The 57,671-nt window shown below is 38.7% G+C and carries 42 protein-coding genes (2 of these 42 running past the window's edge); 35 read left to right on the top strand and 7 right to left on the bottom strand.

The window, feature by feature from the left end:
* Positions 1–122 carry the beginning of a 30S ribosomal protein S20 gene (gene rpsT / locus DK857_RS01215; RefSeq protein ID WP_109393192.1) on the bottom strand. It extends 139 nt beyond the left edge of the window, so only the first 122 of its 261 coding nucleotides appear in the window; the start codon lies at positions 120–122; the stop codon falls past the left edge of the window.
* Positions 123–552: 430 nt separating this feature from the next.
* Here rpsT and ribF point away from each other — a divergent pair, with 430 nt between their 5' ends.
* From ribF to DK857_RS01130, 16 genes are all read left to right on the top strand, one after another.
* Positions 553–1,494 carry a bifunctional riboflavin kinase/FAD synthetase gene (gene ribF / locus DK857_RS01205; RefSeq protein WP_109393193.1) on the top strand — a complete coding sequence of 314 codons (942 nt, stop codon included), beginning with the start codon at positions 553–555 and terminating at the stop codon, positions 1,492–1,494.
* 29 nt (positions 1,495–1,523) lie between these two features.
* Entirely contained in the window at positions 1,524–4,334 is a 2,811-nt protein-coding gene (gene ileS / locus DK857_RS01200) for an isoleucine--tRNA ligase (protein WP_109401338.1), read from the top strand.
* Positions 4,335–4,337: 3 nt separating this feature from the next.
* The gene (gene lspA, locus DK857_RS01195) at positions 4,338–4,853 is read left to right on the top strand and encodes a signal peptidase II (RefSeq protein ID WP_109401337.1); all 516 of its coding nucleotides are present in this window, start codon (positions 4,338–4,340) and stop codon (positions 4,851–4,853) included.
* A 69-nt stretch (positions 4,854–4,922) separates the two neighbouring features.
* Positions 4,923–5,393, top strand: a complete 471-nt coding sequence (gene fkpB, locus DK857_RS01190) for an FKBP-type peptidyl-prolyl cis-trans isomerase (RefSeq protein WP_088493753.1) — start codon at positions 4,923–4,925, stop codon at positions 5,391–5,393.
* Positions 5,374–6,327, top strand: coding sequence for a 4-hydroxy-3-methylbut-2-enyl diphosphate reductase (gene ispH / locus DK857_RS01185; protein WP_109393196.1), 954 nt, complete (start codon positions 5,374–5,376; stop codon positions 6,325–6,327). Before fkpB ends, ispH begins: the two co-directional genes overlap by 20 nt.
* Positions 6,328–6,551: 224 nt before the next feature.
* Positions 6,552–7,373 (top strand): 4-hydroxy-tetrahydrodipicolinate reductase, encoded by an 822-nt coding sequence (dapB, locus tag DK857_RS01180; RefSeq protein WP_109401336.1) that lies wholly within the window; start codon positions 6,552–6,554, stop codon positions 7,371–7,373.
* 435 nt (positions 7,374–7,808) lie between these two features.
* Positions 7,809–8,972, top strand: a complete 1,164-nt coding sequence (gene carA, locus DK857_RS01175) for a glutamine-hydrolyzing carbamoyl-phosphate synthase small subunit (protein ID WP_109401335.1) — start codon at positions 7,809–7,811, stop codon at positions 8,970–8,972.
* A 17-nt stretch (positions 8,973–8,989) separates the two neighbouring features.
* Positions 8,990–12,217 (top strand): carbamoyl-phosphate synthase large subunit, encoded by a 3,228-nt coding sequence (carB, locus tag DK857_RS01170; RefSeq protein ID WP_109401334.1) that lies wholly within the window; start codon positions 8,990–8,992, stop codon positions 12,215–12,217.
* Positions 12,218–12,721: 504 nt separating this feature from the next.
* Entirely contained in the window at positions 12,722–12,865 is a 144-nt protein-coding gene (locus DK857_RS01165; protein WP_088493748.1) for a Hok/Gef family protein, read from the top strand.
* Between the two features lie 179 nt (positions 12,866–13,044).
* Complete coding sequence (locus tag DK857_RS01160) at positions 13,045–13,938, top strand: AraC family transcriptional regulator (RefSeq protein ID WP_109393200.1); 894 nt, start codon at positions 13,045–13,047, stop codon at positions 13,936–13,938.
* Positions 13,939–14,151: 213 nt separating this feature from the next.
* Positions 14,152–15,846, top strand: a complete 1,695-nt coding sequence (locus DK857_RS01155) for an ABC transporter ATP-binding protein (RefSeq protein WP_109401333.1) — start codon at positions 14,152–14,154, stop codon at positions 15,844–15,846.
* Positions 15,836–17,476, top strand: coding sequence for an ATP-binding cassette domain-containing protein (locus tag DK857_RS01150; protein WP_157957585.1), 1,641 nt, complete (start codon positions 15,836–15,838; stop codon positions 17,474–17,476). The genes DK857_RS01155 and DK857_RS01150 overlap by 11 nt, the downstream gene beginning before the upstream one ends.
* A 132-nt stretch (positions 17,477–17,608) precedes the next feature.
* Positions 17,609–19,801 (top strand): TonB-dependent siderophore receptor, encoded by a 2,193-nt coding sequence (locus DK857_RS01145; RefSeq protein WP_109401331.1) that lies wholly within the window; start codon positions 17,609–17,611, stop codon positions 19,799–19,801.
* Positions 19,801–20,055 (top strand): hypothetical protein, encoded by a 255-nt coding sequence (locus tag DK857_RS01140; protein ID WP_109393204.1) that lies wholly within the window; start codon positions 19,801–19,803, stop codon positions 20,053–20,055. Before DK857_RS01145 ends, DK857_RS01140 begins: the two co-directional genes overlap by 1 nt.
* The gene (locus tag DK857_RS01135) at positions 20,052–21,458 is read left to right on the top strand and encodes a PepSY-associated TM helix domain-containing protein (RefSeq protein ID WP_157957584.1); all 1,407 of its coding nucleotides are present in this window, start codon (positions 20,052–20,054) and stop codon (positions 21,456–21,458) included. The genes DK857_RS01140 and DK857_RS01135 overlap by 4 nt, the downstream gene beginning before the upstream one ends.
* A gap of 12 nt (positions 21,459–21,470) precedes the next feature.
* The gene (locus DK857_RS01130) at positions 21,471–22,697 is read left to right on the top strand and encodes a RhtX/FptX family siderophore transporter (protein ID WP_109393206.1); all 1,227 of its coding nucleotides are present in this window, start codon (positions 21,471–21,473) and stop codon (positions 22,695–22,697) included.
* 70 nt (positions 22,698–22,767) lie between these two features.
* Here the strand turns inward: DK857_RS01130 and DK857_RS01125 are convergent, their stop codons facing one another.
* From DK857_RS01125 to DK857_RS01115, 3 genes are all read right to left on the bottom strand, one after another.
* Positions 22,768–29,883 (bottom strand): Ig-like domain-containing protein, encoded by a 7,116-nt coding sequence (locus tag DK857_RS01125; RefSeq protein ID WP_109401329.1) that lies wholly within the window; start codon positions 29,881–29,883, stop codon positions 22,768–22,770.
* 208 nt (positions 29,884–30,091) lie between these two features.
* The gene (gene dkgA, locus DK857_RS01120; RefSeq protein WP_109401328.1) at positions 30,092–30,922 is read right to left on the bottom strand and encodes a 2,5-didehydrogluconate reductase DkgA; all 831 of its coding nucleotides are present in this window, start codon (positions 30,920–30,922) and stop codon (positions 30,092–30,094) included.
* 27 nt (positions 30,923–30,949) lie between these two features.
* On the bottom strand, positions 30,950–32,107 hold the full coding sequence (locus DK857_RS01115) for an iron-containing alcohol dehydrogenase (protein WP_109393209.1): 1,158 nt from the start codon (positions 32,105–32,107) through the stop codon (positions 30,950–30,952).
* A 180-nt stretch (positions 32,108–32,287) separates the two neighbouring features.
* Here DK857_RS01115 and DK857_RS01110 point away from each other — a divergent pair, with 180 nt between their 5' ends.
* Positions 32,288–33,070 carry a class I SAM-dependent methyltransferase gene (locus DK857_RS01110; protein ID WP_109401327.1) on the top strand — a complete coding sequence of 261 codons (783 nt, stop codon included), beginning with the start codon at positions 32,288–32,290 and terminating at the stop codon, positions 33,068–33,070.
* Between the two features lie 168 nt (positions 33,071–33,238).
* Here DK857_RS01110 and DK857_RS01105 read toward each other — a convergent pair whose 3' ends face one another.
* Both DK857_RS01105 and metC read right to left on the bottom strand, forming a co-directional pair.
* Complete coding sequence (locus tag DK857_RS01105) at positions 33,239–33,907, bottom strand: DedA family protein (RefSeq protein WP_088493737.1); 669 nt, start codon at positions 33,905–33,907, stop codon at positions 33,239–33,241.
* A gap of 125 nt (positions 33,908–34,032) precedes the next feature.
* Entirely contained in the window at positions 34,033–35,223 is a 1,191-nt protein-coding gene (gene metC / locus DK857_RS01100; protein ID WP_109401326.1) for a cystathionine beta-lyase, read from the bottom strand.
* 330 nt (positions 35,224–35,553) lie between these two features.
* On the opposite strand from metC, the gene exbB reads away from it, so the two are divergent.
* The 14 genes from exbB to yedF all read left to right on the top strand — a co-directional run bounded on the left by exbB (position 35,554) and on the right by yedF (position 50,286).
* On the top strand, positions 35,554–36,588 hold the full coding sequence (gene exbB, locus DK857_RS01095) for a tonB-system energizer ExbB (RefSeq protein WP_109393212.1): 1,035 nt from the start codon (positions 35,554–35,556) through the stop codon (positions 36,586–36,588).
* A gap of 6 nt (positions 36,589–36,594) precedes the next feature.
* Positions 36,595–37,023, top strand: a complete 429-nt coding sequence (gene exbD, locus DK857_RS01090; RefSeq protein ID WP_075674386.1) for a TonB system transport protein ExbD — start codon at positions 36,595–36,597, stop codon at positions 37,021–37,023.
* Between the two features lie 1,931 nt (positions 37,024–38,954).
* Positions 38,955–40,079: a hydrogenase 2 small subunit gene (gene hybO / locus DK857_RS01085; protein ID WP_109393213.1), complete on the top strand. Its 1,125-nt coding sequence runs from the start codon at positions 38,955–38,957 to the stop codon at positions 40,077–40,079.
* Complete coding sequence (hybA, locus tag DK857_RS01080) at positions 40,076–41,089, top strand: hydrogenase 2 operon protein HybA (RefSeq protein ID WP_109393214.1); 1,014 nt, start codon at positions 40,076–40,078, stop codon at positions 41,087–41,089. The genes hybO and hybA overlap by 4 nt, the downstream gene beginning before the upstream one ends.
* Complete coding sequence (hybB, locus tag DK857_RS01075) at positions 41,076–42,257, top strand: Ni/Fe-hydrogenase cytochrome b subunit (RefSeq protein WP_075674247.1); 1,182 nt, start codon at positions 41,076–41,078, stop codon at positions 42,255–42,257. The genes hybA and hybB overlap by 14 nt, the downstream gene beginning before the upstream one ends.
* A complete protein-coding gene (gene hybC / locus DK857_RS01070; RefSeq protein WP_064718974.1) occupies positions 42,254–43,957 on the top strand; it encodes a hydrogenase 2 large subunit in 1,704 nt (567 codons plus the stop codon). Before hybB ends, hybC begins: the two co-directional genes overlap by 4 nt.
* Complete coding sequence (locus tag DK857_RS01065; RefSeq protein WP_109401325.1) at positions 43,957–44,445, top strand: HyaD/HybD family hydrogenase maturation endopeptidase; 489 nt, start codon at positions 43,957–43,959, stop codon at positions 44,443–44,445. The genes hybC and DK857_RS01065 overlap by 1 nt, the downstream gene beginning before the upstream one ends.
* A complete protein-coding gene (gene hybE / locus DK857_RS01060; protein ID WP_075674245.1) occupies positions 44,442–44,936 on the top strand; it encodes a hydrogenase-2 assembly chaperone in 495 nt (164 codons plus the stop codon). The genes DK857_RS01065 and hybE overlap by 4 nt, the downstream gene beginning before the upstream one ends.
* 62 nt (positions 44,937–44,998) lie before the next feature.
* Entirely contained in the window at positions 44,999–46,216 is a 1,218-nt protein-coding gene (gene hypB / locus DK857_RS01055) for a hydrogenase nickel incorporation protein HypB (RefSeq protein ID WP_109393215.1), read from the top strand.
* A complete protein-coding gene (gene hybG, locus DK857_RS01050; RefSeq protein ID WP_006535180.1) occupies positions 46,207–46,473 on the top strand; it encodes a hydrogenase maturation factor HybG in 267 nt (88 codons plus the stop codon). The genes hypB and hybG overlap by 10 nt, the downstream gene beginning before the upstream one ends.
* Entirely contained in the window at positions 46,460–47,596 is a 1,137-nt protein-coding gene (gene hypD / locus DK857_RS01045; protein WP_075674243.1) for a hydrogenase formation protein HypD, read from the top strand. Before hybG ends, hypD begins: the two co-directional genes overlap by 14 nt.
* Complete coding sequence (gene hypE / locus DK857_RS01040) at positions 47,593–48,612, top strand: hydrogenase expression/formation protein HypE (RefSeq protein ID WP_109401324.1); 1,020 nt, start codon at positions 47,593–47,595, stop codon at positions 48,610–48,612. The genes hypD and hypE overlap by 4 nt, the downstream gene beginning before the upstream one ends.
* A 208-nt stretch (positions 48,613–48,820) precedes the next feature.
* A complete protein-coding gene (gene yedE / locus DK857_RS01035; RefSeq protein ID WP_075674241.1) occupies positions 48,821–50,047 on the top strand; it encodes a selenium metabolism membrane protein YedE/FdhT in 1,227 nt (408 codons plus the stop codon).
* Positions 50,044–50,286 carry a sulfurtransferase-like selenium metabolism protein YedF gene (gene yedF, locus DK857_RS01030; protein ID WP_006535172.1) on the top strand — a complete coding sequence of 81 codons (243 nt, stop codon included), beginning with the start codon at positions 50,044–50,046 and terminating at the stop codon, positions 50,284–50,286. The genes yedE and yedF overlap by 4 nt, the downstream gene beginning before the upstream one ends.
* 67 nt (positions 50,287–50,353) lie before the next feature.
* On the opposite strand, the gene rdgC is transcribed toward yedF, so the two are convergent.
* Positions 50,354–51,262 (bottom strand): recombination-associated protein RdgC, encoded by a 909-nt coding sequence (rdgC, locus tag DK857_RS01025; protein ID WP_109393218.1) that lies wholly within the window; start codon positions 51,260–51,262, stop codon positions 50,354–50,356.
* Between the two features lie 1,326 nt (positions 51,263–52,588).
* Between rdgC and DK857_RS01020 the strand changes: the two genes are divergently transcribed.
* From DK857_RS01020 to DK857_RS01005, 4 genes are all read left to right on the top strand, one after another.
* Positions 52,589–53,788: a porin gene (locus DK857_RS01020; RefSeq protein WP_227003099.1), complete on the top strand. Its 1,200-nt coding sequence runs from the start codon at positions 52,589–52,591 to the stop codon at positions 53,786–53,788.
* Positions 53,789–53,874: 86 nt separating this feature from the next.
* On the top strand, positions 53,875–55,830 hold the full coding sequence (locus DK857_RS01015; protein ID WP_109393220.1) for a bifunctional 2',3'-cyclic-nucleotide 2'-phosphodiesterase/3'-nucleotidase: 1,956 nt from the start codon (positions 53,875–53,877) through the stop codon (positions 55,828–55,830).
* Between the two features lie 86 nt (positions 55,831–55,916).
* Positions 55,917–56,693, top strand: coding sequence for a ribonuclease T2 family protein (locus tag DK857_RS01010; protein ID WP_069368615.1), 777 nt, complete (start codon positions 55,917–55,919; stop codon positions 56,691–56,693).
* A 19-nt stretch (positions 56,694–56,712) separates the two neighbouring features.
* Positions 56,713–57,671, top strand: partial view of a bifunctional metallophosphatase/5'-nucleotidase gene (locus tag DK857_RS01005; RefSeq protein ID WP_075673988.1) — the 5' portion only. 664 nt of this gene lie beyond the right edge of the window; the window shows 959 of its 1,623 coding nt (coding positions 1–959); it begins with the start codon at positions 56,713–56,715; the stop codon falls past the right edge of the window.

The following is a 57,671-nucleotide window of genomic DNA, read 5'->3' as shown; positions in this document are numbered from 1 at the left end:
GAAGCAACTGCTGCGTATACTTTTTTGATGTAAGTACGCATCATAGAACGACGGCTTGCGTTGTGCTGACGACGCTTTTCAGACTGAACCGCACGTTTCTTAGCTGATTTGATATTAGCCAAGTTCCAACTCCCAAATATATTCTAGCGAGGACAAATACAAAGGTGAAGGAATATGCCTTTTCAACCTAAGTTTGTCAATGGATTTATACAAAATTAGCGTCGTTGTACGCGACACTTGTTTCGTTGTGATGGCGCAAGATTTTATCAGTTAAGACGGGTAGAATACAGTCTTTTGAGTGAAAAAATCATCAAAATCGTGTATATGAGTAATAAATAATAGATTCTAATAGGATCTATGCTGGATTTTATGCAGTTTTATAACCAAGAAGTGAGTGATAGTCCATTTTTGTTTGATGTGAGCAATCAAATTTAAGAATAACAGTGAATCGACTTGTCGAGATATTACTCATCAATAAACATTGATATATTGGGTTACTCTCAAGCCTTTGACAAGGTATAATCCAATAATTTCCACGGTATTGAGCCAGTTATGGAGCTAATTCGCGGTATACAAAATATTAGAGCGCTACACCACGGTTGCGTTCTGACAATTGGGAATTTTGATGGTGTCCATAGAGGCCATCAGGCATTATTGAAACATTTGAAGCAAGAAGCGTCACAGCGAGGATTACCTACTGTTGTGATGACATTTGAGCCTCAACCACTTGAGTTCTTTTTACCAGAAAAGGCACCAGCACGTCTGACTCGCTTACGAGACAAGATAAAGTATTTGGCTGAATGTGGTATTGATTACCTTTTGTGTGTCAAGTTTGATAAACAATTTGCAGCGCAAACCCCAGAAGAGTTTGTTTCATCACTATTGGTGAATAAATTAGGGGTGAAGTTTCTTGCTATTGGCGATGATTTTCGCTTTGGCAAAAACCGTGAAGGTGATTTTCACTTTTTACAACAAGCCGGTGCAAGATATGGATTTGAAGTCGCTAATACCGAAAGTTATTGCGATAAAGGATTGCGTATCAGTAGCACTGCGGTACGAGAAGCGTTACTCAATGATGATTTAGTCCTTGCTGAATCACTACTGGGACATCCTTACAGTGTTTGTGGGCGTGTTGTTCATGGTAATGAATTAGGTAGAACTATTGGTTTTCCGACAGCCAATATTCCTATGAAACGCTTAGTTGCACCCGTTAAAGGCGTTTATGCCGTTGATGTCTATTTATCAGATAATCAATCACCTTTACCTGGTGTGGCAAATATCGGAAGTCGTCCTACTGTACAAGGGAAGGGCGTACAATTAGAAGTTCATTTAATCGACGTTAATATGGATTTATATGGACGTCGTATTGATGTTGTGTTACGAAAGAAATTACGTAATGAACAGCGATTTGCATCATTGGATGCATTAAAGCAGCAAATCGCAGATGATGTGGCTACTGCTAGGGATTTTTTATCGCAGCGGTCGGAGTCATAAACTAGCGGAAAATTGGAACTGAGAATCGAATGAGTGACTATAAAAATACCCTGAACTTACCAGAAACAGGGTTCCCTATGCGCGGGGATTTAGCAAAGCGCGAGCCAGAGATGTTATCACGTTGGTACAAAGAAGGTTTGTATCAAGCAATTCGTCAGGCTAAAAGTGGTAAAAAAACGTTTATTTTGCACGATGGCCCTCCATACGCCAACGGCAATATTCATATTGGTCACTCAGTAAACAAAATTCTCAAAGATATTATTATTAAATCCAAAGGGCTGTCAGGCTTTGATTCTCCGTACATTCCAGGATGGGATTGTCACGGATTACCTATCGAACTAAAAGTTGAACAAATCGTAGGTAAACCTGGAGAGAAAATATCGGCAGCGCAATTCCGCGAGGAATGTCGTAAATACGCTTACGAGCAAATCGAAGCACAGAAAAAAGATTTTATTCGTTTAGGGGTTCTAGGAGATTGGGAAAAACCTTATCTTACAATGGACTATAAAACTGAAGCGAATACTATCCGTGCATTAGCGCGTATTATCGCAAATGGCCACTTGTTAAAAGGGGCTAAACCTGTTCACTGGTGTACAGCGTGTGGCTCATCATTGGCAGAAGCTGAAGTCGAATATTACGACAAAACTTCACCTTCCATTGATGTGCGTTTCACTGCCGTTGATCCAAGTGCAGTTGCCGCAAAATTCCATGCAACAACGGATAAACCAATTTCTTTGGTTATCTGGACAACAACGCCTTGGACATTACCCGCTAACCGCGCTATCGCATTAAATGCAGAATTTAATTATGCCTTAGTCTCTTTTAACGATGAATGCGTGATTTTAGCCGCTGATCTTGTTGAAGGCGTAATGAAGCGTATTGGTGTAACGAGCTGGACTGTTTTAGGTGAATGTAAAGGTGTTGATTTAGAGCTACTGCGCTTTAATCATCCATTTATGGGCTTTGATGTACCTGCAATTTTAGGTGATCACGTTACGTTAGAAGCGGGTACAGGTGCTGTTCATACTGCACCAGGTCACGGTCCTGATGACTTTGTTATTGGTCAAAAATACGGCTTAGAAGTTGCAAACCCTGTTGGACCAAATGGTTGCTACTTAGCAGGTACTTATCCAACATTAGATGGCGTTTTTGTTTTTAAAGCGAATGATATCATTGTTGAACTACTAAAAGAGAAAGGCGCTCTGTTACATCATGAAGCCTTACAACATAGCTATCCTTGTTGTTGGAGACATAAAACACCAGTTATTTTCCGTGCCACACCACAATGGTTTATTGGCATGGATAAAAACGGTTTACGTCAACAATCATTAAAAGAGATCAAAGGTGTTAAATGGATCCCTGATTGGGGCCAAGCACGTATTGAATCAATGGTTGAAAACCGCCCTGACTGGTGTATTTCTCGTCAACGTACTTGGGGTACGCCAATGTCTCTGTTTGTTCATAAAGAGACTCAAGAGCCGCATCCTCGTACTTTAGAGTTGATGGAAGAAGTTGCAAAACGTGTTGAAGTGAGCGGCATTCAAGCATGGTGGGATTTAGATATCCGTGAAGTGCTGGGTGATGAAGCTGATGATTACATGAAAACGCCAGATACACTGGACGTATGGTTTGATTCAGGATCAACACACTCAACAGTCGTTGATGCTCGCCCAGAATACCATGGCAATTCAGCTGATATGTATTTAGAAGGCTCTGACCAACACCGTGGTTGGTTTATGTCTTCACTGATGATTTCGACTGCAATCAAAGGTAAAGCACCTTACCGTGAAGTTTTAACACACGGTTTTACCGTAGATGGTCAAGGCCGTAAAATGTCTAAATCTATCGGTAACACAGTCAGTCCTCAAGATGTAATGGATAAACTGGGTGCTGATATCCTGCGTTTATGGGTTGCATCAACAGACTACACTGGTGAAATCGCTGTATCTGATGAGATCTTAAAACGTTCTGCAGATACTTATCGTCGTATTCGTAATACCGCACGTTTCTTCTTAGCGAACTTAAATGGTTTTGATCCTGCAAAACACCAAGTTAAGCCAGAAGAGATGGTGACACTTGATCGCTGGGCAGTAGGTCGTGCGAAAGCCGCACAAGCGGATATTCTAAAACACTATGAAAATTACGATTTCCATAATGTTATTCAGCGCTTAATGCAGTTCTGCTCAGTGGAAATGGGTTCTTTCTACTTAGATATCATCAAAGACAGACAGTACACTGCGAAAAGCGATAGCGTTGCTCGCCGTAGTTGCCAAACTGCGTTATTCCATATCAGTGAAGCATTAGTTCGTTGGATGGCGCCAGTTATGTCATTCACAGCAGATGAGATCTGGAATGAGTTACCGGGTGAACGCTCAAAATATGTTTTAACTGAAGAATGGTATACCGATTTATTTGGCTTAGATGCATCAGAAACTTTAAATGATGACTACTGGGCTGAATTACTTGCTGTTCGTGGTGAAGTCAACAAAGTATTAGAGCAAGCTCGTACAGATAAACAACTGCGTGGCTCTTTAGAAGCATCAGTAACTCTGTATGCAGATAAAGCTTTGGCAGATAAGTTAAATGCGTTAGGTAACGAACTGCGTTTTGTTTTATTAACATCTCAAGCGAAAGTGGCAGATATTAATGAAGCACCAGAAACAGCATTAGCTTCTGATATGGCGGGTTTAAAAATCGCCTTTAACAAAGCAGATGGCGAAAAATGTCCTCGTTGCTGGCATTATGCGACAGATATCGGTCAAGTAGCGGAACACGCTGAATTGTGTGGACGCTGTGTTACTAACGTAGCCGGTAACGGTGAAGAACGTAAGTTTGCTTAATTAATGAAGAAAACACTTTGCTCTACAGGTTTACGCTGGCTATGGCTGGCCGTCGCCGTAGTGGTGTTGGATTTAGGAACAAAACAGTATTTTATGCAGACATTTCGTCTGTATGAATCTGTTGCTGTGATGCCTTTTTTCAATTTCACTTACGCCCATAACTATGGTGCTGCCTTTAGCTTTTTAGCAGATAAAGGGGGATGGCAACGTTGGTTTTTTGCACTGATTGCATTAGTAATCTGCATTACGTTATTGGTAATGATGTATAAAAACAAAGCGAGTGCCAAACTAAGTAACGTTGCTTATGCGCTAATTATTGGCGGAGCATTGGGTAATCTCTCTGATCGTCTGATCCATGGGTTTGTAATCGATTTCCTTGATGTTTATGTCGGAGATTGGCACTGGCCTACCTTTAATATTGCTGATATGGGGATTTGCATCGGTGCTGGGCTTATCATTATTGAGAGCTTTTTCCCTGATAAAAATGTCAGTCCTCAAGATGCAAAAAAGCAAAAGTAATCAGACAAGAAGTTAACTAAAATAACCCCTGCCTTATGGCGGGGGTTACGCTTAATAGAAGGTATTAGTATGGTTATGCAGGTACTCAACGACAGCGCAGTGTTGCTGAATTTCACTTTAAAGTTAGCAGATGGCTCTGTTGCTGAATCTACACAAGCGCATGGTAAACCCGCTCTTTTTCGTTTAGGTGATGAAAGTTTATCGCCAGCCTTAGAAGCTGAATTATTGGGATTATCAACGGGAGATAAAAAAACCTTTACGCTTGCGGGTGAACATCTTTTTGGTAAATACAATCCTGACTTGATCCAATACTTTATGCCTTCTGACTTTGCAGAGTCTGGTGTGCCAGAAGCAGGAACTATCATGCTATTTACAGCAATGAATGGTAGTGAAATGCCGGGCATTGTTAGAGATGTCACTGAAGATTCTGTGACGGTTGATTTTAATCATCCGTTAGCGTCAGAAGAAGTGACATTTGATATTGAAGTCGTCGGCATCAATCCTGAGGAGGAAACAACACATGCAAATACTGCTGGCTAACCCACGAGGCTTTTGTGCGGGTGTTGACCGAGCTATCAGCATTGTTGACCGTGCTCTGGAAATCTATGGCGCACCTATTTATGTTCGCCATGAGGTTGTTCATAACCGCTATGTCGTTAACGATTTACGTGAACGTGGCGCTATCTTTATTGAAGAAATTTCAGAAGTTCCTGATAACGCGATTTTAATTTTTTCTGCTCATGGTGTTTCTCAAGCTATTCGCCAAGAAGCTCGTTCACGTAATTTAACTATGCTTTATGATGCAACGTGCCCATTAGTCACTAAAGTTCATATGGAAGTGGCAAGAGCAAGCCGTAAAGGCAAAGAAGCGATTTTAATAGGCCATGCGGGACATCCTGAAGTTGAAGGCACAATGGGGCAATACAATAACCCTGAAGGGGGAATGTATTTAGTTGAGTCACCTGCTGATGTTTGGAAATTAGAAGTAAAAGATGAAGATAATCTTTGCTTTATGACTCAAACAACGCTTTCTGTTGATGATACATCTGAAGTGATTGATGCTTTAAATGCACGCTTCCCAAAAATTATTGGGCCTCGTAAAGATGATATCTGCTACGCAACAACCAATCGCCAAGAAGCGGCAAGAGAACTTGCAGAAAAAGCAGATGTTGTATTTGTAGTTGGTTCAAAGAACTCATCGAACTCTAATCGTTTAGCGGAGCTTGCACAGCGAGCAGGTAAGCCTTCTTATCTTATCGATAGCTTTGAAGATATTGATGAGTCATGGGTCGCTAATGTAAATATTGTTGGCGTAACCGCAGGGGCTTCAGCGCCAGATATTTTAGTTCAACAAGTATTAGAACGTTTAAAAACCTTTGGTGCTGATGAAGTGATCGAATTATCGGGACGTGAAGAAAATATCGTTTTTGAAGTCCCTAAAGAGCTTCGTTTAGATTATAAAGTTATCGAATAAAACGATCTAGAAAGCGTGATTTTTAAAAGCAGAGTTTAAATCTCTGCTTTTTTATATCTAAAGTTAAATGAATAATAATGCTGTTCATCTCTTTTACTGATAATGATTACGGTTTTGTGTGTTTTTCTTATCTCGAACGTTAAATGCTGGCATCAAGCGGATGACATCGCTAATCTGTAAACAATAAATAGAGATAATAAGTATCGTTAAGGAGAAATTTAGTTATGTCTGCAAAAGAACTTCGTCTTGCTGTCGTTGGTGCTGGTGGTCGAATGGGGCGCCAATTAATTCAGGCAATTTCTCAACAAGAAGGAACCATTTTAGGTGCTGCTTTTGAGCGTACTAATTCTTCATTGATTGGCGCTGATGCCGGAGAATTAGCGGGTATCGGGCATATCGGTATCACAATCACTGATAACTTGTTGGCTCAAGCGAATGAATTTGATGTATTAATTGATTTTACGCGTCCTGAAGGAACACTTTCTCATATCGCATTTTGTGTAGAGCAGAAAAAAGGCATGATCATTGGTACAACGGGCTTTGATGATGAAGGCAAAAAAGCCATAGATGATGCAGCGAAAATTATCCCGATCGTGTTTGCCGCTAACTTTAGTGTTGGTGTTAATTTAGTGCTTAAATTACTTGAAAAAGCAGCTAAAGTGATGGGATCTTACACTGATATTGAAATCGTAGAAGCTCACCATCGTCATAAAGTTGATGCGCCATCAGGTACTGCATTAGCAATGGGAGAGTCTATTGCAGATGCGTTAGGTCGTGATCTTAAACAGTGCGCAGTTTATGAGCGAGTTGGGCACACGGGAGAGCGTGATCCTCAAAGTATCGGATTCGCTACTATTCGTGCAGGCGATATTGTGGGAGAGCACACTGCTATTTTTGCTGATATCGGTGAGCGAGTAGAGATAAGTCATAAGGCTTCTAGTCGAATGACATTTGCAAACGGCGCTGTTAAGGCGTCTATTTGGTTAAGTGATAAAAAACCTGGTCTTTATAATATGAAAGATGTGCTTTCATTGGAAGATTTATAATTTATAAAAAATATAATTTATTGAAAACTCATAATTATTTTTGTATTTATGAGTTTTTTATTTTATTTGTGGTGTTTTTTATTTATTTGTCTTTTTTTTTGTTTGTTATCTCTGTTTTTTCTTTGTTTTTACCTACCAAGATACATCAAATCCTTATTTTACGCCTTCTTTCTTTATTTTTTAAGTTATCTTGGTAAGCAAACGGTTAAATTTGTAAGAATGATTACATAAATTGTCACTTGGTTGGCTAAATTGCTAATGAATGATATTTTTTAAATTAAAAAGGTGTTTTTTCTAGACATCTGGCTATTCGATCTTTAGAATGCGCCCAATTTGCCAAAAATTTGCCCAATTTTATGTTTTTGGCATTGATTTAGAGTCTTAAATCTGAATTAATATGCATGAAATGTGATTTATCATTCTCTGGAGGGCGTTTTGATTAGAAAAGCTATACTGGTTCTAGAAGATGGGACCGAATTCCACGGCAAGTCGATTGGCGCAGAAGGCGCCGCCATCGGTGAAGTCGTTTTTAATACTTCAATGACCGGTTATCAAGAAATATTAACCGACCCTTCTTACTCCCAACAAATTGTTACTCTCACTTATCCCCACATTGGCAACACCGGCGTTAATTGTTCAGACGAAGAATCAGAAACCATCCATGCTCAAGGCTTAATTATTCGCGACTTGCCATTAGTGATGAGCAACTATCGTGCGCAAGAAACGTTATCTGATTATCTTAAACGCCAAAATATTGTCGCTATTGCGGACATTGATACACGTAAGTTAACTCGTTTGTTGAGAGAAAAAGGCGCGCAAAACGGTTGTATCATAGCCGGTGAACATCTTGATACCAAACTAGCTCTTGAAAAAGCCAAGGCCTTTCCTGGCTTAAAGGGAATGGATTTAGCCAAAACAGTAACTGTCAAACAGCCTTACCAATGGACTCAAGGTAGTTGGACGTTAGAAAATGAATTACCAGCAGCTAAATTAGCGACTGAATTGCCACTGCATATTGTAGCGTATGATTTCGGTGTGAAACGTAATATTTTACGTATGTTGGTAGATAGAGGGTGTCGAGTCACCGTTGTACCAGCACAAACGTCAGCGCAAGATGTTTTAGCCCTTTCTCCTGATGGCATTTTTCTTTCCAATGGCCCCGGGGATCCAGAGCCCTGTGATTATGCCATTAACTCTATTCAAACCTTTTTAACTACTGATATTCCAATATTTGGTATTTGCTTAGGGCACCAATTACTCGCATTAGCTAGTGGTGCAAAAACCATCAAAATGAAATTTGGTCATCATGGTGGTAACCATCCTGTTAAAGATTTAGATAAAAATACTGTGATGATCACAGCGCAAAATCATGGATTTGCTGTTGATGAAACATCACTTCCAGCCAATTTACGTGTGACACATAAATCTCTGTTTGATGGTTCTTTACAAGGTATTCATCGAACAGACAAACCTGCATTCAGTTTCCAAGGCCACCCAGAAGCTAGCCCGGGGCCACATGATGCCGCACCTCTTTTTGATCACTTTATCGAGCTTATCGCGCAATATCGTCAAAACCTGCAATCAGTGACAACAAAATAAATCAGGAGCGAAAGAAAATGGCTAAAAGAACAGATATCAAAACAATCCTGATTTTAGGTGCTGGGCCGATTGTTATCGGACAAGCGTGTGAATTTGATTATTCAGGCGCTCAAGCATGTAAAGCCCTGCGTGAAGAGGGATATCGAGTTGTTTTGGTAAATTCAAATCCTGCAACCATTATGACCGATCCTGAAATGGCTGATGCAACGTACATCGAGCCTATTCACTGGCAAGTTGTGAGAAAAATTATTGAAAAAGAGCGTCCTGATGCGGTATTACCGACAATGGGGGGGCAAACTGCACTGAACTGTGCGCTAGAGTTAGAGCGCCAAGGTGTTTTAGCTGAGTTTGGTGTCACCATGATTGGTGCAACAGCTGATGCAATTGATAAAGCAGAAGATAGACAACGCTTTGATAAAGCGATGAAAAAAATCGGTTTAGATACTGCACGTTCAGGTATTGCACATAACCTTGATGAAGCTTTTGCTGTTGCTGAACAAGTTGGTTTTCCTTGTATTATTCGCCCTTCATTCACGATGGGGGGAACAGGTGGCGGTATTGCCTATAATCGTGAAGAATTTGAAGAAATCTGTATCCGAGGTTTAGATTTATCGCCGACTAATGAATTGTTAATTGATGAATCACTCATTGGTTGGAAAGAGTATGAAATGGAAGTTGTGCGCGATAAAAACGACAACTGCATTATCGTTTGCTCTATCGAAAACTTTGATGCAATGGGAATTCATACAGGGGATTCCATTACTGTCGCACCAGCACAAACCCTTACCGACAAAGAATATCAAATTATGCGTAATGCCTCGATGGCGGTATTACGTGAGATAGGTGTTGAAACCGGCGGTTCTAATGTTCAGTTTGCCGTTGATCCAAAAACAGGGCGCTTGATTGTTATCGAAATGAACCCTCGGGTTTCGCGTTCATCTGCGCTTGCCTCTAAAGCAACAGGTTTCCCAATTGCGAAGGTTGCTGCAAAATTAGCAGTAGGTTATACCCTTGATGAGCTGATGAATGATATTACTGGTGGGAGAACACCCGCCTCTTTCGAACCATCCATTGATTATGTTGTCACAAAAATCCCTCGCTTTAACTTTGAAAAATTTGCAGGAACAAATGACAGATTAACAACACAAATGAAATCTGTTGGCGAAGTGATGGCAATTGGTAGAACACAACAAGAGTCCTTGCAAAAAGCATTACGAGGCCTTGAAGTTGGGGCGACAGGTTTTGATCCTAAAGTCGATTTAGACGACCCTGAAGCATTAACGAAAATTCGCCGTGAGCTAAAAGAAGCCGGTTCAGACAGAATTTGGTATATCGCAGATGCTTTCCGCGCAGGACTATCCGTTGATGGTGTATTTAATCTCACCAATATTGACCGCTGGTTCTTAGTTCAAATTGAAGAAATCGTGCGTCTTGAAGAAAAAGTTAGTGAAGTTGGTATAAAAGGGTTAAGCGCTGATTTCTTGCGTCGGTTAAAACGTAAAGGCTTTGCTGATGCACGCTTAGCTAAAATACTTAACGTAAAAGAGCACGCCATTCGCCAATTACGTGAGCAATATCAACTCCATCCTGTCTATAAACGCGTTGATACTTGTGCGGCAGAATTTGCTACTGATACGGCTTATATGTACTCGACTTATGAAGAAGAGTGCGAGGCAAATCCACATCAAGATAAACCTAAAGTGATGATCTTAGGTGGTGGACCAAATCGTATAGGGCAAGGGATTGAATTTGATTATTGCTGTGTTCATGCGGCTCTTGCGTTGCGTGAAGACGGTTATGAAACCATCATGGTAAACTGTAACCCTGAAACGGTTTCAACAGATTATGACACCTCTGACAGACTCTATTTTGAACCAGTTACGTTAGAAGATGTGCTTGAAATTGTACGTATCGAAAAACCGAAAGGGGTGATTGTGCAATATGGTGGGCAGACACCATTAAAATTAGCCCGAGCGTTAGAAGCAGAAGGTGTGCCAGTGATTGGGACAACACCAGATGCGATTGATAAAGCAGAAGATCGTGAACGTTTCCAAAAAGCGGTTGATAAATTAGGGCTTAAACAGCCTGAAAATGCCACTGTAACCGCGTTAGAAGAAGCGGTAGAAAAAGCACAATTGATTGGGTATCCGCTGGTGGTTCGTCCTTCTTATGTACTTGGTGGACGCGCAATGGAAATTGTTTATGACGAAGTTGATTTACGTCGTTATTTCCAAACTGCAGTCAGTGTGTCAAACGATGCCCCTGTCTTATTAGATCGTTTTCTTGATGATGCGATTGAAGTCGATATTGATGCGATTTGTGACGGTAAACAAGTTGTGATTGGTGGCATTATGGAGCATATCGAACAAGCAGGTGTTCACTCTGGTGACTCGGCTTGCTCATTGCCTGCTTATACCTTAAGCAAAGAAATTCAAGATGTGATGCGTAAACAAGTCCGTGAGCTTGCTTTTGAATTAGGTGTAAAAGGGTTGATGAATGCACAATTCGCGGTGAAGGGGGATGATGTTTATCTTATCGAAGTCAATCCTCGTGCCGCCCGCACGGTGCCTTTTGTTTCAAAAGCTACAGGTGTGCCATTAGCCAAAGTTGCTGCGCGTGTCATGATTGGTCAAAGCCTTGAAGAGCAGGGGATCACAAAAGAAGTCATTCCACCTTATTACTCGGTAAAAGAAGTGGTTTTACCTTTCAATAAGTTTGCAGGCGTTGATCCGATTTTAGGGCCTGAAATGCGCTCAACAGGTGAAGTGATGGGTGTTGGAACAACCTTTGCTCAAGCCTTTGCTAAAGCGATGTTAGGTAGCAGCTCTACCATGAAGAAAAAAGGTAGAGCACTTCTTTCTGTGCGTGAAGGTGATAAAAAGCGAGTTGTTGATTTGGCGACGAAATTGCTAAAAAGTGGATTTGAATTAGATGCTACACATGGTACAGCTATTGTATTAGGTGAAGCGGGAATAAATCCACGCTTAGTCAATAAAGTGAATGAAGGGCGACCGCATATTGAAGATAGAATTAAAAATGGTGAATATGACTATATTGTTAATACCACATCAGGTCGTCAAGCCATTGAAGATTCTAAAATTATTCGTCGCAGTGCATTAAGATATAAAGTCCATTATGACACGACGCTAAATGGCGGATTTGCAACAACACTATCATTAACGGCAGATCCGACGGCGAGTGTTATTTCAGTGCAAGAAATGCATAAAAAGATAAATAAAGTTTAAGTTTATTTATTGCCGTAATAATGCTCCCGAATATGAGGAAACTTGTATTCGGGATTTTTTGTTTTTTTATCGCTATTTAAAAAAAGAAAATTTTACGGAAAAAAGAAAGCCCCAAATAAATTTATTTGGGGCGATTGCAAAACAAAGAGGTGGGTGCGGATCTTTTTTTCAAGTAAGGAGTCAAGAAAATAAAACAAGTTAATTTCTTTGTTTTAGCGAATTTATTTTGTCTTTTTTTGGTGTTTGAGTCAATAGTAAATCATTTTACTTAATAAGGTAACATGTTGTTTTAACTCGATTAAATTTGTAATTTACCACTGATAAGGTATAGGGGATAGAGAAATTTCTGTTACTATATTGGTGGGTGCTTGGATCATTTTGGTTCAAGCATTTTGCAAGAGCCAGAAAGAGAAAAGCCCCGAATTTTATTCTCATAAAATCCGGGGACAGACTCAAACCTGAACAACTTGATTCTGTCTCCTTTTCACAAAGGAGTCAATAAAATTGACTAAAATAACCTTATTTGGAATTACTGTTATTTGTGCGACCGTTCTTTCTTTCACAATGATTGTAGGTGAACGATTATGTTCTCTTAACATTAGTGATGGAAGCACTGTAGTTCAAGCTATTTTGATGTGCAATAAATAGTTTGGTGGGGGAGGTTTTCTCCCCCCAATTTTTCTTCAGGTTGTTAGATTTGTGGTACAAGCACCCTGTCTTTAAAATAGATTATTCGGCATAAATGATAATGATTGCTATTTCGTTGAATGTTTGACAATATAGCTGACAACATAGGTGATTATTTACTCTGCTGATATCTTTCTATTATGTCTCAACACTCTTCATTCTATTCATACATTGGTTATCAACCTAAGCATCAGCAGGTTGAAGAATATCGCTTTCAAGACCAAATTCTATTGCGCCAAGGTGTATTAGAAACCACGGAAGATCTGCAGATTGAAGAGACTTATCAAGCCGGCTTTAATTTAGTGGCTGTTCATAGTGGAAGTGTGATTAGTGAAAGTGTCAATGGGCAGAAAATAGAGATAGCAACACCAAGTATTTTTATTGCTAATAGTGTTGAACGCTATTCTTTATTGAATCAATTTAAATCTGGCGATCCCCTAAGATACACATTATTGCAATTATCATCTCAGTGGCTTGAGCAACAACATATTTTGTTGCCCCCTATACTGCAACAAAACCAATCACTCATGCTGCATCATCTGACTATGGATAACACTTTTTTGGCGTTAACCATGCAGTTATTTCAAAACCCAGTTCATGACTCTTTAAAACCACTTTATTACTCTGGCAAAGCGTGTGAATTTGCTTCATTAAGTTTGCAATATTTATGTCATGCGCAAGAGCCTGCGAATCGACCATTAAGTCAGCGTGAAAAAAACAGCTTAAAACAGGCGAAAGAGATCTTAATTGCTGAAATGGAAACACCACCGAAACTTGAAATATTAGCGGCACGCGTGGGATTAAATACACGAAAACTCACCCAAGGATTTCGTCAATTATTTGGTAATTCTGTTTATGGTTGGCTACAAGAATATCGCTTACAAACCGCATATAATATGTTGCTAAATGAAGGGGAATCTATCTCAAGTGTTGCCTATTATGTTGGGTATACGCCAGCTCATTTTTCCGTGGCATTTCGCAAACGTTTTGGTATATTACCGGGTGATGTACGCAAAGGGCATTTTACACCTTAATTGATTTTATTAAGTTTATGGGTAATATTGATATTCTTTCAATGTTAATTACTACACCTTAAACAGGTAATTAATTTCACTTCTCTCTATCTTGCTTAGTAAATAAGCAATTTGCTTCTAAATCGAAAGTAATAGTCACGCAATCTAAAGCCTTGTCGCTAGAGGGTAAATACCCTTTTCGTTATAGTGCCACAATATGTTGTGGAGATTATTATGCATAATGAATTATGGGCGTTATTACGTCCTTATCGCCCTTTATTAATAGGTGCCTTGTTGCTACAAGCAGTTGCAGGTTTTAGCTCTTTAGTACCGTGGTTAGCACTTTATCAGCTTCTTCTTTCTTTCCCCTCTAGTAATACGTTGTGGTTAACCATTGCTGTTATTGGTGGGATCGTATGGCTAATATCACAAACCATTGCATTTCATTTAACGCATTTAATGGATGCCAAATTAACCTACCAATTACGATTAGCATTATCAGAAAAAATGCAAAAATTACCGTTAAATTGGTTTGTTAGCCAAGGAAAAAACGGCGTTAATCAATATGTTCAGCGTGATATTAAAGCGTTACATCAATTAATTGCTCATGCGCCTGCTGATATTGTGCAATTTATTGTTGTACCTGTTATTGCGATAATGGTGTTATCGATATTAAATCTTTCTTTACTGCTTTTTGCTCTTATTCCTCTCATCATCGCTTATTTTTGTTTTAAACAAACACAATCTTCACGTTATCAAACCTATTGTGAACAGCGTGATAGTGCGATGAAAGCACTCTTTGAAGATTATCAACTCCTGGCAGAAAACCCTCTTGTTGCACGTCAATTTCCACATAAAGGCATTATCAGTAAAACAGAAAAAGCCTTATTTAATTTTGTTTTTCATTTTCAAAATTGGGTTAAACGAGTTGGATTATTGGGATCACTAACCCAGTTATTATTAAGTGCAACCTTACTCACAGGCTGGTTATTACTGGGAGCGGTTACTTTTGAACAAACATTACCGTTGGCAGATTTATTGCTGTTTATTTTATTACTAAGACGTATTGCCGAGCCTGTCATGGCGATGGGGCATGGTGGTGATGCTTTACGTGTTGCAAAAAAATCCGCACAAAGGATCCAACAGTTATTACAGCAGCCTGAAATACAATATGGTGAGCAATCTGTAGAGAGTATTTCTCATCATGTCGCATTAACGGCAGATTCTGTTTGCCTTGCTTATGGTGATAAAAAGATCCTCGATAATATTAATTTTGAAATTAAAAAAGGGGAGTTTATTGCCATTGTCGGGCCTTCTGGTGCAGGAAAAAGCTCTTTATTACAACTGATTGCTCGATTTATGGATGCAACATCAGGTGAGATCTTAATTGAGAATAAGCGCTTACAAGCATATTCACGTCATGCATTAAACCAAATCACCACTGTAGTGATGCAAAACAGCCAACCATTACCTTATTCTATTAAAGATAATCTATTGTTATTTAATCCAGATTGTCGTGAAGAACAACTGCAATCTGCAATTAATGAAACGCATTTTGCTGAAGTCATTGAGCTTCTACCTCAAGGTTTATCAACAATCATCAATGATGAAACGCCACTTTCTGGTGGTGGAGCACAACGCTTAGCGATAGCTCGCGCTTTTATTGCTAATAGCCCGTTATTATTGGCTGATGAACCTTCTTCAGCGCTTGATCCTGATAATGCACAACATATTTTTAATGCATTGAAAAATAAAACAATGACACGAATTGTTGTGACACATTCTTTGGCGTTAGCACAGCAGGTGAATAGAGTGATATTTATGGCTGATGGAAAGTTAGTAGCAATGGGAAATCATGATGATTTGCTACTTGAGTGTGAACGCTATCGTGATTTTGTTCAGAAACAAGGAGAGCAAAATGAAGACTAATCCCTTTGTTTCATTACTCTTATCTTTAAAATTTCCCCTTAGTTTTATGGTTTTTAGTGCCATTTTAGAAGGGCTATGTGGATTATTGTTATTACCTATTATTATTTATTGGCATCAAGACCCAAGCCAATATTTATGGATGTTAGCGGGATTAACATTAATTACATTGGTTTTTCAGTACATTGCGACATTAAATGGTTTTCTTGCGGGGACGACGGTGATGAAAATCTTGGTTCAAGCCTTGATCCGTCATTTGCCTCGTAGTTTAACGCCACCTCCCCAAGCGCAAACACTGTGCTCAGGGGCTGCTATGAGTGCAATGAGCATTCCTGCCCATTTACTGGCTCCGGTGATCAGTGTGGTTGTCACACCATTAACGGTCATTATTGGCCTTTTATTTTATAACGTCACTTTTGCATTTATTTTTATGCTATCTGCGTTCTTGCTTGTTGTTGTGATGCGGATCAGTGCCAAAGGATTGCATAAACAAGAGGCTACACTTCAAACTGCGGAGAACGTTGCAGCAAAAACATTGGCTGATTTTGCACAACATCAGGCGTTATTGCGTAAAAGTGGACGCAATACACAATTTTCACAGCAATTACAGCAAGATCTGTTAGCGCAACATCACCAACAGGTACAGTTATTACAGCGGAGTTTACCTTACCATTTAATTTTTTCTCTCTGCATTCAGGGTATTTTTATCGCAGTTCTCGTGTTTGGTGTGATAAATGTTGATGCTAACAAACTCACCTTAGCGCAGTGGTTAGCTGTTGTCGTATTAATTGCTCGCTTTATTGAACCGTTATTTCAGCTTTCTCATATTGATCAAGCATTAAGACAAAGCAAGCAGTCACTAACATTAATTAAAAACGCATTGGATGCTCCTACATTACAAAGCCCAAAACAGAGTGATACGCCTAAAAGCAATGACATTCGTTGTGAACAACTGGATGTGAATAATAGTTTAGGTACGCCGATCCTCTCTAACATAACAGCGCTATGCCCCGATAAAAAAATGACGGCAATTGTCGGCAGTTCTGGTGCAGGTAAAACAACATTACTACATGTTTTAGCGCGTCTTATTGATGCGGATAAAGGGCAAGTTTTTTATGGAGATAAAAAAGTTAACGACTTATCTGAGAGTGTATTAGCGCAAACAAGACAAATCGTATTTCAGCATAACCAGTTAATTAGAGGCACTTTACGCTGGTCATTATTACAAGATGAGAAATCAACAATCAGTGATAAGGATATTTTACAGTTACTCAATGCATTGAATTTACCGTTGATTCAAACTGATTTAGATGAAGATGTAGGAGAACAAGGTGACCGTTATTCTGGAGGACAAAAGCAACGATTATGCTTAGCGCGTTCATTATTAGCCGATCCTAAGATCTTATTTTTAGATGAACCTACGGCAAGCCTTGATACAGTCAGTCGTGAAAAAGTGGCTCTTTATCTTGAAAACCTAACATCCACTCGAGTCGTGATCACCCATGATCCGAATATTGCCAAACGGGCGGATCATGTCATTGTGCTTGATGATGGAAAAGTCATTGAAGAAGGTTCTCCTGGTGTATTGTTGTTATCTTCAATATGGTTCTCACGTTTTTGTGGATCATATTGAGTTTTTCGATCTTCATTAGTTGTTGCGTAATATCGATTGGCAATCGAAAGAGATAATTTGGCAATCGAAAATACCTTAATCCCAAAATTGATAGAGTGATAACCATTATCATTTGAATATTTTGGGATAGGTATGGTTTACATTTCTTCTTTAGCTGACTTAGATAAAACACAGAAATTATCACCAGTATTAAATCAACGCACACAAAATAAATTGGCATTAACACAATGCGCTATTTTGTGTTCTACCGCTTTATTTTCACTTTCTGCTATCGCTAATACAGCAACAGAAAATAATAAAGAAGTCGATGTTTTGGTGGTGACGGAAAGCACAGCACAACACCGCGATAACCTTGCTCCAGGCGTTAGTACATTAAGTAAAATGGCACTTAAGCCCAGAGAGATCCCTCAAACAGTCTCTGTGATAGACAGAGAGCAAATAGAAACTCAAAACTTAAATACCCTTGATGAAGTAATGACTCGCGCTAATGGGGTTACTAGCGCACCTTTTGTTTTATTAACAACGGCTTATTACGCTCGTGGCTTTCAAATCAATTCTTTTGAGCTTGATGGTGTTCCTGCTTTAATGGGAAATATGGCAAGTTCGCCGCAAGATATGGCTGTTTATGAACGTGTTGAGATCTTAAAAGGCTCTAACGGATTAATGCATGGAATGGGGAATCCTGCGGCAACCGTCAATATGGTACGTAAACATGCACCTTTAGACGATCAATTAAAAGCAACATTTACGGCTGGAAGTTGGAACCGTTATCGCGGTGAAGTCGATGTGGGCGGGCGTTTAAATCAAGACGGTAGTGTCCGTGGTCGAGTTGTAATGGCATGGGAAGATAAAGATTTCTTCTACAATATTTCAGATCAAAAAACACGCTTAATTTATGCCACTGTTGATGCTGATTTAACATCTAACACGCTATTACGCACAGGTATTCAATATCAAACAATCAATTCCATCACCAATATGGCTGGTGTGCCAATGGGGAAAGATGGGAGCGATTTACATCTTTCTCGTAAAACCTATTTAGATGCTGATTGGGATAAATTCAAATGGGATACCACACGTCTATTTACTGGAATTGAACATCAAATTAATGATGATTGGCTGTTTAAAATAAATGCTGATTATCAATATGCTAAAGCGCGTTTGCTGTATGCAGGAGCATGGGGAAATATTGATCCTGAAACGGGTGATGGAGCCATGCTGATGGGCGGCGCTTACAAGTTCCATAACTATCAAACAAGTCTCGATACCAATGTCACAGGAAAACTCAGTGGCTGGGGATTGCAGCATGATGTGATAGTAGGGATGAGTTACTCGAAAGCTAGCGAGGAACAGCATACAGGGCAATTTAAAGATCCTCTCAATGTCCCTGTGAATGTTTATCGTTGGGATCCTCATAGTGTGCCGAAACCACAAGTAACGGGCTATTCCTCTCAAGGTGCGACAAAAACAGAACAAACTGGCGTTTATGGAATGAGCCGGATCAAGCTTATTGAGCCTGTTACGTTGGTTACAGGCGCAAGAGCGAGCTGGTGGGAAGTGACAAAACCGCAAGCTAAGTTCACTGAAAATGGAAAAATCACGCCTTATGGTGGTTTGATTTGGGACTTTGCACCTCAATGGTCATGGTACAGCAGTTATTCTACGGTTTATCAACCACAAACAGGGAAAACTTGGAGTGGTGAAATGTTAAAACCAGTAGAAGGACAAACTGTTGAAACGGGATTCAAAGGTGCGTTGATGAATGGTGGGCTTAACGTCTCCGCCGCGGTTTTCCGTATTGATATGAAAAATAATCCACAAGAAGATCCTGCACATCCTGGTGGTGGTTTTAATACCTATCTTATTAGTGGTGGCAAAGTTGTTAGCCAAGGCTTTGATATTGAAGGAATGGGGTATTTATCGCCATTTTGGGATCTCTCTGTCGGTTATACCTACACTGACACAGAATATAAAGAAGACACCCTTAATAAAGGCAATAGTTTTAACTCATTAGTGCCTCGTCATATGATCAGAGCGTGGACAAACTATCAATTGCCTTGGGATGCACGTAAATGGAGCGTGGGCGGTGGTATTCAAGCACAAAGTGAATATAGCAAAACTAACGGAGAAATTACGTTACGCCAAGGTGGCTATGCGATATTTAATACACGTTTAGGCTACCAAATTAATGAAAACTGGTCTGCAGCATTAAATATTAATAACGTCTTTGATAAGCGTTACTACTCAAGCCTGTTCTCTCCGCAATGGAATAACCGTTACGGTGAACCTCGTAATGTGATGTTGAATATCAAGGCTGATTTCTAATGCAAAAAGCACTGCTGATCAGTTGTGCTGTTTTAGGCAGCGTAATCGGAAGTATTACGCTGTCATTACTGATAACAACCTTTTATCCCAGTGTAGATCCGCTTGATCGTCTGTATGCAGCCGTCTTTTTACCTGTTTTATTTCTATGTGGAATGCTCTGTTTTAGTTTGCTTTCAGTGAATGGAAAACAGGTATTTTGGCGAGCATGGAGCTGGTGGCCTTTACCTTTAATATTGTTGGAGTTTACTTTATGAAAGCGATATTAAAACGCCAGTTCTCACAACTTCATCGTCAAACAGGAACCTTATTTGGCATTCTATTATTTGTTATTTTATTTACAGGTACATGGTCATTAGCGCATGAAAATTTAAATTTATGGGCTCAATTTAAGCCGTTAAATAAAGAATTATTGCCATTAGATCAGTTATTAGTAAAAGGTGAATACCTCTTAGGTGAAAACGGTTTTAATAGTGTGAAATTAGCATCGATTGATCATCCTATTATTACTTTCTGCCAAGGAATGGGGGATTGTTCACTACAATTAAATGCACAAACAGGTGAAGAAATTAGCTTAAGAGAGGTTATCTCTCCTATTGTTAATTTACATAAAAATCTATTTGTAGGTTTTTCTGGGCGATTATTTATTAGCTTATTTGGTTTTGTTTTTGCGCTATTACTAATAACCGGCATTGTTATTCATCACCGTAAAATCTATCAATTATTTCGACTCCGTTTTAATCAAGGGCGTAGGCTGTTTTTCTTTGATTTGCATAATGTTATTGGATTATGGAGTTATCCGTGGCTCGTAATGTTTGCATTAACGGGGGCATTATCAGGATTAGGGGCATTCGGTACATTAATGCTCGCAAAATATGTGGAGCCAGAAGCACCAGCACAAGTCATGATGAAATTAATGGGACAATCAACACCCATTTCATCTGAGTTTACTGCATCTTCTCCTAGCTCATTGTTAATTCACCTTTCACAAGAAAAACCAGACTTTATTCCTGAAGCTATTAATTGGAAAAATAAAGGTGATGCCGAGCAGCAAATTACAGTCAGTGGTACTCATTTATATTTACCCAGCACTGCAAATTTTGAGCAGTTCTTTTTTTCTGGTTTAGATAATCACTGGATTACAGAAAAAAGTTCTGTATCTCAGGCATTTTGGACGCGTGCTTTTATTGCCGTTCAGCCTGTGCATTATGGGCAATATTTATGGACGGGCTCAGCAAACTTTAGTTTATCGGTGCTTCATTGCCTAATGGGAATGATGGCCTGTGTATTAACCTTTAGTGGGTTAGTCATTTGGATATTAAAAAATCCCATTAATATCAGTTCCCGTTTAGTGTTAGGAAGTTGTATTGGCTTAATTTTTGCCAGCACATGTTTAATTCCTATCGCTATTTTCTCCGCGTTATCACAGATACTGCCTTTTTTTAGTATCTGGTTAATAACGCTTCTTTTTTATTTTCTTTATCCGCAAGTGATCAAACTTACTTTTCTTATTTTAACCATAAGTAGCGTGGTTTTATTTATCAGTGTCTTTAGTCACTTATTTATAACTCATGCTGCTTTGTGGTGGGTAAGTTGTGCCTTGTTGATCAGTGCCGTTTTCTATTTTTTGATGGGTCTTTTTCTACTAAAAAGACAGTAATTGGAGTCTGTTATGCAAGAATTATTAAAACATCGGCAATTAGTGATAACGCTAGGTTTACTTTATTTAGCACAAGGTATTCCGATGGGAATTGCAATGGATGCATTGCCTACATTATTACGCCAAGAAGGCTCAGCTTTAAGTGCAATCGCATTTATTCCACTAGTCGGATTACCGTGGGTATTAAAATTTTTATGGGCACCTGTGGTTGATAATTATTGGTTTAAATCTTTAGGTCGTCGCCGTAGCTGGATTATTCCTATGCAGATCATTGTGACGTTTTGTTTATTGCTTTTAGCATTAATAGGTATTTCTGTTGAGATGGCTAAATGGGGTGTGGCTTTATTAGCTATCGCTTCATTAGCGAGTGCAACACAAGATATCGCGACGGATGGAATGGCGGCTGAACATGCGAGTGGCACACTATTATCTAAAATTAATGCGATTCAAATTGCAGGCGTGATGGGGGGCTTTTTCTTAGGAGGGGCTGGAATGATGATGTTAAGCGATACATTAGGGCAGCAAAATACATTGTTATTCTTTGCGTCGATCCCTGCCATTAGTTTGATATCAATTACGCTCTTTCAACAAAAAGCCAAATATGAAGCAGGGGAAAACAGTGATCATCCTAATGCAAGCTTATTAAAAACGGTACGAAGAAAAGGAGCTATCAGACTATTAACCCTGACATTGCTTTCAGCCGTCACCGCAGTTTCAGGCTTTGGTTTAGCAAAATTGTTTTTAACTGACAGTGGCTGGTCTTTAGCTGATGTCGGAAAAATGGGCATGATGGGAGGAATGGTAACTCTATTCTTTGGCTGCGGTGGTGGGGCTTGGTTAATTAATAAAATCGGTGTTTGGCGAGCTTTTTCTGCCGGATTGCTGTGTGCTTTAGGCTCCTCATTATTATGGCTTTCACAATCAACGGGCACGATTAACCTTCCAATGGTTGCTGTATGTATTGTTTTAGGCTCTTTATCATCAGGGATCACTTCTGTGGCGATTATGACCGCAGGTATGCGTTTTGCATCAACGGATAATCAAGCAGGTACAGATATGACTGCGGTACAAAGCATGCGTGATATAGGGGAAATGGCGTGTGCAATGATGTTAGTGAGTTTAACTGCACTGATTGGATATAGCGGAGGCTTCGGGTTAGCCGCAGCGATTGCACTCTTTGCTTTATTGGTGACACTGGTAAACGTAAGGTATCAAGAGCGATATAAATTAACAGAATGAGATTATTAAAAAAGCAGCTTTAAATTAAGAAAGAGCCCTAATGGGCTCTTTCTTTGTTTAATAAAATGAATTATTGATTTAGTATTTTTTCCACGTTATTCGTGGATGGATTACCATCTCCATTCCATTTCACGGATTGAGTAAAGGTTTTCTCTACATCATTGATTGTTATGTGAGTTACTAGAGTTGCGCTCCCTGAATGAGGAGTACCCGCCAACGGAGTCCAGCACTGTTCCTTCATTGCGTTACTATGACTGGTTGTTGAATGATTTGCATTGTCAACAGAAACCGACTCAATGGTTTTATCATTATAATCTACAGTACTTCGACTAAAGTCGCCTATAATATCGATTAAATTATGGCTGATAGTGACAGGAGATAGAAATATTTGATTGGCGGAACCCAATGTGTAGATAGGCTCAGCAATAACGTGAGTTGTTGGATCTGATATTGTCTCCTGACAGCTTCCTCTTGTCGCACCATTATTTGTATTAATAAAGATAATACGTCCTTCTAATCTAAAATCCATATACTCAGGAGCGATGGGCTTAATATTTAGTGGATAATAAACTGCATACTGTCTACCTGTATTTGTATTCAGATCTGTATCGAAAAGATCAAATACAATGACTTTGATTTTAAGCTGAGTACTTTTAAATAATTTCTTATCAATCTTAAATGAAGTTGTGATTGTTTGCCCACCAAGAAGTTGGGTTTTATCATAAGCAAAGATTTGATTAGTTTTTTGATCCCCATCCCATAGTTCAAGATTGACATCATAACTACTTGTGGTTGTATCAGGCGGTTGCCAGGAAAAAGTTAATGAGTCATTTTCATAAACAGGGGTCCAATTTATCGATGTGTTTATAGTCGGTATGGTTTGTGCATTTTTATTGTTATCAATCCTGCGCGTTACAGAATTAATAGTAATATGAGGCACTTTTCTTATATCAACAGAATAAGTTCCTTTTGATTCATAAAAATAGTCATTTTCTTTTGATGTTAAAATAATGTCTGTTGTGCCTGAAGTAATTTTAATAATGGTTCCATTTTCTTTTATCGCGACAATATTAGGATCTTTTGCTGACCAGACACCTTGTGCCTCTTTAGGTAATGGTGTTGTTGGTTGTTGTACATCAATATTAGTGTCTGTTTCAGATAAGATAATGTTATTTTTAGTAAAAGTGATTGAGAGTATTCCTTTATCTTGTTCGTAATCAATGGCCACTGCATCTGCTAGAAATTGATCCGTCGCATCACTTTTGATGTGTATTTTGGTTTTGCCAGGCTTCACTTCTGTAATCATTCCTTGTGTATCAACGCTGGCTATACGTTGATCGTCACTGACATAATATAAAGGAATATTTTTTACGTCTGCATTACCAAAAGTGGCGTTAACGGTATGCGTAACTCCATCATTCCATACAGATTTAATCGTACCCGATGAAGATGATTGTAAAATAGGTGCTGCTTTTTCAATGACTAAAGGATAGCTACTTTGAGCTGGTTGATATTGATCATTACCTGATGTTTGTAGTGTGATAATGGCTGTACCTGCTTTCTTCATCGAAATATTGCCGCTAGTTGTATCAATAGAGGCAATTGTTGGATCGGAGCTAGACCACATCACGTTAATATTATTAGGTAATCCCGTATAACTTAGTGCGTTGATAGGTGCTGAAGCGTAGGTCTCTTGCTGGATTTGTTTATCAAAAATAATATCGGGCTTAGGGATTGTCACTTTAATGGTTAATGGTTTTGCAATGGTTAATCCTTCTGCTTCAGCTGTTAAGATAATATCTGTTTTAACATTTGAAGTAAGATTAGTTTGATATTCACCCTTTCCTAATGAATTTAGTGGGTTATCACTAAAGTTAGGTCTACCACTGGTGGCTTTAACCGAAACAGTTTTACCATCAATAGTATTACTGTATTTATCCATTAAGTTCACAGTTAGTAGGGCGCTATCTTTATCATCACCTCCTATTGATTGGCGATTGCTACTAAAGGTTGATTTATTGGCATCAATATCAGCAGGAGTTACAGTGACATCTTGAATTGGCTTATGATTATTTAAATCAAGATAAGCACTCATTTTCAATATACCCGCCACAGTGCTGGTGACTTTTGTTCTTGCAATACCCTTTGTATCGGTATAGGTGCTAAAGTCATAGTCATCAGCTAATCCCTGTAACTTCCATGACACAATAACGTTAGGCAATATATTGTCATTAGCATCCACAATGGTTGCTTGATAATTAACACCGTTATCTCCAGCAATGATGCTTGTTCTATCGACATCGACGGATTTTACTTGCCAAGTTGTGGCATCAGCACGTAGTTGTAAGTTTTTTTGTTTTTTGAAATCAACGCCATTAACTTTAACACTTAATTGTGCTGTACCTGATTTAGTGCCTGTTGCTTCAATTTCATAATGGCCCGGAGAGACTTGTTTGGCTGAGCTAAATTGAATGGTTGGGTTATTAGATATTCCCTCAACTTGCTGATCTGGCAGAATATTACCGCCTTTATCTTTAATCGTTAAAGTCAGCAGTGCTTTATCTGTGCCATTGGCGACGATTGTTGCTGGAATTAAGTTAATTTCTGAACTATTTTCATCAACATCATCGGCTACGAAATTGACATCGGGAGCAGGGTAGCTACCTGAAACTAATACTGCATTAACTTTAGCAATACCCGCAGGATCACGTGTTAATTTAACTTCAGCAATACCATTGTTATCTGTAAATGTTAGTGGTTTAGCGAGTAAGCTATCTTTATCGCTTGCCCATGTTACGCTAACGCCACTATTAACGGGATTATCATTTTTATCGCTAATATAAGCGTGATAAGTGATGGTGTCGCCTGCATGAGGTTGTGTGTTACTTATCACAAACTTATCGACTTTGGCTGTCAGGTTATTAGGTAGAACCGTCAATAGTGCAGTTTGTGTCAGTGTCACTGAATTTATTTTGGCACTGATTGTTGTTTGACCTGCTTTCAACGCACTAACTTGTGCTTGATAAACCCCAGTGGAGATTTCATTAAATGTTGTTGTGGTTGCGGTTAAATCAGCACTATAGGTAACGCTGATTTTGTCCTTTAACCCTGTTAATAAATTATCGTATTTATCTTTTAGCGTTAAAGTAATTTGAGAACGACCTGTTTCAGAAATAATGGTGTTGGGGATAAGTGATAGTTGAGACTTATCGGCAGAAACCACATCAGTGTTAAAGTTAATCAAATGGTCAGCATCAAGAGATTGTTGGCTATCGAGCATCGCTGTAACTTGTGCTGTACCCGCTTGTGTACTACTTAAGGTAATTTCTGCAATCCCATTTTTATCTGTCTTGCTGATAGGCAACGAAAGTTTACCTAGTGAGGTTAACCAACCCACAGCAATACCTTCCATACTTGGATTACCTTGTTTATCAACAATTTTTGCACGAATGATGACTTTATCAGTACCATTTGCGGTGACATCAAAAGGTGCGATAACATTAACCGCATTAATTATGGCATTTTGTTTATCAGCAATAAAACCAAGAGGTTGAGTTAAATTAAAACGGTTACTTGCATTAGCATATTGAGCGGTAATAAGACTAATACCTTCCTGTCTACCATTGATGGTTGTTTGATAAATGCCAGTATCGATTTCTTTGAGTGCGCTAAATTTGATGGTGGTGTTATCACCAGAGAGAGCAATAAATTTCTCTTGTTTCGGAACAAGGTTACCGAATTTATCTTTTAGAGTAATTGTCCCTGTTGCGAAGGAACTGCCATTTGCCACGATAGATTGAGGATCAATCGAAAATGTACTTTGTGATGCATTAACTTGGCCAGCAATAAAATTAAGATCTTGTGTGGTACTTTTGTTGTTTTCCAATGTTGCCGTAACAGTTGTTGGGTGTGCTTCCGTCCCTTTTATCACAACTTGTACATCACCATTATCATCAGTTTTTACCATATTCTCACTCAACACATTATGGGTTGAATTCCAGAATACAGATTGTTTTATTAATGGATTATTTTCAGCATCTGTAACATGCGCCATTAAGGTAATCGTATCGTTATTGTCTGCAACCGCATCTGTTTTGTTATTTACAGTGGTTAAGACAATATTGGCGCTATTTGGATCGGCAATAGCGGTTAATGTAACTTGCGCTTTTTCTTTATTTGAAAGAGTGGCACTAATTTCTGTCACACCTGCTTTTTTGGTTCGAATTTGATTGGTTGTCTGTCCTTGATTATCAGTCACACTCTTTTGTTTATCGAGTGTGGTTGAGGCACTAGATTGCCATTCAACAGTGACGTTAGGTAATTTATTACCAAATTTATCTTTTACCACTGCGGTGAGTATTGCTTGCTCTTTATTGTCTGCAATTAATTCTGTCTTATTTGTGGTTAAAGAGATTAAACCTTGTTGATTATTGGCAATAAAAGTAATGGGTAGCGCATCTAATGATTCATTGCTGAGTCTAGCCATGACAATAACATCAAAGGCTTGAGTACTAGTCACTGTCGTTTGAGCAATACCTTGGTTATTTGTTGTTGAAACTTCATTAATAGAAACAATATGTTGATCACGATTAGTAGACCAAATGATTTTCGCATTCGGTAAAATGTTGTGATTCTTATCTTCAACGACAGCGGTAAACGTTACGGTTGTTTTACCATCAGCAATATAAGGTGGTGCTGATGGTGTTACGGAAATAATTTTACCGTTGGATAGGTCGGCAATAAATTGCGTTGTCTTTTGTGTCGAAATATTATTGACCTGTGCGATTACAGTGACTGTACCTGCTATTTTGCTGGTCATCGTTGTTGATGCATTGCCTTGATTATCCGTTACTATTTCAGTTTCTTTAAGTTGTGCTTGATTATCAGCAGATAATTGAATTTTCGTATTGGGAACAGGGTTGTTATTTTTATCAATAACATTGAAGGCAATTAACTTTTCATCCGTGCCATTGGCAAATGAACTATTTGGATTAATAGTAAAAGTATTTATTCTTGCTGAGTTAATATCGGCAATAAAATCAACATTAGTTGAGTAGGTAATATTTTTAACACTGACATTAATAATGCTTTTACCAATATGCGTATTGGTGATTGGAACAATAATTTTACCTTCAGCGTCAGTGTTCGTTTGGCCAATAATCGTTGCACCATTATCAGCAGTAAAAGACACGGGATAGTTAGGAATTCTATTAGCATTAATGTCTGTTACGATAACTTGAATTTTATTTTGGCTTTTACCATCGGCTGGTGCGTGATTTTTAATTACGGTTAATCCACCTTTAGCAATAATGGCGGAATGCGTATCAGCAACAAAAGTCACTTGAGCTTGATTAAAAAAGTTATCTCTAAATTTTGGCGTTAATGTCACGATCTCAGGAGTACTTCCAGCGGTGATTGTGACTTGATATTTTCCTGTATCAATTCGACTGAAACTTGAAACTCGACTATTGCCAGCGGGATCATCAGATTGAATATTTAATGAAAGTTTTTTTATATCGATATCAACGGGAAGCTTATCATTATCGAGAATTGATAAAGTCAAATTTTGTGCAGAATGATTGTCGGCAGGTAGTTGTGTTGTTTTTGGCGTAAATTGGCTATTTTGTGTATTAATTGCAGACTGATCAACGGTGATTTTACTCTGTACCGGATCTGAACGATTACCTTGTTCATCAATCGCAACGGCGCTTACTGTGTAGCTGTTTTTTTCAGATGAACCCGCAATATGGCGAGGAAGAATGATTGAGTAGCTAAGATTATTATTATGTTGGATCTTACCACCATTGGCGATTAAGCGACTCGCAGACCATTCAATCTGTTTAACGGGATATTTAGAGCGAATTTGCACACCTAAATCTTTTTCTTCTTTTGCGTAACCACTAATTGTCGGTGTGATAGACAGGAATACTAAGGTTTTCTTTTTATATTCAAGAACAATATCGTTGTTTCTATTTACGAAATCGTAGCGATTTCCTGACATTAAACGCGTTGCACGGACATTATCTGGATTAAGCTGTGAAGAGAGGGATTCTCCAAGGCGATATTGGATATTTACATCAAACTTATCATCACTATTATCATTTAAACCAAAGCGACGTTCAGCACCGAAGGTAATTAAAGGCACTGGCGTATAAATGAGTCCTGCCGTATAAGCGTGAGGATTTTCTTGGCGATTATCTTTGCCAAATAAACCGACTTCTTTCCCGTAATATTGTTCAAAAATAAGCTTTGCGCCTAATTGCGGATAAGCTGGCAAGTAACCTTCTGTCCGGATATCCCAACCATTAGCAGGGCGCTCATTATAATCCATAACATCGTCAGAGGTTCTCCAATTAGATAGACGATGGTAGTGATTGGCACTTAACTTAAAATAGTCTCGCCATACTTCAGTGCCCACACCCAAACGGCTGTGATATCGGCTTAAATCGTAGTCATAAAAAGCATTAAGACCCACCATAAATTTGTCAGTAAAATACCGATAACCAATACCTTGATTTAGCTGACTTCGAGAGTCTTTACGGTGATAACTGGTTTGAGAAAAAAATAAATTCTTTTCACTATCATAGAGTGGGATAAGAAGATCAGCGGAGCTTCCTTCTAAGGTGAATTTTTTATCTGTTGAAAGTGAAACTTGAGCATGACCAAATTGATTTAACCATTGTTCTATTTGTTGATTGGCTCTGCTTGATATTTGGCTTATTGCATATTGTGTTGCGTCAGTATCTTTATTTAACAAAGATGAGTTAGCAACAATAATTTGTGCAAGCTCTTGCTCGTTTGTGATTGGAATAGACGTGTCTTGATGGTTATTTAGCCATTTTTTTGTCAACAAAGGCTCATTAGGTATATTAAGCGTAATACCTTCTTTTATTTTTAATTTACCGACTAAAGAGACATAATCAGGATTCGCTTCAATAAGCCTAAATAATTTTATATTAAATTTTTTTGCAATAGATTCAGGCGTGTCATCTTTTTGAACCTGATAAGTGTTTCTTTTTTTTACCAAATTAATAGTTTGTTTTTCTTGGATATTCTCTTTTGCGAAAACGTTGGCAGGGAGCGTTGCCGAGATGGGAAATGCTAATTGAATAAAGATATTAAACCAAGCAACTTTCTTTGTAATAGAAGAAAGTTGAGGTGTTAGTCCACTTTTAAATTTTATCATCTTTAAACTCACCGTAATAAATAATGATGAGATTCTCGTATTTATAGATGTATTAGATATCAGAAAGTGAACGTGAATTAATTAATTTATAAATATATAAAAAAATCAGATCAAAAAATAAAAATGGGTATAAAAGAGAGCGGAATATTTTGTTATAGAAAGGCCATAGAAAATTAATTCTATGGACCTTTTAATTGAATAGCAGAAATTAAATATCGACAAAAGTGTCAGGATCAGGGCCTAAACGTTTTCTCTGTTCAAGAACGGTAATTTCAGCTACCTCTTCTTTTTCTAATTTAAAATCAAAAATATGGAAGTTTTCTTCAATACGAGAAGGTGTAACTGATTTTGGGATAACCACAAGTCCACTGTCTAAATGCCAGCGTAAAACAATTTGTGCTGGGGTTTTATGGTATTTTTCAGCCAGTTTTTGAATAATAGGTTGATTAAAGACGCCTTCACCACCTTGTGCTAATGGGCTCCAAGATTCGGTGACAATATTATGAGTTGTGTTCCATGCTCTTAACGGTGCTTGCTGCATTAAAGGATGAATTTCAATCTGATTAATCACAGGAGTTACACCTGTTTCAGTAATGATCCGTTCCAGATGTTCTTCTTTAAAATTACATACACCAATGCTTTTTACTAACCCTTCTTTTTGCAAAATAATCATTTGCTTCCAAGCTTCAACATAAAGCTCTCGTGAAGGTACAGGCCAATGCATTAAATAGAGATCAATATAATCAAGTTGCAAACGCTGGAGGCTTTCTAAGATGGCACCACGAGCATGAGTCTGATCGTTATTCCATAATTTCGTTGTGATAAAAAGTTCATCACGGGGAACAGTGGTCTGTTTTAACGCTTTGCCTACGCCTTCTTCATTATGATAAATCGCTGCCGTATCAAAAAGGCGATAGCCTGTATCAAGTGCGTGATGAATAGCTTTAACAACTTGATGATTATCTGCTTTCCAAACACCAAGACCAAGTTGTGGGATGACATTTCCATCAGATAATTTGATCAGTTTAGGTTTATCCATTTCTATCTCCAGAGTCGCAAAAAGTACTTAGAGTGCCGCTGTATAAATACGTTGACTGACTTCTAATGTGATATCTTGATGCTCACCCAGTGCAATTTGTCCATGCTCTTCCAACTTTCGCACTAATGCAGGAATATCTTCTTCACCGATTTTGAAATCAGCCAGTCGAGTTCTAAGTCCCATTAATTCAAAGAATTTTCGAGTTTCATTAATCGCAGTTTCAATTTTAAAAGCATCTGAACCTTGGTTTATACCCCAAACTTTTTGTGCATATTGGATTAACTTGCCATATTTAGCCTGACGTTTTTCATTTAATAATGCAGGTAAAACGATGGCGAGAGTTTGTGCATGATCAAGTCCGTGTAAAGCCGTGAGTTCGTGACCTAATGCATGCGTAGCCCAATCTTGAGGAACACCAACACCAAGGATACCATTTAACGCTTGTGATGCTGTCCACATTATATTAGCACGGATATCATAGTCTGTAGGTGACGTCAGCGCTTTTGGCCCTTGATCAATTAAAATACGTAAAAGGCCTTCTGCATATTCATCTTGTACACGAGCATTCACTGGATAAGTGAGATATTGCTCTAATATATGAATAAAAGCATCAACAACACCGTTGGCAGTTTGTCTTGGTGGTAAAGAATAAGTGGTTGTTGGATCTAAAATAGCGCAATGAGGGTAAACATGAGGGCTGGCAAAGCTTTGTTTATCCATTGTCTGTTTTTTGCTGATAACAGAGAAACTGTTGGTTTCTGTTCCGGTTGCTGGAAGTGTTAATACACAGCTTAACGGTATTGCTTTTTCGACCACTTTACCGCGACTGGTTACGATTTCCCAAGGTTCACCGTGATAAGGTATTGCTGCTGCAATAAATTTTGTGCCATCAATAACGGAACCGCCACCCACTGCTAATAAATGCGTGATACCGTGATATCTGGCATAAGAAACCGCTTTCATGAGTGTTTCATAAGATGGGTTTGGTTCAATGCCACTAAACTCATGAATTTGATAGCCTGGAAGCGCGGTATAAATCTGGTCTAATACGCCATTGCGCTTAATGCTACCGCCACCATAAGTCAGTAGAATTCTTTCATGTTTTCCAATTTCAGAACGAAGTTTATCTATTTGTCCTTGACCAAAATGAAGGCGAGTGGGCGAGTAATAAGTAAAGTTTTGCATTTTGTTTCCACCTTAATTCGATGTTCTGAAGTATGACAATTAATCAGGAAAAAGTTTTCCATTGTGCCTAGACTAGATAGTCTGACATACCTATAACTACAGGGTTGTAGAAATAAGAGATGAATTATTTCTCTTAGTGACTACAGCAATTCAAATTGTAGCTAATTTATAAGGAGTAATATGGAAAGTCATTATTTAACATTAAACCAAGAGCATTGGGATAAACAAGCCGCAATGGAAAATCAGTGGTCTAAGCCTGTGAGCGATGAAGAAATTATCGCGGCAAAGCAAGGTGACTGGAAAGTACATTTAACACCAAGCCCTGTAAAAAGCGAATGGTTAGGGGATATTAAAGATAAAAAAATACTCTGTTTAGCTTCTGCTGGTGGACAACAAGCGCCTATCTTGGCGGCTGCAGGTGGCATTGTGACTGTGTTTGATTTATCAGAAGGTCAATTAGACAAAGATCGCCAATTGGCACAAAAGCATCAGTTAGGTTTGGTAACAGCACAGGGTGATATGGCTGATTTAACCGCATTTGCTGATGAAAGTTTTGATATTATTTTTCACCCTATTTCAAATCTGTATGTACCGGATGTAAATCCTGTTTGGCAAGAGTGTTACCGTGTTTTGAAAAAAGACGGTGTACTAATGGCGAGCTTTTATAATCCTGTTGTATTTGTTGATGATAGAGATCCGCAATTACGTTCACAGGGATTAATGAGACCAATTTACCGCTTACCTTATAGCGATCGAGGCTCATTACCTTCGGATATTCTGCAAGAAAAAGTAGCAAGAGGTGATGGGCTGGTCTTTGGACACTCTTTGACTGATCTTATTGGCGGGCAATTAACAGCGGGTTTTTTATTACAGGATTTTGTTGAAGATTTTGCTCCTCATGCTCGTTTCTTAGTTGATAGTTATATTCCAACGTTTCTTGCGTCAAAAGCCATTAAGCTTTAAAAAAATAGAGCTAGGAAGAATATGATTGTGATTAATATAAATGGGATTTTAGTCAGATATTAATTGATATGGAGATAAGACAATGAACAACTGAACTTTTATTGCAGTATCAGATAATACATAAAAGACGCCATTATTCTAGATTTAAATAATGGCGTCTTTTTTTAATTACTTACTGCTGGCGCTATTTTTACGATGGCGAATATACATCACAATAGAACCAATTAAACCTGCGCTTAAAAGCAATACTGGTAATGTCATCAAGATATTCATGACAAGTGTTTCATGCTTTTGTACAAATGGAATAAGGTTTAGCACATAACCTAAAGAAACAATAATCCCTACCCATAGGAAGCCACTTAACCAGTTAAATATTTGAAAGCGACGTTGCTTTAATTCAGATAAACCTGCCAAGGTAGGTAATAATGTACGTACGAACCCAATAAAACGACCCAGTAATAGCGCATATAAACCTTGGCGATGGAAGAGATCATTTGCCTTATGGTGATATTGCTCTGGTAATTGAGCCATCCAACGTTTAACTACCTTCGTATCACTTAGCCATCGGCCTTGTAAAAAGCCGAGCCAACTCCCAATACTAGCGGCAGTACCTAATATAATGATAGTCGGGAAAAAGTGTAAAACACCTTTTGCAATTAAGGCACCGCAAAGAATAAGCAGTGTATCTCCTGGTAAAAATGCGGCGGGTAATACCCCGTTTTCCAGCATAATAATAACAAAAAGAACAATATAGATAACCCACAGCACATTAGGATTAGCCAACACCATATAATCGTGTTGCATGAGTGCGTGAATTATCTCTTTTAATGTACCCATTAGCGAACTCGCATTAAAAAAGGACTTTATGTTCGCTATTCTAACGCAAAATAAAGAGAACAGTTTGATTTAATCCCTGTGGAGCCACAGGGATAGGTTATTTTTAATAAAAAATTCATTCCTGATTAAGAAATACGTAAAAACGCCTGCTCTAGATCTTCAATAAGGTCATCTACATTTTCTAATCCAATATGAATGCGAAATAGTGTTCCGGTAAATGTTGGCTGAGTTTCATATTGGCGCATCGCTTTAATATCATTGGGTTGATAACCTAAAATTAAAGATTCAAATCCTCCCCATGAAAATGCCATCTTAAATAATGAGAAGTTATCTAAGAAATGTGCAAATTCTTCAGGCGTTAAGATTTTCTTTAAACTAAAAGAGAATAAGCCGTTACTACCTGAGAAATCACGTTGAAAATATTCATGTCCTAGACAAGAAGCTAATGCAGGGTGATAAACATTATCAACTAAAGGGTGTTGTTTTAACCAGCGAGCGACTTCTAATGCACTTTGTTCGTGTTGCTTCATTCTTACAGGCAGTGTTCTTAATCCTCTTGCTGTCATATAAGCCGTATCAGGATCAACACATTGACCTAATAAATAGGTATTCTCTCGTAACTGTTCCCAACAGCGTTCATTAGCTACAGCAAAACCTAACATGCCATCAGAGTGACCATTAATATATTTTGTGGCAGATTGAATTGAAATATCGACACCTAATGTCAGTGGTTTAAGCAGTAGTCCTGCCGCCCAAGTGTTATCAATCATAATAATGATTTCAGGGTTATATTGGCGAATTGAATTGACTATTCCTTGTAGGTCGTGAATTTCCATCGTGATTGATCCCGGAGATTCAAGAAAAACAATTTTTGTTTCAGGGCGTAGCAATTGGCTGATCTCTTTGCCAATTAAAGGATCAAAGTAGGTCGTTGTGACTGAGAATTTACGTAAGATCTGATCACAAAAATTTTGTGTCGGATCGTAGGCAGAACCTGTAACAAGAATATGAGAGCCTTGCTCAACAAATGCGAGTATAGATTGCGTAATCGCCGCTGCACCTGAAGGAAATAGTGCGCAGCCTACGCCTTGCTCTAATTCAGTTAACGCTTCTTGTAAGGCAAAATGGGTGTTTGTGCCTCGGCGACCATAAAAAAGCGTACCTTCTGCTCGTTTTTTTGTTGCTTCACGTTTTTGTGCAACGGAATCAAAAATAACGGATGATGTTCGTTGTATAATTGGATTTACTGCGCCTTGGGAATATTTTTTAGCTCGACCAGAAAGGAGGAGTGAGGTTTCTTGTTTTTTTAGCGTCATCCTTAATACCTTCTTTTAATTGATGGTGTGTTTACCCCCAAGTTAATTCATTTTTTGGATAAGTACAAAAGGCTTGCAGGGTAGTTGATAAAATTTCACGTTACGTGAAATAACGATAATTTGTCTTAAAAATCGACAAATGAAAAAAAAATAGCCAAATAGTAATGATAATTACTATCAAAATGCTTCATGTTTGATATCATTTGAGCGTTTTCTCTTTCCTGATGGCAAACAGGATGATTGTAAGTGAACGATTTTGGGTAAGTAGTGGCGCAACGATGCCATTACTGAATAAATAAATAGATAAAAAAGAGAGTAAAAGGCCAACTGATGCGTAATTTGACAGCTTCTATTCTATTGGCAATCGGTCTGACAGGCCCTGCTTTTGCAGATACGACTCCTGCCACACCAACTGAACAGCCAACTACTGCTGCCGTTTCTTCAACAGCTTCTACACAGGGAACCGCTACACCAACAACTGCTACACCGGCAGCTGCCACACCAGAAACTGCTACTGCGGCCACAACAACAGGAAATGAAGTGAAAGCAGTAGGTACTGAAACAGCTAAGCCTGAAGGTGAAAATACACCTGCAACAACGGCTGAGAATTCAGAAAATGTCCCTTTAGCGACAGAAAATACATCATCAGAAGTACAACCTGAAATGGTTGCAGGTGGTGGATTTGCTGAAGATTTATCTGTAATGGGTATGTACCGTAATGCAGACTTAGTCGTTAAGAGTGTCATGATTGGCTTATTGTTAGCCTCTATTGTCACTTGGGCACTATTTTTCGCGAAAGGAAGCTATTTGATTTCACTGCGTCGTCGCTTAAGAAATGAGACTGCTCAGTTAGTTGAAGCTAAATCGCTTAACGATGCGTTAGCGATTAGCAAAAAATTTGGTAATAAAAGTGCAACCGCTGATTTCTTTAATGATGCAGAATTAGAGCGTACTTACTCTCAAGAAAGTAAAGTGGCTTCAGGTATTAAAGAGCGTGTTGAAATGCGAATGGAACGTCGCGTTGCAGCCATTATCCGTGAATTAGGTCGCGGTAATGGTTACTTAGCCACAATTGGTGCAATTTCTCCTTTTATCGGTCTTTTTGGTACGGTTTGGGGGATCATGAATAGCTTTATCGGTATTGCTCATTCTCAAACGACAAACCTTGCGGTTGTTGCTCCAGGTATTGCCGAAGCGCTATTAGCAACTGCTATTGGTCTGATTGCGGCAATTCCAGCGGTTATTATCTATAACATTTTTGCTCGTATGATAGCGGGTTATCGTGGTGAAATTGGTGATATCGCAACGGGTGTGGTGACATTAGTCAGCCGTGATTTAGATATCGAAAACAGCAAAGCAAGGTAATGAATTATGGCAATGCGTCTTGGTGATGATTCAGGTGATGATAATGAATTGCATGATATCAATGTGACGCCTTTTATTGATGTCATGTTGGTTCTGCTCATTATCTTTATGGTAGCGGCACCTTTAGCTACTGTTGATATAAAAGTAAATTTACCCGCTTCAAGTGCAAAACCACAACCTCGCCCTGAAAAGCCTGTTTATTTAACGATTAAGTCGGATAAACAAATTTTCATTGGTGAAGAGATGGTCACTCATGAAACGATGGCGAATGTGTTAGATACCATGACACAAGCAAACAAAGAGACAACAATTTTTTTCCAAGCGGATAAAACGGTTGATTACGAAACATTAATGTCGGCCATGGATTCGCTAAGAAAAGCAGGTTATCTCAAAGTTGGACTCGTGGGAATGGAAACGGTCTCTACAGGCGGTTAAAATTTAGTAAATAAGCTATTTATCTAAGTATTATTACGCTATTTTAAAAGCACTTTATTTGTCGTTGTGAAATGATGAATAAAGTGCTTTTTTCTTGTATAGAAGAAACAGAGTTTATATTTTTACCATTTTTAGTGGTTATCAATATTATTAATAAAATTGAGTTAGAATAAAATTTAACTTTAGTATTAAATAATATTAATAATAGGTAGATTAAGTTACAGAATAAATAATTAATTAAGTTTATTGAGTAATGGCTGGCTGAATCAATTAATGCTAAGTAGATACTATTATTTGAACTCTCTTAACATTAATATTCATTAACTCTCCATTTTTTTTCATTTTTAGATTTGTTGAAATCAACTTTTTAAAGTTAAATTTTCCTATAACCTTGTGATTTATAATGTCTTTATGTCAATTTCATTTAAGTGTAAAAAAACTTGCGCAAAAAATCTTATTGGATATAATGCATTCACGTTACAAATTGAAATATTTTGTAACGTGTTAAAACGCCTAATTTATTTATTATCTAAGTTATCCGTATTTGGATACTTATTTTTTATTGCACCAGGTAGACCGTTGTTTTCAGTCATTCCAATTTCAGGTAAGTAGATTTTATTTACTTATTCAAATCACTTCTTATCCTTGATAAGCAGTGAGTAAAATAAAGCGTGAAAGGCAGAGAACTACACATAGCATTTTATTATTTTAATAAATTTAGAAGCCATAACATTTCGGTGTTATGGCTTTTTTATTTTGAGTGTTATATCCGTTGTTCTTATTATTTTATCGTTCCTATCGTTCCTATCGTTCCTATCGTTCCTATCACTTCTAAATCAAGATCTTCAGAGTTTGTGCTTTGTTGTGTACCATTTTTGTGCTTACTTCCACTTTATTGCTTGCTATCAGTGGGGGTTTGCCTGATTAAAAAACACAAATAGTTAACAAAGCATTTTTCAAATTTTTAGATTTTTGACCACTTCTTTTATCTATTCTCACAAAAAAAAGAAATAGACTCTATTTTGGGATTATTTATCGATAAATTGTGTTTTTTTTATCCACAAAAACAACAGGGATTTAACATTAAATTTTATTTACGTTAATTTCGTTATAAATTCGATATGTTATAAAATAACCTAATAAAATTATTGCCATTATGTACTGATTAGTAATTATTAATGATCTTAGTTTTTGATTGTTGTTATATATCAATATGTATTTAATTTTATAGCGATTTTATGCTAAGGGTTCTTCTTATTCCAAAAACGAATATACTTATAACTATATGAAAAATGATAAGAAAAATAGGTTGGTTTTTGGCTATAAAATAAACACTATCATGATGATTAAAAATTAATAACAAAAGAAGAGTTGCTAAATGAGTAATGAAAATAAGCTGAAATTAAATATATTAATGTAATCATTTCTTGTTTATGAAATGCAATTTTTAACATTATTTATGATGTAATATAAAGGTTGATAATATGAAAAAAAGAGTCATCATTATAATTAAAAAATATATTAGAACTTATTTTTAATAATTTTTATTAGAAATTAGAAATAATGAATTATTAATTTTGTATTATTTTAAATATATTGTCTTATAATTTGGTTGTTTTTTGTATTTTTTGTAAGTTATTAATTAATAATGATTTAAATTCCCTCCTTTAATGTGTTTTTGAGATAATAATAATTATTTCTATTTACTTTATCATTATTAAATAGCGTTTTAATAAATTTAAAATGACGAAATATATAAAAAATAGGCATTAAACCTTATATTGCTGAAACGTTTTTACTCACATAAAAGAATAATTTATTTTTTAATGAATTATCGCTTGATAATGATCAAGTCATTATTGTGTCGGAGTGTTAAAAAGGCGGTGTTTTAAAATTATTCCAATTAAAAATCATCATATCAGGAGAGATATATGGCCTTGGGGAATAATGTTTTTTCCCATCATGGTATTAACCGACGCGATTTTATGAAATTGTGTGCTGCGCTGTCAGCTACCATGGGATTAAGCGGCAAAGCTGCCGCAGAAATGTCAGAAGCAATGGCATCACCTGAACGTCCACCCGTTATCTGGATTGGTGCTCAGGAGTGTACTGGGTGTACGGAGTCTTTATTACGAGCAACTCATCCGACTCTGGAAAACCTCGTTCTTGATGTTATCGCACTTGAATATCACGAAGTGCTTTCTGCAGCTTTTGGTGAGCAAGCTGAAGAAAATAAACACAATGCGATGGAGAAATATAAAGGTAAGTACGTCCTCGTTGTTGACGGTTCAATCCCAGACAAAGATGGCGGTGTTTACTGTATGGTTGCAGGAAAACCAATTATTGAGCATATCAAAGAAGCCGCTGAAGGGGCTGCAGCGATTATTGCGATTGGTTCATGTTCTGCATGGGGCGGTGTACCTGCTACTGGGGGTAACCCAACTGGAGCTAAATCACTGGAAGCTATTTTACCGGGTAAAACCGTTATCAATATTCCAGGATGCCCACCAAACCCACATAACTTCTTAGCAACTGTTGCACATATTATTACTTTCAATAAATTGCCTAAGTTAGATAGCAAAAACAGACCGCTTTTTGCTTATGAGCGTTTAATTCACGAAAACTGTGAACGTCGTCCTCATTTTGATGCGGGTCGTTTTGCTAAAGAATTTGGTGATGAAGGTCATCGTCAAGGCTGGTGTTTATACCATTTAGGCTGTAAAGGCCCTGAAACGTATGGTAACTGCCCAACATTAGAATTCTGCGATGTCGGTGGTGGGATCTGGCCTGTCGGTATCGGTCACCCTTGCTATGGTTGTAACGAAGAAGGTATCGGCTTTACTAAAGGTATTTTCCAATTAGCGAACGTTTATCAGCCAACACCAAAAGCACAAGTACCTGATGTTAATGCAAAAGAAGGTGGTGGTGTTTCTTATGGTGCTGCTGGCTTACTGGGTGCTGTCGTGGGTGCAGTTGCGGGTGTCAGTGTCATGGCTGTGCGTCAATTAGGTCGTGACAAGAATGCCACAGGAGCCTCACAGGAGGATAAACGGTGAATAGGCGTCATTTCTTTAAGCTGGCATCAGGTGGGGTTCTCCTTGCGGGAATGGCACCCACTGCGAGTCATGCTGCGGCGCAGAACCGTCCCCCAATTCCTGGGTCTCTCGGTATGCTCTACGACTCTACACTGTGTGTAGGCTGTCAAGCATGTGTCACAAAATGTCAGGAAATTAATCACCCGGAGCCAATGGAGCGTGGTGATACTTACGCTAATGGTGATCCGATTTGGTCAAACAATGACAAATTAAGTCCTTACACAAATAACATTATTCAAATTTGGCGTGATGGTACTGGTGAAAATAAAGACCAACTGGAAAACGGTTATGCCTTTATTAAGAAACAATGTATGCATTGTGTTGATGCAAACTGCGTTTCTGTTTGTCCTGTTTCTGCGTTAACCAAAGATCCAAAAACCGGTATTGTCCATTATCACGCGGATATCTGTACAGGTTGTCGTTACTGTATGGTGGGATGCCCTTATAACATTCCAAAATACGATTATGATGATCCATTTGGTAAGCTCTATAAATGTGAGCTTTGTAACCAAAAAGGTGTTGAGCGTTTAGATAAAGGCTTATTACCAGGCTGTGTTGAAGTTTGTCCTACTGGTGCAGTTATTTTCGGTACACGCGAAGAGTTGCTAGAAGAAGCAAAACGTCGTTTAGCGAAAAAAGCGGGTGAAGAATATCATTACCCAAGACAAACCATTAGTGGTGGCGATACTTATCTACATAAAATTCCTGAATATCAAGATCATATCTATGGTGAGTTTGAAGGTGGCGGTACGCAAGTCATGGTACTTTCTGCGGTTCCTTTCGACAATTTAGGAATGCCAGAAGTGGCACCATTATCAACGGGTGCGCGTTCTGAATATATTCAACATACGCTTTATAAAGGCATGGTATTACCAATAGCAGCCCTTGCTGGGATCACCTATTTGGTTAACCGTAATAGTAAAAAACAAGAGCAGGAACACCACAAGGAGGATAACGATGTCGAGTCATGATCCTCGTCCACTTGGCGGTAAGTTATTTACTCTAGCAGTAAGAGTATTTTTACCGCTTGCTGTGCTCGGTTTTATTCTTATTGGTAAGCGTTTGGTATTAGGTCTGGGCGATGTCTCTGACCTGAATGGGGGATATCCTTGGGGTATTTGGATTGCCTTTGACTTATTGATAGGAACAGGCTTTGCATGTGGTGGTTGGGCACTTGCATGGGCTGTTTATGTCTTTAATAAAGGGGAATTTCACCCATTAGTGCGTCCTGCATTGTTAGCGAGCTTGTTCGGCTATTCATTAGGTGGTTTATCCATCGCTATTGATATTGGTCGTTATTGGAACATGCCTCACTTCTTTATGCCGCAATACTTTAACGTTAACTCCGTGTTGTTTGAAACAGCGACCTGTATGACCATCTATATTATGGTGATGGCATTAGAATTCTTACCTGCGTTATTAGAACGTTTAGGTTGGAAAGTGTCGTTGAAACGTCTTAATAAAGCGATGTTCTTTATTATTGGTCTTGGTGCTTTACTGCCAACCATGCACCAATCCTCAATGGGATCATTAATGATTTCAGCGGGTTGGAAAGTACATCCACTGTGGCAATCTTATGAGATGTTACCGCTGTTTTCTCTGTTAACTGCTTTCCTCCTCGGTTTTACTATCGTTATTTTTGAAGGTTCTTTGCTAAAAGCAAGCCGCACCATGAATGATGATGAAACACCACTGTTTACCAAGTTAACACGCGTGATTGAAGTGTTACTGATTGCATTCTTGGTATGCCGTTGGGGCGAGGTCATTTGGAACGGTAAACTGAGTTATATCGGAAATGGGGATATGTTCTCGTGGTTATTCATTGCTGAAACTGCATTGTTATTGCTTCCTCTTATTTTGATGCATTTAAATAATAACCGCCGTAGTCCAAAAATGCTGTTTGTTTGTGCTGTATTTATCTTAATTGGCGCAGCAATGTGGCGTATGAACTACTCTTTAGTTGCTTACAATCCAGGAAATGGTTACCACTATTTCCCAACAGCAAGCGAATTGCTGATTTCTATTGGTTTCGTTGCGTTTGAAGTAACTGCTTACATTCTTATTATCCGTTTATTGCCGGTTTTACCTGCACAAACAGATTCAAATATACAATTAAAAAAGGCTGAGGTTAAATCATGAGCCAACGCATTACTATTGATCCTATTACCCGTATTGAAGGGCATTTACGCGTCGATTGTGAAATTGATAACGGAAAAGTTGTTAAGGCTTGGTCTTCCGGTACCATGTGGCGCGGAATGGAGGAGATCCTAAAAGGAAGCGATCCTCGTGATGCATGGATTATCGTGCAACGTATCTGTGGTGTTTGTACAACAGTTCACGCAATTGCCTCAGTACGTGCTGTTGAAGATGCCTTAGGTATGGATATTCCTGTCAATGCGCAGTATATCCGTAACATTATTTTGGCTTCGCATATTCTTCATGACCATATCGTCCACTTCTATCAGCTTTCTGCGATGGACTGGGTTGATATTACTTCAGCGTTACAAGCCGATCCTGAAAAAGCGTCAGCGATGCTAAAAGGTGTTTCTCAGTGGCAATTGAACTCTGCTGAAGAATTCAGAAAGGTTCAGAAGAAAATTCAAGGTCTGGTTGACAGCGGTCAGTTAGGTATTTTCGCTAATGGCTACTGGGGTCACTCAGCCATGAAATTACCACCAGAAGTTAACCTGATTGCTGTTGCTCACTATCTGCAAGCACTTGAATGTCAGCGTGATGCCAACCGTATCGTTGCGGTTCTTGGTGGTAAAACACCACACATTCAAAACTTGGCAGTAGGTGGTGTTGCTAACCCAATTAACCTTGATGCACCAAGTGTTCTTAACTTAGAACGTTTAATGTATGTGAAGCACTTTATCGATAATCTTGGCGATTTTATTGAACAAGTTTATAAAGTCGATACTGCTATTTTTGCTGCTTATTACCCAGAGTGGCTAAAAATTGGTAAAGGTGCGAACTACTATTTATCTGTACCTGAATTACCTATTAACGGTAATAACACTGAGTTTTTATTGTCTGGTGGTTATATGGAAGGCGTTGATTTCTCAACGTATCGTCCAATTAAAGACTGGAAAGATGAAAACCTGAAAGACGGTATCGAAGAAAGTGGTAAACACGCATGGTATGAAGATGATGAACCATTAAAACCGTGGGAAGGTTTGACTCGTCCTAAATATACAGGTTGGGATGAGAACGAAAAATACTCATGGGTTAAATCACCTACATTCTATGGCAAACCTGTCGAAGTGGGTACGTTAGCATGGTTAGTATGTGGTTTAGCAGGTAAGCATGAAGGGACTGTTAAACACTATAACGAAATCAATGGGATATACACTAAGTTAACGGGTGAAACGCTGGTTAATGAGCAGTTAGAGTCAACTTGGGGACGCATAATTGGACGTACTGTTCATGCGTGTGTGTTACAAGATTCTCTAAACTTCTTGTGGCAATCACTGGTTGATAATATTGGTCGTGGCGATACTGCTGCCTTTATTAAACCAGAGTTTGAACCAGGTAAAGAGTACCGAGGTGTGGGTTTTGAAGAAGCCTCTCGCGGTATGTTATCTCACTGGATCGTGTTTAAAGACGGTAAAATCACTAACTATCAGGCAGTTGTTCCATCAACATGGAATGCGGGTCCTCGTAACTTTAATGATGAACCGGGTCCTTATGAGTTATCACTTGTTGGTACACCTGTTGCTGATCCGAAAAAACCATTAGAAGTGGTAAGAACAATCCACTCCTTTGACCCATGTATGGCGTGTGCTGTGCATATGGTTGATTTAACAGGTAAAGAACTAAGTAAGGTGAAGGTATTATAATGCGAACTCTCGTCTTAGGTATTGGTAATTTATTACTAAGCGATGAAGGCATTGGTGTTCGTATAGTAGAAGCGCTCGAAGAGCGCTTCTCTTTACCAGAGAACGTCGATGTTATTGATGGCGGCACATCAGGTATGGAAATTTTGCAAGATATCGCAGCAAGAGACCTCCTGATTGTTGCCGATGCGGTAAGAAGTAATCATGAACCTGGCAGTATTTTTGTGTTACATGATGATGATGTTCCGGCACTTTTTACACAGAAAATTTCTCCTCATCAGCTAGGTTTATCTGATGTATTAATGGCACTGCGTATGACAGATGAATTTCCACGTAAACTAATTTTAGTGGGAATTGAACCTGCATCGTTGGAGCCAAGCATGTCGCTGTCTGAGATTGGTGAGAAATCAATGGAAATTGCACTAGAACATGTGGTGAATATTTTGCGTGAATACGGCATTTCTGTCACACCTAAAGAGGTAACAGCATGAGTGAATTAAGCTGGGATATCATAGGATATGATGAACCGCCTGTTGAGCAACTTGAAACACGTTTTAGTGAAATCGCTGAAAAAGAGATGAAAGGGCTCCCTTTTTATCGCGAAGGCGTTCCTGTAAAAGCAGGAGGCTTTACCTTATTTGAAAATCAGTGGATTGGTGCTGTTCTTACGCCTTGGATGCTAGAACTGGTTGTCTTCCCTGGGCCTTCACAAGAATGGCCACATCGAAAAGTCGGTGATCGCATTGGGTTAGAATTACCTTGTGGTCAGATTAAATTCGTTGTAGGTGAGCTTGCGGGGGGGATGCAGTATCTTGCTTGTTCATTAATGTCGCCACTTGATAGACATTTAGCAGCGGAACATGCTGTTGAGTTGGTTGAAAATAGTGTGAAAATGGCTCTTTCTCTTCCTGTTCAGACACAATCCGTAGCAGAAGTTGATTTAAGTCGTCGTTCTCTCTTCCGTGGTCAGTTAAGATCATAGTGTAGAAATTTTACGCGACACTGAGTCACATTCTTCTTATTGAATAGTACAGGAGTCAGAATATGTGTAGCACTTGCGGTTGTGGCGAAGGCAATGTCAGAATTGAAGGCGTAGAGCCTCATGCACATGAGCACCACCATCATCACTCTCATGACCATGATCATCACGACCACGGTCATCATCATGATCACAGCCATCATGGGCATGATCATCATCATGAACACAATGCTACTCCAGCGAATACTGTTCATAAATATATTGATAAGTCTGAACAAAAGCATAAGCATAACTACGAAACTCATGGTCAGCCTATCATCGTTCATCACCACTATTACCATAACAGTGGTGATGTTCACCTCCATTTTCATAACGATGCACAGCTAAACGAAACTCCTGTTTTCCATGAACATCATCATGGACATGACGATCATCATGAACACGCTCATTCACACAGTCATGACCATTCTCACAGTCACGACCATGCTCATGATCATAGCCATGAGCACTCTCATCATCATTCTCACAGCCACGATCACGAACACGAAGAGCAATTTAGCCCAGTGATTGAAAATCAGAATATGCATTATGGCCAAGGTGAAGCAGGAACACATGCTCCCGGTATTAGCCAAAAGCGTATGCTGAAAATTGAAATGGATGTACTGGATAAAAATAACCGTATTGCCGTTCATAACCGTGAACATTTTGAACAACAAAATGTGTTGGCATTGAATTTAGTTTCAAGTCCAGGCTCTGGTAAAACGACACTATTAACACAAACATTAAAACAGTTAGCGCAACGAGTGTCTTGTGCTGTGATCGAAGGTGATCAACAAACTACTAATGATGCGGATCGTATCCGTGAAACAGGTGTGCCAGCGATCCAAGTAAATACAGGTAAAGGTTGTCATCTTGATGCACAAATGGTGCATGATGCGACACACCAATTAGGCTTACAGGATAACAGCGTTCTCTTTATTGAAAACGTGGGTAACTTAGTTTGTCCTGCCAGTTTTGATTTGGGTGAAAAGCATAAAGTCGCTATTCTTTCTGTCACTGAAGGTGAAGATAAGCCTCTGAAATATCCGCATATGTTTGCTGCTGCTGATTTAATGATTATCAATAAAATTGATTTAGTGCCACATCTAAATATTGACGTTCAAGCCTGCATTGAATCAGCTCGCCGTGTTAATCCAAATATCGAAATCATTGCGTTATCAGCAACAACGGGTGAAGGCATGGAAGAGTGGTTAGCTTGGTTGGAGAGTCGTTTATGTGCTTAGGTGTCCCTGCTAAGATTGTTGAGGTGGGCGAAGACGTCCACCAACTCGCTTATGCCGAAGTCAGTGGCGTCAAACGTGCAGTTAATATTTCAATGGTATGTGAAGGCGAACCTAGTGAATTATTAGGCAAATGGGTACTTATTCATGTGGGATTTGCCATGAGTATTCTTGATGAGCAAGAAGCACAAGATACTCTTGATGCATTACAGCATGTCTATGGTGTGACCCTCGAAGAGGCTGATGATGCAGTACGTTGATGAATTTCGTGATCCCGAACTTGCGAAAGCTTTACTAGCCCAAATTCGTGAAACTATTTCACAATGGCCTCACCCTATTAAGCGTCCATTACAAATCATGGAAGTATGCGGTGGGCATACACATGCCATTTTCAAATTTGGTTTAGACCGCTTATTACCAGAAGAAATTGAATTTGTTCACGGGCCGGGTTGTCCTGTTTGTGTATTACCGATGGGACGAATTGATGCATGTTTAGAAATCGCAGCCCGTCCTGACGTAATTTTCTGTACTTTTGGTGATGCAATGCGAGTACCGGGTCGTAATGGCTCAATGCTTGATGCACGTCGTCGTGGTAGTGATATTCGTATTGTCTATTCACCACTCGATTCACTCAAAATTGCACAAGATAATCCAGACAAACAAGTTGTCTTCTTTGGTTTAGGTTTTGAAACGACAATGCCAAGTACAGCAATGACGCTACAACAAGCGAAATTGCGTGGGCTTAAAAACTTTTCTCTGTTTTGTCAGCATATTACTATCGTACCTACTTTACGTTGCCTACTAGAGCAAGATGATGTTCGCATTGACGGCTTTATTGCACCGGGGCACGTCAGTATGGTGATTGGTTGTACGCCATATCAACCGCTATGTGACGAATTTGAAAAGCCTTTTGTGGTGACAGGATTTGAACCATTAGACTTATTACAAGCTATACTGATGGTCATTAAACAACTTAAAGCAAAAGCAGAAAATACAGATTATGTTTTAAGTATTGAAAACCAATATAGTCGCATTGTACCGAATGAAGGTAATAAGTTGGCTCAAAAAGCACTTAGCGAAGTGTTTATGTTAAAAGAAACCAGTGAATGGCGCGGGTTGGGTGAGATCCCAATGTCAGGTATTCAATTAACACCAGCTTATTCTGAGTTTGATGCTGAGTTACGTTTTACACCTGCACCGCAGAAAGTGGCAGATAATCCACAATCTCGCTGTGGCGATGTATTAACAGGACGATGCAAACCTTCCGATTGCCCGCTCTTTGGTAAAAGTTGTACACCAGAAACGGCATTGGGTGCCTTAATGGTATCATCCGAAGGTGCATGTGCGGCTTATTATCAGTATCGCCGTGAAGGTAATATATGAAACAACCTGATGAAATCACCTTAGCCCAAGGAAATGGTGGGCAAGGTATGCAACAGCTTATCGAAGGACTGTTTTTAAAAGCGTTCGATAACCCATTATTAAATGAAAAAGAAGACCAAGCGCGGATCGCGTTAAATGAGTTAACCACTCTTGGCGATCGACTTGCATTTAGTACCGACAGCTATGTCATCGATCCCATTATTTTCCCCGGTGGAAATATTGGTAAATTATCTGTTTGTGGTACGGCTAACGATCTTTCTGTGGGTGGTGCGGTTCCTCGTTACCTTTCCTGTGGTTTTATTCTTGAAGAAGGGCTTCCATTTGAAACCCTAGAAATCCTTGTGATGGCGATGGCAAAAGCAGCTGCGCAAGCAGGAATACAGATTGTCACAGGGGACACGAAAGTCGTTCCTCGTGGTGCTGCGGATAAGATCTTTATCAATACTGCGGGTATTGGCGTTATTCCAACAGCAATTAATTGGGCGGCAAGCAATATCAAAGCGGGCGATAAGATCTTAGTGAGCGGTACTATTGGTGATCACGGCGCAACAATCCTGAATCTGCGTGAAAATTTAGGATTAGAGGCGGATCTACAAAGTGACTGCGCTGTTCTTGAGCCAATGATTGCACCTTTACGTCAAATTAAAGGAATTCGCGCCTTACGTGATGCAACACGAGGCGGAGTGACCGCAATTTTACATGAGTTTGCTCAAGCCAGTGGTTGTGGCATGAATGTGCATGAAAGCAAATTACCAATGAAACAATCTGTTCGTGGCGTTTGTGAATTATTAGGGCTTGAAGCACTAAATTTTGCTAACGAAGGAAAAATTGTTTTAGTGGTATCACCAGAAGCTGAAGCTCAAGTACTTGAAGCATTACATCAACATACTTTAGGTAAAGACGCTTGTACTATTGGTGAAGTTACCGAGGATAATTATATTCGGTTAACAGGAATTTTCGGGACTAGCCGTATTCTTGATTTACCCTATAACGAACCATTACCCCGTATTTGCTAATCACTTATTACCCACTTATAGATTGAATGATCACAAGATTTATAAGTGGGATAAGTTACCTATCTGTTACAAAAAATTTGTTATAACGCAAATTTCTCTCATTTATCTGAATACTGACTCTTTGATAAAAAAATTATTGGAGTAACATGTTCGGCCAATCCTACTGCGTGGAGAGGGTCTCTCGTAGAGGTAAGCTCTAGGAAAAAACATGTCTTGGTCAGAATTTAAATCTCAATACCTGATCCGTTTTTGGAAGCCTCTTCCAGCTGTTATTGCGGCAGGTATCTTATCAACTTACTACTTTGGTTTAACCGGCACTTTCTGGGCTGTCACGGGTGAATTTACTCGTTGGGGCGGTCACGTTATGCAATGGTTTGGTGCTCATCCTGAAGAATGGGGTTATTTTAAAATCATCGGTCTTGAAGGTACGCCATTAACGCGTATTGATGGCGTGATGATTATCGGAATGTTTGGAGGTTGTATTATGGCCGCTCTTTGGGCTAACAACGTCAAACTTCGTCATCCTCAGCATAAAATTCGTATTCTTCAAGCTGTTCTAGGTGGGATCATCGCAGGTTTTGGTGCTCGTCTAGCAATGGGGTGTAACCTTGCTGCTTTCTTTACTGGCATTCCTCAGTTCTCTTTACATGCTTGGTTTTTTGCTGTTGCAACGGCAATCGGCTCTTACTTTGGTGCCAAATTATCATTGATGCCTCTGTTTCGTATTCCGGTAAAACTGCAAAAAGTCAGTCAAGCTTCACCTATCACTCAAGATAAACAACGTGCGAAGCGCCGCTTTAGATTGGGAATGGTGATCTTTTTTGCCATGATTGCGTGGTCTTTAATTATTCTCTTTGATTCACCAAAACTGGGTTTCGCTATGTTAGGCGGTATTGGTTTTGGTATTTTAATTGAACGTGCGCAAATCTGTTTTACTTCTGCTTTCCGTGACTTATGGATAACAGGCAGAACCCATATGGCAAAAGCGATTATCATCGGTATGGCGGTGAGTGCGATTGGGATCTTCAGCTATGTTCAGTTAGGTGCTGCACCTAAAATTATGTGGGCAGGACCGAATGCCGTCATTGGTGGTTTGCTTTTCGGTTTCGGTATTGTTTTGGCCGGTGGATGTGAAACGGGTTGGATGTATCGTGCCGTTGAAGGCCAAATTCACTTTTGGTGGGTTGGGCTTGGTAACGTAATAGGTTCAACATTACTGGCTTATTATTGGGATGATTTTGCCTCAGTGATCGCAACGGATTATGACAAGATTAATTTACTTGATACCTTTGGCCCCGTGGGGGGATTAGGTGTGACGTATCTGATGCTTGGTGTGTCATTTGTATTATTACTTTGGTGGGAAAAACATTTTTTCCGTAAAAAAGCCCAACAAGCACAATCTATTTCAACGCAGATTAATAAGGAAATTGCATGAGCCAGAAAGACACTATTATTCCTGATTATCGTCTAGATATGGTCGGTGAACCTTGTCCTTATCCTGCGGTGGCAACGCTTGAAGCTATGCCATCACTGAAAAAAGGCGAAATATTAGAAGTGGTGAGTGATTGTCCTCAATCAATCAACAATATTCCACTTGATGCGAAAAATTACGGATATACCGTATTAGATATTCAACAAGATGGTCCGACTATCCGTTATTTAATTCAAAAATAAATTTTTATTAAATAAAAAACAGCCTATTTAGATAAAATGATAGGCTGTTTTCTTTAATAAAATGGCGTTACTCTGCTTCGCCGCCGAGGACTTCCGTGACGCGTTCAATCAAGGCGCTTAATTCACCGGTCATTAAAACAAAGTCAGCATCAAAACGTTGGGCAAAATCGGCTTTATCGATATCGTCATTTTGTTCACGTAAAGTTTCACTGAATTTGATCCGTTTGATAGAACCATCATCACAAAGCATAAATTGCAGACGATCTTCCCAATCTACAGAAAGTTTGGTAACAAATTTACCCGCTTCAATATGTGTCGCAATTTCGTCAGAAACCAATTCTTGTTTCTTACAACGAATGACACCGCCTTCATCTAGTACAGCTTTTAACTCTGCTTCATCCATTAAGGTAAAGCCTGCAGGGAGTTCTCCAGAGCGTACCCACTCTGTCATTTTTAATTCAACAGATTCATTAAAGTTCAGAGGAACAACTGGTAATGAACCTAAGGTTTTGCGTAACAAGGCTAAGTTATCTTCGGCGCGTTTTGCACTGCCTGAATCAACAATGACTAGCTGTTTTTCTAAATCTAGCCAAATAAAAGTTTGTGAGAATTTACTAAATGCGCGAGGAAGTAAGGTGTGAACTACTTCATCTTTTAGGGTCGCTTTTTCTGTTTTTTTCAGTTTGCGCCCTTGTTCACCTTCAAGTTTTTCAACTTTGTCTTGCAGTGCTTGCTTAATGACTGTCGCAGGTAAGATTTTGTCTTCTTTTCGTGCGCACATCATGACTTGTTTACCGGTTACATGGATAAGTGCTTCACCCCGATCGCCCATTGGTGAAACCCAACCTGTTCGAGTCATATCTTGGCTACTACAAGGTGTGAATGCCAATGAAGAAAGCTGTTGTTCTAACTCATCCATCGACAGTGCTATCTCTTTATTTAAGCGATAGACCAAAATATTTTTAAACCACAGCATCTGACATTCCCCTTAATCATTATTTACCACAATATGATACTGAATGTTTAGGGTATCTAAAAGGTAATATCCCTTAAAAGGAAATCTATGCAGTGTTATTTAATAAAAAGGTAAAAAAGCTGAAACGAATAATTAGTAACTCTACTCTATGATAATGAGTTTTATTCTTATTTGTGTCTAATTAATTAAGAGTTTTGATAATGAAATAACATGATTTTTAGCACAAATCATTATGTGATAATAATCACATAATTTTATTTTTATACTCTTTTTGTTTACAAACTGAAATCACTTTCAGATTTATCCCTGCAATAATTTACAAAACAAAAATATTCCTGACACTATCATGTGATAATTATCACAAAATTAGGAAAATGTAGGAGGGGGCTTTTCACAACAAACAAAGTGATTTCGATCACAAATTTTGATATTTTTTTTTCAAATATCGATAAAAGAGTACTATTGGGCTTTTTATGTTAACCATGGTAATAATTTAGATTTTGTAATGTTTGATTGGGTTTTGTTGTTACTTGTACGTATTGATTAGATATTGTGATTGAATGGTATTCTTATGCTTCTCTTTTTAATATTTGCAGATAATTATTCTTTTTATGATAGCGTGCTACTCGTTATCACTAGTTAAATTGTATTTAAATTCGACTTTGCCTTTATTTAAATAAGAAATAAATATAAAGAATAAAAATTATTAATTAAGAATAACAATATTCAAATCTTTAGTGTTATTTATTTAGTGGTTAAAATTAATACTTCCTTTTAAATATATTAAATAGGGAGATAAATTTTTTATTAGCAAAAAAAAGAGTCTTATAAAGAAATGAAATATAAAAGAAAAATCCAAAAGTGCTATTTTTAAAAAGTTGATTAAGTTCAAAAAACACGTATCTTTACCTTTAATTGTGATACCTATCACTTGGGTATGTAACCATGAAAATGCACATTGATGTAATTGTGGGCTACATCACGAAAGTAGGGCTTTTTTTTGAGTAACATGCCATTGAAAACTCAACAACCTATTTCTTTTCCTAACAGAAATAAAAGCAATGCCCTTATTTAAATATAATGAGGATATTATTTTTGTGTCTTATTGGTGATTACGTCTGTGTCAAGGAAATTAAAACCTTTAAGAAGATTTTGTAGAGTCATAATTAGTAGCTATAAAAATTATCAATTGTGAGAGCGATTTTCTTTTTCGAAATTCGTGGCAGAGATCTTTTGTCTGAATCTCAGGTCAATTATATACGGCGGTATTATTTTTGACCTTAAAGGAAATCATAAAACTATAGAAAATAGATGGGTATTTTAATCATGAAAAGCTTGAAGCCTCTAGCAGCACTGGTTGGTTTGTTGGTTCTTTCTGGATCTGCAAACGCAGTAAACGTGTATAACGATAAAGGTACACGTTTTGATGTGAATGGTCAGTTCCGTTTAAAAACGCAAGTGACTAGCCAAAATCATGAAATGAAAATGACGGATGATGGTAGTCGTATTGGTTTCTTTGGTTCGCATGAACTGACTAACGATATCAAAGTTTTTGGTAAATTAGAGTGGGGTTCAGACACTCAAAAAACTAACAGTGACAACCCTAAATCAAACTTTGAAATGTACAACCGTGTAGGTTATGTCGGTTTCTCTCATCGTGATTATGGACAAATTCAGTTTGGTCGTACTTATATTCCGATCGACTGGGTGAAAAAATCAAGCTATGGCTATGGTAACACCGGTGTATTCTACTTTAGCGATGTATTAGGTCGTTCAGTCGGTTATTCTGGTGGTGAAACGAGCGTTAATGGTAAATATGTAAATACGAATGGTGTTGGTAAAAACAACTTTATGACTCGTTTACCACAAACTATTTTTATTGAAACTAACCGTTATGAAGGCTTTAAATTAGCAGGTACTGTAACGGGTAAAACAGGTGATGATGGTCGTCGTGTTGCAGGTGATATTACACGAGCTTACTCATTAGTTGGTTTCTATAAATCAACCTTCGGCTTAGAATTTGATGCAGGTTATTCTGCAGCTAAAGGTGAAGCAAACAATTCAGGTCCAAATAAAGATAAAACACCTGAAAACAGTATCTTAGCTTTTGGTGCAGAATACTTCTTCCCAGGCCGTGAATTTTCTATTGGTTTAGACTATGGTCAATCTCGTGGTAAAAACCCTGGCTTAGCTCTCTATGAAAACCAATATAATAGCCCACGTGGTTGGAACTCAGTTAAAGGCAACTGGAAAGCAGATTTATATGGTGTTGGTGTGAAATGGCACTGGGATCGTATTGAAAGTGGTATGTATGCGGGTTACTACCTGCGTGATGGTGATGCAAACACGTTCAACTACAAAAAAGAAACCTATACTGTGGGTGTAGATAAACGTTTTGCAGTATCTAAATATAACAACTTACGTTTATTCGCTGAAATGGCATACGATGATGCTCGCAGTGATAACGTGAAGTATGAAGATAAAAAACAATATATCTTCGAAACGGGTATGCGTCTGTACTTCTAGTCCTAGTAAAGGCACTACCGTTTGACAGAAGTAACGAAAGGAGAGCCATTTTGCTCTCCTGTTAACCAATATATAAGGGGTGTGTAATGGTTAAGAATGTGTTGAAAATTTCAACATTAGCAATGTTTGTCGCATTCAACGTGAATGCTGCGACAGTCGATCTTCGTATTATGGAGACGTCTGATGTTCACAGTAACTTAATCGACTTTGACTACTTCAAAGACAAACCAACAGAACAGTTTGGTTATGTCCGTACTGCTAATTTAATTAAAGCAGCAAAAGCTGAAGCAACCAATGCGATTTTAGTTGATAACGGCGACTTGATCCAAGGTAGCCCGCTGGCTGACTATCAAGCAGCTAAAGGCTTAGAAAAAGGCGAATCTCATCCAGCTCACCAGCTGATGAACACCATGGGCTACACAGTAGGTAACTTTGGTAACCATGAATTCAACTATGGTTTAGATTACCTGAAAAAAGCCATTGCCGGTGCTAAATTCCCTTACATCAACGCCAACGTGATGGATGCGAAAACAGGCAAAAACTATTTCACACCTTATATCATTGTTGATACACCAGTAAAAGATCGTGATGGTAAAGAACACACTATCAAGATTGGTTATATCGGCTTCGTACCACCACAGATCTTAATCTGGGATAAAGCCAATCTGGATGGTAAGGTCGTTGTAAACGATATTACAGAAACAGCGAAAAAATTCGTCCCTCAAATGAAAAAAGAGGGTGCTGACCTGATTGTGGCTATTCCTCACTCTGGTTTCGCGTCAGAGCCATACAAAGCAATGGCGGAAAACTCTGTTTATTATTTAAGCGAAGTTGAAGGTATCAATGCAATCATGTTTGGTCACGCTCATGGCGTATTCCCAAGCAAAGAATTTGAAGGCATTAAAGGCGTAGATACAGCGAAAGGTACCGTAAATGGTGTTCCTGCTGTTATGCCAGGCCAATGGGGTGATCACTTAGGTGTCGTTGATATGGTTATCAATAACGACAGCGGTAAATGGGTGATGACCGAAGCAACAGGTGAAGCGCGTCCTATCTTTGATAAAGCAAACAAAAAAGCATTAGTTGAACGTGATGCTGAATTAGCTCAAATCATCGAAAAAGCACACCAAGGTACCCGTGATTTCGTGGGTAAACACATTGGTAAAGCTTCTGCCAACATGTACAGCTTCTTAGCATTAGTACAAAGTGATCCAACTGTACAAATCGTTAATGATGCACAAGTTGATTACACCAAACACTTTATTCAAGGTGATCCGAACTTAGACGGTTTACCAGTATTAGGTGCAGCTGCGCCATTTAAAGCGGGCGGTCGTAAAAACGCACCAGCAGACTTCGTAGAAGTTGAAAAAGGTGACTTAACATTCCGTAATGCAGCAGACTTATATCTGTATCCAAACACATTAGTGGTTGTTAAAGCGACCGGTGCTGATGTTGTTGAGTGGTTAGAATGTTCAGCAGGTATGTGGAACCAAGTTGATCCTAATTCAACTAAACCACAAGAACTGATCAACTGGGATGGTTTCCGTACTTATAACTTCGACACCATTAGCGGTGTGAACTATAAAGTTGACTTAACTCAACCAGCTAAATATGACGTTGATTGCCAAGTGGTTAACAAAGATGCGAATCGTATCAAAGATGTGACTTATGAAGGCAAACCAATCGATCCTAAAGCAACATTCCTGATCGCAACAAATAACTACCGTGGATACGGCGGTAAGTTCGCTGGTACTGGTGAAGCGAATATTGCGTTTGCATCTCCAGATGAAAACCGTGCAATCTTAGCTTCTTACATTGCTAAACAAACTAAAGAAAAAGGCGAAGTTGCGACTAAAGCTGCTAACAACTGGTCATTCTTACCTATTAAGACTGATAAAGCGTTAGATGTCCGTTTTGAAACTTCACCAAGTGAAAAAGCGGCTGCATTTATTAAAGATTTCGCTCAATATCCAATGACCTTCGTGGAAAATGATGAAATTGGTTTTGCAATTTACAAAATCGATTTAACTGAGAAGAAATAAGCAATTAAACCTGCCCGTTCAGGGCAGGTTTTTCTTACCTTTTTTGAACCAAGAGAGTAGATTTTATTGCTCTTTAAGGGGATTTTATGCGCTTTATGAAGCTATTACCTGCTGCTTTTGCTTTAGTGCTAGCAGGATGTGCAACGCAAGCACCTGAAATTACAGAACCATTAAAACCTCAAGCTAAATTAGTTGAAGGCGTATCTTGTATTTTACCTGATGCTCCAACGGCACCTTACGACTACATTGCTTCTAATGATCGCTATGGTCAAAACAGCACTGCATCAACAGATTATTTTAAGTTAGCGATTAACTACTCACCGGCTTTTTGTGATTATAAAAGTAATAATATTAAACGTTTAAATAACGATAATGAAAAAGATCGTGCAAAACGTGAGTACGATAAATTTGAAATTCAGTGTTTCTCTGATAACAAATTTGGCTGGATTGTTCATGGGCTGTGGGCTGAAACCTGTGATGGTAAATCATGGGAAGAGTGCCGCGATTGGAAAGACATACGCAAGCATCCTCGTTTATGTAAAGGCGATTTACCACCTTTAGAATACTCTGCTATTAAACCTTATCTGTGTGATTCTCCAGGTATTGATCTGTTACAAGGTGAATGGGAAAAACACGGTGTGTGTGCGTTTGATACACCAGATGCATTCTTTGGTAAACAAAAAGAGTTGTATGAAGCGTTAGTATTACCAGAAGGCCGTCCTTCAAATAGTGCATTGATTAAGTTCTTAAAAGAGCACAATCCATCACTGAAGGATAAAGAAATTCAAATTAATCGAGATGAATTCTATATCTGTTATAGCAAAGATTTCGAAGTAATTGATTGTCCGAAACGTGAATTTTGATCTTAGGGATAAATTTTAAATGAACCATAAATATAAACTCGTTGCACTTGCTGTAAGCTCAGTCTTATTAGCAGGTTGTGCAAAAAACTACGACGAAGCTAATGTTGTTGATGTGCGTGTTATCGCAATGAACGACTTCCACGGTGCGCTAAAAGCGCCAGGTCCAAACAAACCTGGTGGTATTGAGCACATGGCTACGTTAATTAAAGAAATGAAGAAAGATAACCCAAACAACATCGTTGTTGCGGCGGGTGATATGGTTGGTGCAAGCCCACTGTTATCTTCAATGTTCCATGATGAGCCTTCAATCGAAGCATTATCATTAGCAGGCTTAGAAGCAACTTCAGTGGGTAACCACGAATTTGATAAAGGCATGGGCGAGTTACTGCGTAAACAAAACGGTGGTTGTCACCCAGTAACGGGTTGCCAAGGCCCAACTGAGTTTAAAGGCGCAGATTTCCAATACTTAGCGGCTAACGTTATTGTTAACGAAACTGGCAAAACATTATTCCCAGAATACGTTATTAAAGAATTCAACGGTATTCCTGTTGCATTCATCGGTTTAACTTTAGAAGGTACTGCGGCTATCGTAACCCCTAAAGGAACCGAAGGCTTAAGCTTCCACAATGAAGCAAAAACAATTAACGCATTAGTGCCTCAGTTAAAAGCAAAAGGCGTTCAAGCAATTGGTGTTCTGATCCACGAAGGTGCTGCACAGCGTCGTGATGGTGGTCCAGTTAATATCAACGCATGTAATGGTATTACAGGTAAAGTACTGGGTGTTGTTGAACAATTAGATCCAGCTATCGACTTCGTTGTGACTGGTCATACTCACCAAGCTTATAACTGTACTATCAACGGTAAATCAGTGACATCGGCACAGTCTAATGGTGCAATGTTAACGCGTATCGACCTGAAATTAGATAAAACAACGAAAGATGTTGTTGATATCGAAGCTCGTAACATTTGGGTTGATAA

Source organism: Proteus terrae (genome assembly GCF_003144325.1).
Lineage (GTDB): Bacteria > Pseudomonadota > Gammaproteobacteria > Enterobacterales > Enterobacteriaceae > Proteus > Proteus terrae.
Note: the sequence above shows the minus strand (reverse complement) of the source record. Positions and strands in the feature narration are given on the sequence as shown.

Bases quoted from the DNA above. Each gene is read 5' to 3' on its own strand.
- hybC (WP_064718974.1), top strand. From the start codon at position 42,254: ATGAGCCAACGCATTACTATTGATCCTATTACCCGTATTGAAGGGCAT.
- DK857_RS01140 (WP_109393204.1), top strand. From the start codon at position 19,801: ATGCAAAAAGCACTGCTGATCAGTTGTGCTGTTTTAGGCAGCGTAATC.
- DK857_RS01150 (WP_157957585.1), top strand. From the start codon at position 15,836: ATGAAGACTAATCCCTTTGTTTCATTACTCTTATCTTTAAAATTTCCC.
- yedE (WP_075674241.1), top strand. From the start codon at position 48,821: ATGTCTTGGTCAGAATTTAAATCTCAATACCTGATCCGTTTTTGGAAG.
- yedF (WP_006535172.1), top strand. From the start codon at position 50,044: ATGAGCCAGAAAGACACTATTATTCCTGATTATCGTCTAGATATGGTC.
- dkgA (WP_109401328.1), bottom strand. From the start codon at position 30,922: ATGGATAAACCTAAACTGATCAAATTATCTGATGGAAATGTCATCCCA.
- hypE (WP_109401324.1), top strand. From the start codon at position 47,593: ATGAAACAACCTGATGAAATCACCTTAGCCCAAGGAAATGGTGGGCAA.
- metC (WP_109401326.1), bottom strand. From the start codon at position 35,223: ATGACGCTAAAAAAACAAGAAACCTCACTCCTCCTTTCTGGTCGAGCT.
- DK857_RS01015 (WP_109393220.1), top strand. From the start codon at position 53,875: ATGGTTAAGAATGTGTTGAAAATTTCAACATTAGCAATGTTTGTCGCA.
- carB (WP_109401334.1), top strand. From the start codon at position 8,990: ATGGCTAAAAGAACAGATATCAAAACAATCCTGATTTTAGGTGCTGGG.
- hypD (WP_075674243.1), top strand. From the start codon at position 46,460: ATGCAGTACGTTGATGAATTTCGTGATCCCGAACTTGCGAAAGCTTTA.
- DK857_RS01130 (WP_109393206.1), top strand. From the start codon at position 21,471: ATGCAAGAATTATTAAAACATCGGCAATTAGTGATAACGCTAGGTTTA.
- DK857_RS01160 (WP_109393200.1), top strand. From the start codon at position 13,045: ATGTCTCAACACTCTTCATTCTATTCATACATTGGTTATCAACCTAAG.
- ribF (WP_109393193.1), top strand. From the start codon at position 553: ATGGAGCTAATTCGCGGTATACAAAATATTAGAGCGCTACACCACGGT.
- DK857_RS01155 (WP_109401333.1), top strand. From the start codon at position 14,152: ATGCATAATGAATTATGGGCGTTATTACGTCCTTATCGCCCTTTATTA.
- ispH (WP_109393196.1), top strand. From the start codon at position 5,374: ATGCAAATACTGCTGGCTAACCCACGAGGCTTTTGTGCGGGTGTTGAC.
- hybO (WP_109393213.1), top strand. From the start codon at position 38,955: ATGGCCTTGGGGAATAATGTTTTTTCCCATCATGGTATTAACCGACGC.
- dapB (WP_109401336.1), top strand. From the start codon at position 6,552: ATGTCTGCAAAAGAACTTCGTCTTGCTGTCGTTGGTGCTGGTGGTCGA.
- hypB (WP_109393215.1), top strand. From the start codon at position 44,999: ATGTGTAGCACTTGCGGTTGTGGCGAAGGCAATGTCAGAATTGAAGGC.
- DK857_RS01110 (WP_109401327.1), top strand. From the start codon at position 32,288: ATGGAAAGTCATTATTTAACATTAAACCAAGAGCATTGGGATAAACAA.
- exbD (WP_075674386.1), top strand. From the start codon at position 36,595: ATGGCAATGCGTCTTGGTGATGATTCAGGTGATGATAATGAATTGCAT.
- exbB (WP_109393212.1), top strand. From the start codon at position 35,554: ATGCGTAATTTGACAGCTTCTATTCTATTGGCAATCGGTCTGACAGGC.
- DK857_RS01020 (WP_227003099.1), top strand. From the start codon at position 52,589: ATGAAAAGCTTGAAGCCTCTAGCAGCACTGGTTGGTTTGTTGGTTCTT.
- hybG (WP_006535180.1), top strand. From the start codon at position 46,207: ATGTGCTTAGGTGTCCCTGCTAAGATTGTTGAGGTGGGCGAAGACGTC.
- hybB (WP_075674247.1), top strand. From the start codon at position 41,076: ATGTCGAGTCATGATCCTCGTCCACTTGGCGGTAAGTTATTTACTCTA.
- DK857_RS01115 (WP_109393209.1), bottom strand. From the start codon at position 32,107: ATGCAAAACTTTACTTATTACTCGCCCACTCGCCTTCATTTTGGTCAA.
- hybE (WP_075674245.1), top strand. From the start codon at position 44,442: ATGAGTGAATTAAGCTGGGATATCATAGGATATGATGAACCGCCTGTT.
- fkpB (WP_088493753.1), top strand. From the start codon at position 4,923: ATGGTTATGCAGGTACTCAACGACAGCGCAGTGTTGCTGAATTTCACT.
- DK857_RS01125 (WP_109401329.1), bottom strand. From the start codon at position 29,883: ATGATAAAATTTAAAAGTGGACTAACACCTCAACTTTCTTCTATTACA.
- rdgC (WP_109393218.1), bottom strand. From the start codon at position 51,262: ATGCTGTGGTTTAAAAATATTTTGGTCTATCGCTTAAATAAAGAGATA.
- lspA (WP_109401337.1), top strand. From the start codon at position 4,338: ATGAAGAAAACACTTTGCTCTACAGGTTTACGCTGGCTATGGCTGGCC.
- ileS (WP_109401338.1), top strand. From the start codon at position 1,524: ATGAGTGACTATAAAAATACCCTGAACTTACCAGAAACAGGGTTCCCT.
- DK857_RS01135 (WP_157957584.1), top strand. From the start codon at position 20,052: ATGAAAGCGATATTAAAACGCCAGTTCTCACAACTTCATCGTCAAACA.
- DK857_RS01145 (WP_109401331.1), top strand. From the start codon at position 17,609: ATGGTTTACATTTCTTCTTTAGCTGACTTAGATAAAACACAGAAATTA.
- DK857_RS01105 (WP_088493737.1), bottom strand. From the start codon at position 33,907: ATGGGTACATTAAAAGAGATAATTCACGCACTCATGCAACACGATTAT.
- DK857_RS01065 (WP_109401325.1), top strand. From the start codon at position 43,957: ATGCGAACTCTCGTCTTAGGTATTGGTAATTTATTACTAAGCGATGAA.
- DK857_RS01010 (WP_069368615.1), top strand. From the start codon at position 55,917: ATGCGCTTTATGAAGCTATTACCTGCTGCTTTTGCTTTAGTGCTAGCA.